The organism is Microbacterium sp. ER1 (assembly GCF_023383675.1).
Classification (GTDB): Bacteria; Actinomycetota; Actinomycetes; order Actinomycetales; family Microbacteriaceae; genus Microbacterium.
Map to the genome: position 1 here is coordinate 1 of NZ_QCXO01000126.1, position 56029 is coordinate 56029.

Annotated in this window: 54 protein-coding genes (1 of these 54 cut by a window edge); 20 read left to right on the forward strand and 34 right to left on the reverse strand. The window is 70.7% G+C overall.

The annotated features are described in order from the left end of the window. Nucleotides 1-13: 13 nt before the first annotated feature. Both purN and BV453_RS04325 read right to left on the reverse strand, forming a co-directional pair. A complete protein-coding gene (gene purN / locus BV453_RS04320) occupies nucleotides 14-601 on the reverse strand; it encodes a phosphoribosylglycinamide formyltransferase (RefSeq protein WP_249520970.1) in 588 nt (195 codons plus the stop codon). 60 nt (nucleotides 602-661) lie between these two features. Further along, entirely contained in the window at nucleotides 662-2041 is a 1380-nt protein-coding gene (locus tag BV453_RS04325) for a DUF6350 family protein (protein WP_249520971.1), read from the reverse strand. Between the two features lie 91 nt (nucleotides 2042-2132). Between BV453_RS04325 and BV453_RS04330 the strand changes: the two genes are divergently transcribed. Next, complete coding sequence (locus BV453_RS04330; RefSeq protein WP_025103779.1) at nucleotides 2133-3608, forward strand: NCS2 family permease; 1476 nt, start codon at nucleotides 2133-2135, stop codon at nucleotides 3606-3608. A 253-nt stretch (nucleotides 3609-3861) separates the two neighbouring features. On the opposite strand, the gene sucD is transcribed toward BV453_RS04330, so the two are convergent. Both sucD and sucC read right to left on the reverse strand, forming a co-directional pair. After that, nucleotides 3862-4764 (reverse strand): succinate--CoA ligase subunit alpha, encoded by a 903-nt coding sequence (gene sucD / locus BV453_RS04335; RefSeq protein WP_025103778.1) that lies wholly within the window; start codon nucleotides 4762-4764, stop codon nucleotides 3862-3864. 28 nt (nucleotides 4765-4792) lie between these two features. Continuing rightward, the gene (gene sucC / locus BV453_RS04340; protein ID WP_025103777.1) at nucleotides 4793-5959 is read right to left on the reverse strand and encodes an ADP-forming succinate--CoA ligase subunit beta; all 1167 of its coding nucleotides are present in this window, start codon (nucleotides 5957-5959) and stop codon (nucleotides 4793-4795) included. 170 nt (nucleotides 5960-6129) lie between these two features. Here sucC and BV453_RS04345 point away from each other — a divergent pair, with 170 nt between their 5' ends. From BV453_RS04345 to BV453_RS04380, 8 genes are all read left to right on the forward strand, one after another. Then, a complete protein-coding gene (locus tag BV453_RS04345) occupies nucleotides 6130-6543 on the forward strand; it encodes a YbaB/EbfC family nucleoid-associated protein (protein ID WP_025103776.1) in 414 nt (137 codons plus the stop codon). Continuing rightward, a complete protein-coding gene (locus tag BV453_RS04350) occupies nucleotides 6543-6872 on the forward strand; it encodes a type VII secretion target (protein ID WP_025103775.1) in 330 nt (109 codons plus the stop codon). Before BV453_RS04345 ends, BV453_RS04350 begins: the two co-directional genes overlap by 1 nt. Then, the gene (locus BV453_RS04355) at nucleotides 6869-8347 is read left to right on the forward strand and encodes a TNT domain-containing protein (protein ID WP_249520972.1); all 1479 of its coding nucleotides are present in this window, start codon (nucleotides 6869-6871) and stop codon (nucleotides 8345-8347) included. Before BV453_RS04350 ends, BV453_RS04355 begins: the two co-directional genes overlap by 4 nt. Continuing rightward, nucleotides 8344-8628 carry a hypothetical protein gene (locus BV453_RS04360; protein WP_126894112.1) on the forward strand — a complete coding sequence of 95 codons (285 nt, stop codon included), beginning with the start codon at nucleotides 8344-8346 and terminating at the stop codon, nucleotides 8626-8628. Before BV453_RS04355 ends, BV453_RS04360 begins: the two co-directional genes overlap by 4 nt. Beyond that, nucleotides 8625-9068: a TNT domain-containing protein gene (locus BV453_RS04365; RefSeq protein ID WP_249520973.1), complete on the forward strand. Its 444-nt coding sequence runs from the start codon at nucleotides 8625-8627 to the stop codon at nucleotides 9066-9068. Before BV453_RS04360 ends, BV453_RS04365 begins: the two co-directional genes overlap by 4 nt. Further along, entirely contained in the window at nucleotides 9065-9352 is a 288-nt protein-coding gene (locus BV453_RS04370; RefSeq protein ID WP_249520974.1) for a hypothetical protein, read from the forward strand. Before BV453_RS04365 ends, BV453_RS04370 begins: the two co-directional genes overlap by 4 nt. Nucleotides 9353-9361: 9 nt before the next feature. Then, on the forward strand, nucleotides 9362-10027 hold the full coding sequence (locus BV453_RS04375) for a TetR/AcrR family transcriptional regulator (protein WP_025103770.1): 666 nt from the start codon (nucleotides 9362-9364) through the stop codon (nucleotides 10025-10027). Between the two features lie 67 nt (nucleotides 10028-10094). Next, entirely contained in the window at nucleotides 10095-11330 is a 1236-nt protein-coding gene (locus tag BV453_RS04380; RefSeq protein ID WP_249520975.1) for an acyl-CoA dehydrogenase family protein, read from the forward strand. Here BV453_RS04380 and BV453_RS04385 read toward each other — a convergent pair. Further along, nucleotides 11327-11878, reverse strand: coding sequence for a GNAT family N-acetyltransferase (locus tag BV453_RS04385; RefSeq protein ID WP_249520976.1), 552 nt, complete (start codon nucleotides 11876-11878; stop codon nucleotides 11327-11329). The genes BV453_RS04380 and BV453_RS04385 overlap by 4 nt on opposite strands. Next, nucleotides 11878-12360: a hypothetical protein gene (locus tag BV453_RS04390; protein ID WP_062635910.1), complete on the reverse strand. Its 483-nt coding sequence runs from the start codon at nucleotides 12358-12360 to the stop codon at nucleotides 11878-11880. Before BV453_RS04390 ends, BV453_RS04385 begins: the two co-directional genes overlap by 1 nt. Before the next feature lie 65 nt (nucleotides 12361-12425). On the opposite strand from BV453_RS04390, the gene BV453_RS04395 reads away from it, so the two are divergent. Both BV453_RS04395 and BV453_RS04400 read left to right on the forward strand, forming a co-directional pair. After that, nucleotides 12426-13877, forward strand: coding sequence for an NAD(P)/FAD-dependent oxidoreductase (locus BV453_RS04395; RefSeq protein ID WP_249520977.1), 1452 nt, complete (start codon nucleotides 12426-12428; stop codon nucleotides 13875-13877). Between the two features lie 43 nt (nucleotides 13878-13920). Beyond that, on the forward strand, nucleotides 13921-14964 hold the full coding sequence (locus BV453_RS04400; protein ID WP_249520978.1) for an ATP-dependent DNA ligase: 1044 nt from the start codon (nucleotides 13921-13923) through the stop codon (nucleotides 14962-14964). A gap of 6 nt (nucleotides 14965-14970) precedes the next feature. Here BV453_RS04400 and ligD read toward each other — a convergent pair whose 3' ends face one another. The 6 genes from ligD to BV453_RS04430 form a co-directional block, all read right to left on the reverse strand. Then, the gene (ligD, locus tag BV453_RS04405; protein WP_025103764.1) at nucleotides 14971-16041 is read right to left on the reverse strand and encodes a non-homologous end-joining DNA ligase; all 1071 of its coding nucleotides are present in this window, start codon (nucleotides 16039-16041) and stop codon (nucleotides 14971-14973) included. A 63-nt stretch (nucleotides 16042-16104) separates the two neighbouring features. After that, on the reverse strand, nucleotides 16105-17244 hold the full coding sequence (locus tag BV453_RS04410; protein ID WP_249520979.1) for an SseB family protein: 1140 nt from the start codon (nucleotides 17242-17244) through the stop codon (nucleotides 16105-16107). A 44-nt stretch (nucleotides 17245-17288) separates the two neighbouring features. Next, complete coding sequence (locus tag BV453_RS04415; protein ID WP_025103762.1) at nucleotides 17289-19742, reverse strand: ATP-dependent helicase; 2454 nt, start codon at nucleotides 19740-19742, stop codon at nucleotides 17289-17291. A 44-nt stretch (nucleotides 19743-19786) separates the two neighbouring features. Continuing rightward, nucleotides 19787-20398, reverse strand: a complete 612-nt coding sequence (locus tag BV453_RS04420) for a LysE family translocator (RefSeq protein WP_249520980.1) — start codon at nucleotides 20396-20398, stop codon at nucleotides 19787-19789. A gap of 78 nt (nucleotides 20399-20476) precedes the next feature. Then, on the reverse strand, nucleotides 20477-21493 hold the full coding sequence (locus tag BV453_RS04425) for an ABC transporter permease (RefSeq protein WP_249520981.1): 1017 nt from the start codon (nucleotides 21491-21493) through the stop codon (nucleotides 20477-20479). Continuing rightward, nucleotides 21490-22479, reverse strand: coding sequence for an ABC transporter ATP-binding protein (locus BV453_RS04430; protein WP_249520982.1), 990 nt, complete (start codon nucleotides 22477-22479; stop codon nucleotides 21490-21492). The genes BV453_RS04425 and BV453_RS04430 overlap by 4 nt, the downstream gene beginning before the upstream one ends. A gap of 89 nt (nucleotides 22480-22568) precedes the next feature. Here BV453_RS04430 and BV453_RS04435 point away from each other — a divergent pair, with 89 nt between their 5' ends. Further along, nucleotides 22569-22967, forward strand: coding sequence for a YccF domain-containing protein (locus BV453_RS04435; protein ID WP_060922036.1), 399 nt, complete (start codon nucleotides 22569-22571; stop codon nucleotides 22965-22967). Nucleotides 22968-22977: 10 nt separating this feature from the next. Here BV453_RS04435 and BV453_RS04440 read toward each other — a convergent pair whose 3' ends face one another. Continuing rightward, nucleotides 22978-23964 (reverse strand): glycerophosphodiester phosphodiesterase family protein, encoded by a 987-nt coding sequence (locus BV453_RS04440; protein WP_249520983.1) that lies wholly within the window; start codon nucleotides 23962-23964, stop codon nucleotides 22978-22980. Between the two features lie 92 nt (nucleotides 23965-24056). On the opposite strand from BV453_RS04440, the gene BV453_RS04445 reads away from it, so the two are divergent. Beyond that, the gene (locus BV453_RS04445) at nucleotides 24057-24977 is read left to right on the forward strand and encodes a Bax inhibitor-1/YccA family protein (protein WP_025103756.1); all 921 of its coding nucleotides are present in this window, start codon (nucleotides 24057-24059) and stop codon (nucleotides 24975-24977) included. 160 nt (nucleotides 24978-25137) lie between these two features. Continuing rightward, nucleotides 25138-25410 (forward strand): GlsB/YeaQ/YmgE family stress response membrane protein, encoded by a 273-nt coding sequence (locus tag BV453_RS04450; protein ID WP_025103755.1) that lies wholly within the window; start codon nucleotides 25138-25140, stop codon nucleotides 25408-25410. A 101-nt stretch (nucleotides 25411-25511) separates the two neighbouring features. Here the strand turns inward: BV453_RS04450 and BV453_RS04455 are convergent, their stop codons facing one another. Beyond that, nucleotides 25512-26807 carry an RNA polymerase sigma factor gene (locus tag BV453_RS04455; protein ID WP_249520984.1) on the reverse strand — a complete coding sequence of 432 codons (1296 nt, stop codon included), beginning with the start codon at nucleotides 26805-26807 and terminating at the stop codon, nucleotides 25512-25514. Between the two features lie 13 nt (nucleotides 26808-26820). Next, nucleotides 26821-27249 (reverse strand): YciI family protein, encoded by a 429-nt coding sequence (locus BV453_RS04460; protein WP_025103753.1) that lies wholly within the window; start codon nucleotides 27247-27249, stop codon nucleotides 26821-26823. 183 nt (nucleotides 27250-27432) lie between these two features. Here BV453_RS04460 and BV453_RS04465 point away from each other — a divergent pair, with 183 nt between their 5' ends. Beyond that, on the forward strand, nucleotides 27433-29523 hold the full coding sequence (locus tag BV453_RS04465; protein WP_249520985.1) for a glycoside hydrolase family 10 protein: 2091 nt from the start codon (nucleotides 27433-27435) through the stop codon (nucleotides 29521-29523). A 60-nt stretch (nucleotides 29524-29583) separates the two neighbouring features. On the opposite strand, the gene BV453_RS04470 is transcribed toward BV453_RS04465, so the two are convergent. The 17 genes from BV453_RS04470 to BV453_RS04550 all read right to left on the reverse strand — a co-directional run bounded on the left by BV453_RS04470 (nucleotide 29584) and on the right by BV453_RS04550 (nucleotide 49429). Further along, nucleotides 29584-30969, reverse strand: coding sequence for a glycosyltransferase (locus tag BV453_RS04470; protein WP_249520986.1), 1386 nt, complete (start codon nucleotides 30967-30969; stop codon nucleotides 29584-29586). Nucleotides 30970-30977: 8 nt separating this feature from the next. After that, complete coding sequence (gene guaA, locus BV453_RS04475) at nucleotides 30978-32564, reverse strand: glutamine-hydrolyzing GMP synthase (RefSeq protein WP_062635878.1); 1587 nt, start codon at nucleotides 32562-32564, stop codon at nucleotides 30978-30980. After that, the gene (locus BV453_RS04480; protein WP_025103749.1) at nucleotides 32561-33073 is read right to left on the reverse strand and encodes a DUF3817 domain-containing protein; all 513 of its coding nucleotides are present in this window, start codon (nucleotides 33071-33073) and stop codon (nucleotides 32561-32563) included. Before BV453_RS04480 ends, guaA begins: the two co-directional genes overlap by 4 nt. 103 nt (nucleotides 33074-33176) lie before the next feature. After that, on the reverse strand, nucleotides 33177-37817 hold the full coding sequence (locus BV453_RS04485; protein WP_249520987.1) for an ExeM/NucH family extracellular endonuclease: 4641 nt from the start codon (nucleotides 37815-37817) through the stop codon (nucleotides 33177-33179). Nucleotides 37818-38058: 241 nt separating this feature from the next. After that, nucleotides 38059-38817 (reverse strand): SURF1 family protein, encoded by a 759-nt coding sequence (locus BV453_RS04490; protein ID WP_249521000.1) that lies wholly within the window; start codon nucleotides 38815-38817, stop codon nucleotides 38059-38061. A 57-nt stretch (nucleotides 38818-38874) separates the two neighbouring features. After that, complete coding sequence (locus tag BV453_RS04495; protein ID WP_025103746.1) at nucleotides 38875-39990, reverse strand: GuaB3 family IMP dehydrogenase-related protein; 1116 nt, start codon at nucleotides 39988-39990, stop codon at nucleotides 38875-38877. A 45-nt stretch (nucleotides 39991-40035) separates the two neighbouring features. After that, the gene (locus BV453_RS04500; protein WP_249520988.1) at nucleotides 40036-41724 is read right to left on the reverse strand and encodes an ABC-F family ATP-binding cassette domain-containing protein; all 1689 of its coding nucleotides are present in this window, start codon (nucleotides 41722-41724) and stop codon (nucleotides 40036-40038) included. Between the two features lie 80 nt (nucleotides 41725-41804). Further along, nucleotides 41805-42170, reverse strand: coding sequence for a type II toxin-antitoxin system VapC family toxin (locus BV453_RS04505; RefSeq protein WP_025103744.1), 366 nt, complete (start codon nucleotides 42168-42170; stop codon nucleotides 41805-41807). After that, nucleotides 42167-42412, reverse strand: coding sequence for an AbrB/MazE/SpoVT family DNA-binding domain-containing protein (locus BV453_RS04510; protein WP_025103743.1), 246 nt, complete (start codon nucleotides 42410-42412; stop codon nucleotides 42167-42169). Before BV453_RS04510 ends, BV453_RS04505 begins: the two co-directional genes overlap by 4 nt. A gap of 33 nt (nucleotides 42413-42445) precedes the next feature. Next, entirely contained in the window at nucleotides 42446-44266 is a 1821-nt protein-coding gene (locus BV453_RS04515; protein WP_085606878.1) for an ATP-binding protein, read from the reverse strand. Then, on the reverse strand, nucleotides 44263-44610 hold the full coding sequence (locus BV453_RS04520) for a response regulator (RefSeq protein ID WP_025103741.1): 348 nt from the start codon (nucleotides 44608-44610) through the stop codon (nucleotides 44263-44265). Before BV453_RS04520 ends, BV453_RS04515 begins: the two co-directional genes overlap by 4 nt. Next, nucleotides 44607-44750: a hypothetical protein gene (locus BV453_RS04525; protein ID WP_157524008.1), complete on the reverse strand. Its 144-nt coding sequence runs from the start codon at nucleotides 44748-44750 to the stop codon at nucleotides 44607-44609. The genes BV453_RS04520 and BV453_RS04525 overlap by 4 nt, the downstream gene beginning before the upstream one ends. After that, the gene (locus BV453_RS04530; protein WP_249520989.1) at nucleotides 44747-46234 is read right to left on the reverse strand and encodes a glycosyltransferase family 2 protein; all 1488 of its coding nucleotides are present in this window, start codon (nucleotides 46232-46234) and stop codon (nucleotides 44747-44749) included. Before BV453_RS04530 ends, BV453_RS04525 begins: the two co-directional genes overlap by 4 nt. After that, complete coding sequence (locus BV453_RS04535; protein ID WP_249520990.1) at nucleotides 46234-46947, reverse strand: PHP domain-containing protein; 714 nt, start codon at nucleotides 46945-46947, stop codon at nucleotides 46234-46236. The genes BV453_RS04530 and BV453_RS04535 overlap by 1 nt, the downstream gene beginning before the upstream one ends. After that, a complete protein-coding gene (locus tag BV453_RS04540) occupies nucleotides 46944-47933 on the reverse strand; it encodes an ATP-grasp domain-containing protein (RefSeq protein WP_085606880.1) in 990 nt (329 codons plus the stop codon). The genes BV453_RS04535 and BV453_RS04540 overlap by 4 nt, the downstream gene beginning before the upstream one ends. Next, the gene (locus tag BV453_RS04545; RefSeq protein WP_025103737.1) at nucleotides 47933-48979 is read right to left on the reverse strand and encodes a response regulator; all 1047 of its coding nucleotides are present in this window, start codon (nucleotides 48977-48979) and stop codon (nucleotides 47933-47935) included. The genes BV453_RS04540 and BV453_RS04545 overlap by 1 nt, the downstream gene beginning before the upstream one ends. A 138-nt stretch (nucleotides 48980-49117) precedes the next feature. After that, on the reverse strand, nucleotides 49118-49429 hold the full coding sequence (locus tag BV453_RS04550) for a DUF2277 domain-containing protein (protein WP_025103736.1): 312 nt from the start codon (nucleotides 49427-49429) through the stop codon (nucleotides 49118-49120). A 100-nt stretch (nucleotides 49430-49529) separates the two neighbouring features. Here BV453_RS04550 and BV453_RS04555 point away from each other — a divergent pair, with 100 nt between their 5' ends. Next, a complete protein-coding gene (locus BV453_RS04555; RefSeq protein ID WP_249520991.1) occupies nucleotides 49530-49940 on the forward strand; it encodes a hypothetical protein in 411 nt (136 codons plus the stop codon). Between the two features lie 72 nt (nucleotides 49941-50012). Here BV453_RS04555 and guaB read toward each other — a convergent pair whose 3' ends face one another. Beyond that, nucleotides 50013-51515 (reverse strand): IMP dehydrogenase, encoded by a 1503-nt coding sequence (gene guaB / locus BV453_RS04560; protein ID WP_025103734.1) that lies wholly within the window; start codon nucleotides 51513-51515, stop codon nucleotides 50013-50015. 316 nt (nucleotides 51516-51831) lie between these two features. Between guaB and BV453_RS04565 the strand changes: the two genes are divergently transcribed. Genes BV453_RS04565 through BV453_RS04580 form a run of 4 tightly spaced genes read left to right on the forward strand, consistent with a single transcriptional unit; the run spans nucleotide 51832 to nucleotide 55851 of the window. Further along, on the forward strand, nucleotides 51832-53118 hold the full coding sequence (locus tag BV453_RS04565; RefSeq protein WP_085605837.1) for a branched-chain amino acid ABC transporter permease: 1287 nt from the start codon (nucleotides 51832-51834) through the stop codon (nucleotides 53116-53118). A gap of 3 nt (nucleotides 53119-53121) precedes the next feature. After that, complete coding sequence (locus BV453_RS04570) at nucleotides 53122-54099, forward strand: branched-chain amino acid ABC transporter permease (RefSeq protein WP_025103732.1); 978 nt, start codon at nucleotides 53122-53124, stop codon at nucleotides 54097-54099. Then, nucleotides 54089-55087, forward strand: coding sequence for an ABC transporter ATP-binding protein (locus BV453_RS04575; RefSeq protein ID WP_126894304.1), 999 nt, complete (start codon nucleotides 54089-54091; stop codon nucleotides 55085-55087). Before BV453_RS04570 ends, BV453_RS04575 begins: the two co-directional genes overlap by 11 nt. Next, nucleotides 55084-55851 (forward strand): ABC transporter ATP-binding protein, encoded by a 768-nt coding sequence (locus tag BV453_RS04580; RefSeq protein ID WP_025103730.1) that lies wholly within the window; start codon nucleotides 55084-55086, stop codon nucleotides 55849-55851. Before BV453_RS04575 ends, BV453_RS04580 begins: the two co-directional genes overlap by 4 nt. Before the next feature lie 65 nt (nucleotides 55852-55916). On the opposite strand, the gene BV453_RS04585 is transcribed toward BV453_RS04580, so the two are convergent. Continuing rightward, a protein-coding gene (locus tag BV453_RS04585; protein ID WP_025103729.1) for an ABC transporter substrate-binding protein crosses the window boundary here: on the reverse strand, nucleotides 55917-56029 show its final stretch. Its footprint extends 1144 nt past the window's final position; 113 of the gene's 1257 nt are visible here — the last part of the coding sequence; the start codon falls outside the window, past its right edge; the stop codon is at nucleotides 55917-55919.

Consider the following 56029-nt stretch of genomic DNA (forward strand, 5'->3'; position numbering starts at 1 on the left):
GGGGCGTCGGGGGTCAGGGGGCGGAGGTCAGGGCGAGGTCGCCGGTCGCGATGCGCCGGACGACGTCGATGAGGAGCCGGCGCTCGACCGGCTTGATGCGCTCGTGCAGCGTGTGCTCGGTGTCGTCGACCCGGATCGGCACGCGCTCCTGGGCGAGGATGGGGCCGGTGTCGACCCCGTCGTCCACGACGATCACGCTGGCGCCCGTCTCCCGGACGCCCGCGGCGAGGGCGTCGCGGACGCCGTGCGCTCCGGGGAACTCCGGGAGGTACGCGGGATGGGTATTGATGATCCGCGGCGCATAGGCGGCGACGAGGGAGGACGGCAGCAGGCGCATGAGGCCGCTGAGCACCACGAGGTCCGGCGACCAGACGGCGAGCTGACGGCCCAGCTCCTCGCCCCACGCCTCGCGGCTCTCGTGCTCGTGCCACGGCACGGTGAAGCTGGGGATGCCGAACTCCTCGGCATGGGCCAGCCCGTCGGCTTCGCGATCCGCCCCGACGACGACGACACGCGCCGGGAAATCGGGGTGACGAGCGGCCTCGAGGAGGGCGCGAAGGTTCGAGCCGGCGCCCGAGATGAGTACGGCGACCGTGAGCACGCGCCCAGTCTACCGGCGTGCCGCACAGGCACCGTCCCGACCGCGGGGCGGGCAGGGCCGCTAGGGGCGATCGTCCTCGACGGGTCCGCGCGGTGTCCCGAGGTCGCGCAGCGCGTCCAGCGGCGCGGTGTCTTCGGAGGACGGGAAGCCCGGGTGCGGGCTCCGGTCGTCGCCGGCGTCCTCGGAGGCCAGCGTGGACATCTCGGCGATCCAGCGGTCCGTGCGCTCCTCGGCGAGTTCGTCCCGGTGACGGGGCGACAGCAGCAGGATCGCCGCACCCACGAGGACCTCCGCGCCGAGGGACAGCGCGAACGGCAGCACCGCCGGACCGACCGTCCCGAGGCGTCCCGGCCCCATCGACCCGTTCGCGAACATCGCGGCGAGCGCGGCGACACCGGCCGCGACCGCAGCGATCCCCACGGCGATCACGGTCCGCTGCGGGATGCCGAGCGGTGTCCCCTCCCACACCAGACGCGAGCGGACGGCCCACCCCGCGAACGCACCGGCGGCCACGGGGATCAGGACCACGATGAGCATCCAGATCGAGGAGTTCTCCGGCAGCAGGCCGAACGCCGGGATGCCGGGCACGACGCCGAGCTGGGTGCCGGCGGGCGACACCGCGGTCCCCGCACCGACCGCGAACCCGGGCCCGGCCAGCCACGCGGCCGCCCACACCACGAAGGTCGGCAGATACGCGAGCTGCCCGAGGGTCAGCACGGTCGCGCCGAGGGCGTCGACCCGCGCCGCCTGGAACAGCGCGACGACCTCTCCACCGCGCGTGAGGACCGACAGGGCGACGGCCAACGCGGCGGCTCCCGTCACGCCCACGAGCGCGAACGCGGCGCCGCGCACGATCGAGGAGGGCACCGGCGCCCAGTCCTCCCTGGCGTCCAGGACGTCATGGACACGGTCGAGCAGTCCGCCGTCGCCGTCCTCCCATGCCACCCGCACGGCGCCGCACACCGCGCCCACGAGGTACACAGCGGGCGGCAGCAAGATCGCGAGAGCCAGCGGGACCGGCGCGGCCCCGAGCGCCGATGTGAGGGCGACGACCGTGGAGATGACGGCGAACACGACGGTCCCCGACAGCGACCCCAGCAGCCATGCCCCGGAGCGCGCCGCGCGGCCCCCGGAGCGCGCGGCGAAGAGCAGGGTGAGGAGCAGGAAGGCCAGCGGCGTGACCGAGACGACGAACCGCGCGGCGTCTGCGGGGATCGCCAGGGCGACGAGCAGCGTGTCCGGGATCGTGATCTCCAGGGGGACGCCGTGGCCGAACTCCCAGAGCGTGCCGGTGAGCGGCCAGAGTGCGCCCCAGTCGGCGGTGATCCCGAAGGCCAGCGTCCAGAGGAGCGTCAACGGCGCCAGCAGCACGACGAGCCCGATGGCCGCCGCGATGGCGGCATCGAGGGCGGCGAGGAGCGCGACGAGGAGGCGTTGCATAGCGCTTCCGAGACTACGACGAGTTCCTTCCCGTCCCCCGTGGGCGCGCGCGGGGGCGGCGACACGGTAGCGTTTCTCCGGAGGTTTCCCGATGACAACTGCCCCGCCCGCCCCGGCGTCCACCGGCCCCACCGGTACCCTGGACCGCTTCTTCGAGATCAGCAAGCGCGGATCGACGATCGGCACCGAGATCCGTGGAGGCCTCGTGACGTTCGTCACGATGGCCTACATCGTGATCCTGAACCCGATCATCCTGTCCGGAAAGCCGGACGTCGCCGGCGACATGCTCGACTTCAACGCCGTCGGCGCCGCGACGGCCCTGACCGCCGGCGTCATGACGATCCTCTTCGGCGTCGTCACCCGTCTGCCGTTCGGCTTCGCCGCCGGTCTCGGCATCAACGCCTTCGTCGCGTTCTCCGTCGTCGGCCAGGTCACCTGGCCCGAGGCGATGGCGCTCGTGATGATCAACGGCGTCGTGATCGTGCTCCTCGCCGCCACCGGGCTGCGGAAGGCGATCTTCGACGCCGTACCGTTCCAGCTGAAGATCGCGATCACGGTCGGCATCGGCCTCTTCATCGCGTTCATCGGGTTCGTCAACTCCGGCTTCGTCACCGCGACCGGCGCCTCGTCCCCGCCCGTCGGCCTCGGCGTCAACGGCTCCGTGGCCACCGTGCCGAGCCTGCTGTTCGTGATCACGCTGCTGCTCACCGGCATCCTCGTCGCACTCCGCATCAAGGGCGGCATGCTCATCGGCCTCATCGGCGGCACCGTGCTCGCGGTCGTCGTCGAGGCGATCTGGCACATCGGCGCCCGCGGCGTCGACGATGAGGGCAATGTCGTCAACCCCGGCGGCTGGGGTCTCACCGTCCCGGCACTGAACGGCTCCCCCGTCAGCGTCCCCGACCTGAGCCTCATCGGCGCCGTCGACTTCTCGTTCGACCTCGGCAAGGTCAGCCTCGTCGCGCTCGTGATGATCGTCTTCACGCTCCTCTTCACGAACTTCTTCGACGCCATGGGCACCATGACGGGTCTGGCGAAGGAGGCGAACCTCGCCGACGACAACGGCGACTTCCCGCGCATCAAGTCGGCGCTGGTGGTCGAGGGCGTCGGCGCGATCGCCGGTGGTGCGACCTCGTCGTCCTCCAGCACGGTCTTCATCGAGTCCGGCGCCGGCATCGGCGAGGGCGCCCGCACGGGACTGGCGAACGTCGTGACGGGCATCGTGTTCCTCATCGCGATGTTCCTCACCCCGCTGACCTCGATCGTCCCGACCGAGATCGCCGCCGCGGCCCTGATCATCGTCGGTGCGATGATGATGGCCCAGATCCGGCACATCGACTTCGGCGACTTCCGGGTCCTGCTGCCGGTGTTCCTCACGGTCTCCGTCATGCCGCTGACGTACTCGATCGCCAACGGCATCGGGGCGGGCTTCGTGAGCTGGGTGCTCATCCACGCCTTCTCCGGCAAGGCCAAGACCATCAGCCCGCTGCTGTGGGTGGTCGGCGCCGGCTTCCTCATCTTCTTCGCCCGCGGTCCCATCGAGGCCCTCTTCGGCGTCGGGATCTAACCCCGCTTCGAATCGCGCAAATGGCCCCATTCCGACACGGAATGGGGCCATTTGCGCGACTTGAGGGAGGTGGGAGCTCCACCGTCAGGAGGAGTGGGCCGGGGCAGACGGCTCGCCGGAATCGCGTGATTGGTCCCATTCGGCCGCGGAATGGGACCAATCGCGCGACTTGAGGGAGGGGGCGGCAGGAACCGGGGGTATGACGAAGGCCCCGGGGTGGAGCCCGGGGCCTTCAGGTCAAGCGTAGCTCAGATCAGAGCGACTCGATGATCTCGCGCATGAGAGCGGCGGTCTCGGACGGCGTCTTGCCGACCTTGACGCCGGCGGCCTCGAGGGCCTCCTTCTTCGCCTGCGCGGTACCGGCCGAGCCGGAGACGATCGCACCGGCGTGACCCATGGTCTTGCCCTCGGGGGCCGTGAAGCCCGCGACGTAGCCGACGACGGGCTTGGTGACGTTCGCCTTGATGTACTCGGCCGCACGCTCCTCGGCGTCGCCGCCGATCTCGCCGATCATGACGATGGCCTTGGTCTCGGGGTCGGCCTCGAACGCGGCGAGCGCGTCGATGTGCGTGGTGCCGATGACCGGGTCGCCGCCGATGCCGATGGCGGTCGAGAACCCGAGGTCGCGCAGCTCGAACATCATCTGGTAGGTCAGCGTGCCCGACTTCGACACGAGACCGATCGGGCCCTTGCCGGTGATGTTGGCGGGCGTGATGCCGACGAGCGCCTCGCCGGGGGTGATGATGCCGGGGCAGTTCGGGCCGATGATGCGGGTCTTGTTGCCCTTGCTCTGCGCGTACGCCCAGGCCTCGGCCGAGTCGCCCACGGGGACGCCCTCGGTGATGACGACGAGCAGCGGGATCTCGGCGTCGATGGCCTCGATCATCGCGTCCTTCGTGAAGGCGCCGGGGACGAAGGCGATCGACACGTCGGCGCCGGTCTCCTTCATCGCCTCGGCGACCGAGCCGAAGACGGGGAGCTCGACGGCGTTGCCGTCCTTGTCCGTGTGGGAGACCGTGGTGCCGGCCTTGCGGGCGTTGACGCCGCCGACGACCTGGGTGCCGGCCTTGAGCATCAGCGCGGTGTGCTTGGTGCCCTCGCCGCCGGTGATGCCCTGGACGATGACCTTGGAGTCCTTGTTGAGGTAGATCGACATGTTCTGTTCCTTAAATCCTGTCGAAGCGTCAGGCGTTGGCGAGCTCGGCGGCCTTGTCGGCGCCCTCGTCCATCGTGGCGGCCAGGGTCACGAGCGGGTGCGCGTAGTCGGCGAGGATCGCGCGACCCTCGTCCACGCGGTTGCCGTCGAGGCGGACGACGAGCGGCTTGGAAGCCGTGTCACCCAGCGTCTCGAGGGCGCCCTTGATGCCGTTGGCGACGGCGTCGCACGCCGTGATGCCACCGAACACGTTGACGAACACGCTCTTGACCTGCGGGTCGCCGAGGATGACGTCGAGGCCGGCGGCCATGACCTCGGCCGAGGCGCCGCCGCCGATGTCGAGGAAGTTGGCGGGCTTGACGCCGTTGTGGTTCTCACCGGCGTAGGCGACGACGTCGAGCGTCGACATGACCAGGCCCGCGCCGTTGCCGATGATGCCGACCTCGCCGTCGAGCTTGACGTAGTTGAGGCCGGACGCCTTGGCCTTGGCCTCGAGCGGGTCGGCGGCGTCCTTGTCCTCGAGCGCCTCGTGCTCGGGGTGGCGGATCTCGGAGGCGTTGTCGTCGAGCGTGACCTTGCCGTCGAGCGCGATGATGTCGCCGTCTTCGGTGCGGACGAGCGGGTTGACCTCGACGAGCGTCGCGTCCTCACCCTTGTAGACGTCGTAGAGCTTCACGAACACGTCGGAGACCTTCTCCACGAGGTCCTCCGGGAAGTTCGCGGCGCGGGCGATCTCGACCGCCTTCTCCTTGTCGATGCCGGTCAGCGGGTTGACCTCGACGCGCGCGAGCGCCTCGGGCTTCTCGACGGCGAGCTGCTCGATCTCCATGCCGCCCTCGACGGAGCAGAGGGAGAGGTAGGAGCGGTTGGCACGGTCGAGCAGCACGGAGAAGTAGAACTCCTCGGCGATGCGGGCGCCCTGCGCGACCATGACGCGCTTGACGACGTGGCCCTTGATGTCGAGCCCGAGGATGGCCTTCGCGGCCTCGTACGCCTCGTCGGGGGTCTTGGCGACCTTGACACCGCCGGCCTTGCCGCGGCCTCCGGTCTTGACCTGGGCCTTGACGACCACGACACCGCCGATCTTCTCGGCAGCCGCCTTCACCTCCTCGGGGGTGTCCGCGACGATGCCGGCGAGGACCGGCACTCCGTACTTCTCGAAAACGTCTCGTGCCTGGTACTCGTACAGATCCACTGTGCTTCCTTCACTGGGCTGCGGTCTGGTCTGGTGATTCTCTCGATGTCGAGACATCGACCAGTCCCCCAGCCTACTACCGCAGGCTGAGCGCTCCGACGCCCCGACGCCCTCCCCGACGCGCCGACGCCTCCGGTACGATTCTTGAGCGTCGAGGCAGGGGAGACGAGATGACGGACACCTTCGACTGGTCGGATCCGGTGGCGACACGCGCACGCATCGAGCAGCAGGTGAAGGACGCGGAGCGCCGCGCCGCGCAGGCCGCGCAGGTGCGCGACGACATCGCAGGCGTGCGGGAGCAGGCGACCTCTCCGGGCCGCGACGTCACCGTGACGGTGGACGCCTCCGGGCGCCTCGCCGACGTCGCGCTCACGGATGCCGCTCTGCAGCGCTCCCCCGCCGCCCTCGGCGCCCTCATCGTCACCCTCGCCGCCACCGCGCAGAAGGCGGCGGGCGCGCGGGCGGTCGAGATCGCGGCGGAGGCGTTCGGCGCGGAGGACGCGGCGGTCGCGCATCTGCGTGAGGAGATCGCCGAGCTCCCCGACCCGAGTCAGGACGGCCGACCGCAGATCGAGTACCGCTGATGGCCGAGCTGATCGCCGTCGACACCGAGACCGTCCGCCAGCACGCCCAGCGCGTCGCGCAGATCGCCGCGGACGTCCGGCTCGCCGAGAACGCCGCCGGCTCGATGAACGTGGGCGGCGGCGCCTTCGGCGTGATGTGCGCCTTCCTCGTCCCCCCGGCACAGATCGTCTCGTCGATCGCCGCCGGGGCGATCACCGCCGCCGCGACGATGCTGGAGAAGTCCGAGGAGCAGCTCCGCGGCCTGGCGGACGACTTCGATGAGGGAGAGCAGCGTCAGCTCGATTCGATCCGCGGGCTGCTGTCGTCCGTGGAGGGCGCTCGCCGATGACCCCGCCGAACCCGCTGGTGGCGGGACCGATCGACCCGACGACACCGTTCAGCGGAGCCGGTCTGCTCGAGGACGGCTACGACCTCGTGAACGCGATCGAGAGCGGGGACTGGGTCTCCGGAGGACTCGCGTCCTTCTCCGCCCTCGCGAACACCGTGGCCACGGCCATGGATCCGCTCGGCTCGCTGATCGCCGCGGGATTGGGGTGGCTGATGGACCACCTCGAGCCGCTCAAGGGCTGGCTCAACGACCTGACCGGCGATGCGGGCGAAGTCGCCGGTTTCGCGGCGACCTGGGGCAACATCGCGCAGCAGCTGGAGCAGGCGGGCGAGACCCTCGACGCCCGCCTCTCCGACGTCAGCTCGATGTCGGGCGAGGCGATCGCGGCCTACCTCCGGCTGCAGTCCGACGTCGCCGCCCACATCTCCGCGGCCGCTGCCTGGGCCGGCGGGATGAAGACGGGCATGGAGACCGCGTCCATGCTCGTGCAGATCGTGCACGAGCTGGTCCGCGACACCCTGTCGCAGCTGGTCGGCTCCCTCATCTCCTATGCGAGCACGCTCGTCGTGTCGCTGGGCACCGCCACCCCGTACGTCATCGCGCAGGCCACGAGTCGCGTCTCGGCCATGACCGCCCGGATCTCCGGCACCGTGCTCAAGCTCGTGGATGCCGTAACAGCCCTCACGAAGCACCTCGACGAGCTCAAGTCGCTGTTCCAGCGCCTCGGCGACCTCTTCTCGCGCGGCCCGGGCGGTGGGCATGGCCCGTCCGGCCCCGGAGCCCCGCACGGCCCTGACGGCAGTTCCCCCGGGGGCTCGTCCCCCGACGGCTCGTCTCCCGACGGCACCTCGCCTGGCGGCTCCGGCCCCGCGGGCCCCAGCGTGCGCGACCAGAGCACGCTCACAGACGAGCAGATCCAGACGTACCTCGACCGCAACTACCCGGAATACGCTGACGACTTCGCGGACAACGGCACGCTCCCGCCCGACGTCCAGATCCCCAAGGGACCGGACGTGCTCCAGCCCGACGGGAGCATCGACTGGAGCCAGGTTCCCGGCGAGGGGTACGTGCTGGATTCGGGCGGGGAACCGATCCGGCAGCCGCACACTCCACAGGTCGGGGACGTCCTCGACCGCTACGGTCCTCCGGAGGGCCGTTACACGTCCCCGGTCCCCGAGAGCGGCCCGTATACCTACGATCAGCGGTCCCTCCCGTATGTGGAGAACCCGGCCCACTACCACCGCTATGAAGTGGTCGGCGACATGTCCGATCTTCGGAGCGTCTACGACCGCGCTCCGCAAGACGTCAAGGACGAACTTCTGGCGGGCGGGTTCAAGCCCGAGTATCTGGGTTCGCAGGGCTACCGAGGAGACATCGCGCCCGGGTTCGGCTCGACGGGTGGCGGGGTGCAGGTCCAGCTTCCCCTCACGGCCGCACAGTTGATCACACTCGGCGTATTGAAGGAGATTCCATGACCGAGCTCACCTCCGACGACGTGCAGCGCATCATCGCCGATGAGAAGCTCACCGCCACCGCGAACTGGTTCGGCCCCACCGGTCGACCACAGTCATCGGCGTGGATCGACCGCGACGGCGACGCGTGGATCGTGTGGGAGACGGACGAGCGCGGCGGCAGATTCCACGATCCCGTCCGCTTCGACTCGGAGTCGGAGGCGTTGGACTTCTTCCTGCGGATCGCGCGCCGCTACCGGGCGTCGGACTCGCACGCCGTCCGACGGATCGAGGGCCGGGAATGACGGAGCTGTGGATCGGACCCGACGGCGTCGCGATCGATCGCGAGCCGCTCCCCCGCGGCGCGGAGGTGTGGGACATGTACGGGTCGCTCAACACGCGCTACGTCTACCTCGTGGAGAACGGACGGCCGGCCGCCTATCCGGAGCGCTCCCTGCCCTGGGTCGAGAACCCCGCGGCGTACCACCAGTTCCTCGTCGTCGGCGACTGCGTCCACATCCGCGCGGCATACGAGCGCTCGGAGGACGCCGTCCTCCGACGGGACCTGGACGACCTCGTGGACATCGGCTACTACCGCTGGGACTCCCCGATCTTCCGCGGCACGGTGGCCCCGGCCTTCGGCGACCCCGGCGGCGCGACCCAACTCGTGCTGCCCCTCCCCCTCACGTTCTACCTGCGTCTCGGCCTGGTCCGGGAGCTGGCCGTCCCCGGAGCATCCGCATGAACCGCGACACCGTCCTCGCCGACCTCCGCGCGCGTGGCTCCGTCGGCTTCTGCTTCTTCGACGACCCCCGGGGCAAGACGAACACCGTCGTGGTGTCGTACGGCAGAGAGGGTTTCCAGACCTGGATCCAGGACGAGCGCGCCCAGCCGATCGAGGGGTCGCTGCGGGTGTTCGCCGCAGAGCAGGAGGCGCTGGCCGACTTCGCCCATCGCGTGCAGCTCTGGAACCGCGTCAGCGGAGTGCTCTCCCCGGGGCCGTCGGGCGCCGGTGCCGCGGCGGTCTAGGCTTTCGCCATGCACGAATCCGCAGAGCTGCGCACCGGGGGCGTCGTCGCCGCCGCGCTCGAACTCTTCAGCGCCCAGGGGTTCGACCAGACGTCCGTGGAGCAGATCGCCAAGGCCGCCGGCGTCTCCCGGTCGACCTTCTTCCGGCAGTTCGGCGGCAAGGAGGACGTGGTCTTCGCCGATCACGAGGTCCTGCTGGAGCAGCTCCGCGAGTTCCTCGACGAGGGGCACGACGATCCGTGGGGCGCGGTCTGCGCCGCATCGGAGTCCGTGTTCACGCACTTCGCGAACGACCCGGAGCTCGCGCGACGGCGCTACCAGATCGTGCGGGAGGTGCCGGTGCTCCGCGAACGCGAGATCATCACCGTGTTCCGCTACGAGCGGCTGTTCGACGAGTACCTGCGCAGTGCCCTGCCGGGGGTGGATCCGCTGGACGCGGTGGGCTTCGCCGCGCTCGTGACGGCGGTGCACAACCACGTGCTGCGGCAGCTCCTGCGCGGACGGAAGAAGGTGCCGCTGTCCACCCTCCAGTCCGCGCTCGCGGATGCACGTCGGCGGTACGGCGTGGGCGAGGCCGCCGACGCGGGCGCTCCGGACGATGTGGTCGTGGCGGTCTTCCCCCGGTCGATGCCGATCGCCGAGGTGACCAGGAGGCTCCGCTCCGAGCTCGACTGAGCCGACCGAGGCGGTCGTGGTACCGAGTATCGAGGAGTACGATACCTGGTGTCACGAAGGAGCACCCATGAGCACTGAAGCCTCCCCCTTCCCCGGCGAGCGCGTCTCGTCCTACGACGTCACCGGGCGGCAGGACAGCGACTACTACGCGGTCTTCGCCGACATCCCCGCCGCCGACCGGGAGGCCTGGGACCGCGCGAAGGCGTACGTCGATGAGGTCGCCCCGCAGATGGCCGAGGCGTGGGACCGCGCCGAGTACCCGCTCGACGCCGCACGCCGCATGGGCGAGATGGACCTCGTCGTCGACGGCGTCGACCACCCCGCGCTGACCCGGCTCTCCCCGCTCGCCGCGGGCCTGGTCAACATGGAGATCTCGCGCGGGGACGGCTCCCTCGGCACGATCCTCGCGGTGCAGGGCGGGCTCGCGCTGCGGACGCTCGCGCTGTTCGGCTCGCCCGCCCAGCAGGACCGCTGGCTCACGGCACTCGCCGACGGCACGGTGCTCGGTTCCTTCGCCCTGACCGAGCCCGACCACGGCTCCGACTCCGTCTCGCTGGAGACCGTGGCCCGCCGCGACGGGGACTCCTGGGTGCTCCGCGGTGCCAAGAAGTGGATCGGCAACGGCGCCTCGGGCGGGATCACGTTCGTCTGGGCGCGGGTCGACGACGAGTCCGCCGCCGAGCACGGCGCGGTGCGGTGCTTCCTCGTCGAGCAGGACACCCCCGGATACACCGGCACCGTGATCCGCGGGAAGGCCTCCCTGCGCGCGATCCATCAGGCCCACATCCGCCTGGACGACGTGCGGGTGCCGCGGGACGCGGTGCTGCCGGGGACGAAGAGCTTCAAGGACGCCTCGACCGTGCTGTACGCCACCCGGTCCGGGGTCGCGTGGTCGGCGCTGGGTCACGCGACGGCCTGTTACGAGGCGGCGCTGGCCTACGCGAAGGAGCGTGTGCAGTTCGGCAAGCCGCTCGCGAAGTTCCAGATGGTGCAGGAGCGGCTCACGCACATGCTGGAGGATCTGACGGCGATGCAGCTCTACTGCCGCCGCATGGCCGATCTGGAGCAGGCGGGGGCGCTGCGGCCGACGCAGGCCTCGCTCGCGAAGTTCCACAACACCCGGGCGGCCCGGCGGATCGCCGCGACGGCGCGGGATCTCCTCGGCGGCAACGGCATCCTCCTGGAGAACGGCGTCATGCAGCACCTGGCCGACATCGAGGCCATCCACACCTACGAGGGCACCGAATCCGTGCAGGCCCTGCTGCTCGGCCGCGACATCACCGGGATGAGCGCCTTCGCCTAGCCCTTCGAATCGCGCACTGTGCTGGATTCGGCGGCCGGATGCAGCGAAGTGCGCGACTCGAAGCGGAGGAGGCGGTCGCGGTCGTCCCAGGGGTCGACGGGACGGAAGCCGCGGGACGCGTAGAGCCGGATCGCGGCGTCGCGCCAGTCCCAGACCGACAGCCGCACCGCGCCCTCGGCCTCCACCAGGACGGCGTCGAGCAGCGCGGAACCGACGCCGCGACCGCGGACCGCCGGATCCGCCCAGAGCCGCTTGATCTCGGTGTACCCGGCATGCGGAAGCGCGATCACCACGCCGACCGGAGCCCCGGCGAGCTCCGCCACGAGCACCCGTCCGCCGGCGTACGCGGTCGCCGGATCGCGGACCTCCGGCCGGTACCGCTCGGGGAGTTCGGCCTCGGATTCCGCGGGGTCACCCAGGACGTCGTGCTTCTCCTGCTCGGTCTGCCGGAGATACGTCGACACCGCGGCACCGACGAAGGCCGCGTCACCCGGCCACTCCGCCTCGCGGACGGTGACGCCGCGGCGCGACGCGGAGGCGGCGGGCATCAGTCGCAGCCGCAGCCGCCGGCGGGGGTCTTCACCATAAAGCACACGTCGCACACGCCGTAGTCGCGCTCGACGGGCTTCGGAGCCGCGGGCGTGCGGGGAGCGGCGGGGGTGCGCGGCGTCGAGGAGCGCTTGGCCTTGACCGGGGTCTGCGGGGCGAACTCGCTCGGGTGCGTGACGTAGAAGTAGGGCGCGCGCCCCTCGCTGGGCTGCAGCCGGAGGCGGGTCGAACCGACGGTCACGACCTCGTCCTCCGTGAAGCCGTTGGTGTACGTGCGGCCGATGTGCAGCGCCGCCCCCTCGCGGCGGATCGCCTCGATGTAGCGACCGCGGTCGATCAGCGAGGTCACCCCCGCGGCCTCGACGATCTCGGTGATGAACGCGTGGTTCACCGGATCGATGCGGTGGGCGCGGAGCGCCTCGGGAAGCGAGCGGTACGGACGGGAGGTGCCGGCGGGGGTCGGGCCCTGGACTTCATTCATCCCTTCCAGGATCGCACGGCGCAACCCCCTCCGCTGACCGCGGACTCGCGTGCGAGACTGGCCGCATGGCACTCGCGACGATCATCGGATCCGGACCGAACGGCCTCGCCGCCGCCGTCTCCCTGGCCCGCGCCGGCTACCAGGTGCGCGTGCTCGAGGCCGCGGACACGGTCGGAGGCGGCCTGCGCACCCAGGAGGCCACCCTCCCGGGCTTCCGTCATGACGTCTGCTCAGCCGTCCACCCTGCGGCCGTGGCCTCGCCGTTCTTCCAGGCGTTCGGGCTCGACGAGCGGATCGAGTGGATCCGCCCCGAGATCTCGTTCGCCCATCCGCTGGACGGGGGCCGTGCCGCCATCGCCTGGCGCGACATCGAGCGCACCGCGGCCGAGCTCGGCATCGACGGCGACGCGTGGCGGCGCCGGCTCCGCCCCCTCAGCACCCACATCGACGGCGTCACGGACTTCACCGGGAACCAGCTCCTCCGCCTCCCGCACGACCCGGTCACCGCGGTCCGCTACGCGATCCGCATGCTCGACCAGGGCACTCCCCTGGCGCGCGCCGCCTTCCGCACCGAGGAGGCGGCCGCGCTCATGGCGGGAGTCGTCGCGCACGCGAACTCCCCCCAGCCCACGCTCGCGGGGGCTGCGGCCGGGCTCCTGCTGGCCGGACTCGCCCACGCCGGCGGCTGGCCGTACCCCCGCGGCGGCTCGCAGGTGATCGCCGACGCCCTCATCGCCGACCTGGAGGCTCACGGGGGCTCGATCGAGACCGGCACCCGGGTCACCGACCTCGCCGCGCTGGACTGGGGAGACCCGGACCGCGGCGACGTGCTCCTGCTCAACACCTCCCCCCGGATCGCCCTCACCCACCCGGACATCCCGCCGTCGTATGCCCGTGCGCTCCGTGGGTACCGCTACGGCGCCGCGGCGGCCAAGGTCGACTTCGCGCTCGACGGCCCCATCCCGTGGACGAACGAGCACGTGCGGAACGCGCCCACCGTGCACGTGGCCGGGACGAGGGACGAGGTGTGGAACAGCGAGAACGCGGTCGCCGTCGGTCGCGTGTCCGAGCGCCCCTACGTCCTAGCCGTCCAGCCGTCGCTCTTCGACCCGACCAGGGCACCCGACGGCAAGGCCGTGCTCTGGGCGTACATCCATGTGCCGAACGGCTCCGACCTCGACCCGACCGAGCTCATCACCGCGCAGGTCGAGCGGTTCGCGCCGGGCTTCCGCGACCGGATCCTCGCCCACCACGCGGTGCCGGCGTCCTCCCGCGAGGCGATCAACCCGGCCGAGATCGGCGGCGACATCTCCGGCGGCGTCTTCGATATGCGTCAGGCCCTGCGCCGCCCCGTCCTCTCCCCCGCGCCGTGGCGCACACCGCTGCCGGGCGTATACCTCGCGTCGGCCTCCACGCCGCCCGGGCCCGCGGTCAACGGCATGGCCGGGTGGCACGCGGCTCACACCGTGCTCCACGACGCCGGCACGCCCGCGGAGCTCGACGACCTGTTCGGCTGACCCTGCCCTTTCCCCCGCTCGCCGCCCGGTCCAGGATGGGTGCATGCGCTACGAGATCCCGGCCCCTATGCTCGCCAAGGCCGTCGCGGCCGTCCCCGACCCCGACAAGACCCCGGGTGGGCTGCTCTACGAGCCGAAGTGGGACGGGTTCCGGGGGCTCATCGCCTGGGACGGCGAGACGGTCGAGATCGGGTCCCGCGGCGCGAAGCCCCTCACGCGCTACTTCCCGGAGCTCGTCGATGCGATCCCTGAGCTGCTGCCCGTGCCCTGCCTCCTCGACGGCGAGATCGTCGTGGCCACGGGTCCGCACGGCGCGCAGCGTCTGGACTGGGAGGCCCTCAGCCAGCGCATCCACCCGGCCGCCTCCCGGGTCGCGAAGCTCGCCGTCGAGACCCCGGCCCTGTTCATCGCGTTCGACCTGCTCGCCTCCGGTGAGGACGACCTGCGCGACCAGTCGTTCGAGAAGCGGCGGGCCCGGCTGGAGACGCTCATGGAGTCCGTGGAGCACCCGCTGCACCTGACCAGGACCACCCGCGACCGTGACGCCGCCGTCCGCTGGCTCCAGGAGTTCGAGGGCGCGGGCCTCGACGGCGTCGTGGCCAAGCCGCTGGCGCAGCCGTACGCACCGGGGAAGCGCACCCTCTTCAAGATCAAGCACGCGCGGACCGCCGACGTCGTCGCCCTCGGCTACCGCATCCACAAGTCCGGCACCGGGGTCGGGTCGCTGCTCGTCGGGCTCTACGACGCCGAGGGGACCCTGCGTCAGGTCGGCGGGGTCGCGGCATGGAGCGACGCGAAGCGGAAGCAGCTCGTGGAGGAGCTCGCACCGTTGGTCGAGCGTGACGAGGACGGCGCGGCGGTGACCGGCGAGGGCGAGCGCTCGCGGTTCAGCGGGTCGAAGGATGTCTCGTTCGTGCGGCTGCGTCCCGAGCGGGTGCTGGAGGTGCGGTACGACCAGCTCGAGGGCGCCCGCTTCCGTCACACCGTGCAGTTCGAGCGGTGGCGGCCGGACCGCGACGCCCGCTCCTGCACGTACGACCAGCTCGACACCGTCGAGGGCTATGACCTCGCCGACGTCCTGAGCTGAGCCCGCTCAGTCGTCGACGGGGTTGCCGTCGGCGTCCCAGTTCGCGGCGTTCTTCTTGCTCGGCTGCACGCGCGGCGGCTCGCCCGGCATCTTCGGGAACTCCGGCGGGAAGGGCAGCTCCCCGAGGCCGTTCGCCGTGTCGCGCTCCCACCACTCCAGGAGCGTGTCGATGCGCCCGGGCTTCGCCTGCATGTCGGCCCACGGGTCGCCGACCTCTTCGAGCCGCTGCGGGATGCTCCGCACGGTGAAGGCGCGCGGGTCGAGATCGTCGAGCTCCTCCCAGTGCACGGGCGTCGCGACGGTCGCACCGGGGAGGGCACGCGGACTGTACGCGCCGGCCATCGTGCGGTCGCGGTTGGCCTGATTGAAGTCGACGAAGAGGCGCTCGCCGCGCTCCTCCTTCCACCAGTTCGTCGTGACCCGGTCCGGCATCCGGCGCTCGAGCTCCCGGCCGGCGGCGATCACGGCATGCCGCACGTCGAGGAACTCGTGGGTGGGCTCGATCGGGGCGAAGACGTGCAGGCCCCGGTTGCCGCTCGTCTTCGCGAACGCCTCGAGGCCGGCCTCCCGCAGCACCTCCCGCAGGGCGTGGGCCGCGGGGACGGCCTCGGCGAAGCCGGTGCCCGGCTGCGGGTCGAGGTCGATCCGCAGCTCGACAGGGTTGTCGGAATCGGTCGCCAACGACGCCCAGGGATGGAAGACGATGGTGTTCATCTGCACCGCCCACACGATCGCGCTGGTGCGGTTCAGGACGATCTGAGGATGGCGGCGGCCGCTGTTGTACGTGACCGTGACGGCGTCGACGAAGTCCGGAGTGCCCTTGGGCGGGTTCTTCGAGAAGAAGCCCTCCGGCCGCGGTCCTCCGGCGGTCCCCACGCCGTCCCGGAAGCGCTCCAGGGACACCGGCCGGTTGCCGTTCGCCGCGAGGAACGGCACCGACACGAGCTGCACGTACTCGGCGAGCTCGGCCTTGGTGATGCCGAGGTCGGGCCAGACGACCCGGTTCGGGCTGGAGAGCGCGACCTCACGCTCTCCATCGGTGTCGGCGACGGTCAGGGTCACGCGTTCAGAGGCCATGCTCCGACCCTAGGGCGCGGTCACGACCCGCGGAACCCCCGGCGACTCCGGGTGTGCGCGCCGTCAGTCCTCGATCCGCACCGCGCGCACGAGCACCGGCGCGAGGGCGTCGCGCTCCACCACCATGGAGGGCCCTGCGGAGTCGATGATGACGCCGGCCATCTCGGAGTGGCTCGACAGCACCTTCGCGAGCTGGTCCGGCTCGAACGGCAGCGGGCGATCGCCCCGGCCGAGCGCGATGACCTCCAGCGGGTGCGAGAAGAGCTGGAGGAAGCGGCGGCCGTCGGCGGTCTGCGCCTCGGCGATGCCGACCTGCCCGGTTCCGGATCCGTCGTTCACGGCCACCCACATGCGCGTTGTGGCGAGAGCCTCGCCCACCTTGGCGGGCGAGTCCTGCTCCCGCGGTGCCGCGAGCAGGGACTTCACGGTCATGTCGACGTCGGCCTGCTCGAGCGTCTTCTGCAGGAGCTCGGTGGGGAACACCACACGATGCGGCGCGGACGCGTTGTCGATGATGAGACCTGCGAAGTCGCCGGAGACGACCTGCTGCATCACCGAGGTCGTCGGCTGGGCGACAGCGGAGGTCGCGGACGGGTCGGCTTCGAGCTGCACGGAATCCCGGACGGCGGCCGCCGAGCTGAACGCCAGCATGAACTGGCGCTCCCCGTCGCGGACCACGGCGACGGCGAGCGGCTTGCCCTCGCTGATCTGCGCGCGGGCATCGCCGTTCACGCGGATGTAGAGGTGCCCCTGGAGAGCCTGGCGGAGCACCCCGAGGAGCTGCTCGTTCGAGGCCCCCGCCTCGATCTGCGCCAGGGACTCGCGCAGGAGGACGTTGTCCTTCATCCCCGCCACGGTCTCGGTCTGCTCCGGCGGGAGCGCGGGAGCGAGCGGGAGCTTCCGCTCGGCCGCCGGTGCCGCGGGCTCCGCGGTGGAGCTCGGCGGCGTCGGCGCGGCAGCGGGCGCCGCGGCTGCCGCCGCGGCCTCCGGATCCGGAAGCGCGACCTCGGGCCCGGCTTCGGCGCCGACACCGCGGAACGCCTGCACCGAGATGCCGACGGTGGGCGAGGCCTCGGCCGTCGGAGCCTCCGACTCCTCGGTCGCCGTGCTCGCGTCCTCCTCGCTCTCGGTGGCCGGAGCGGCGGAGGGGGCGGGAGCGACGGCGTCGTCGCCGGACTTCTTGCGGCGGGAGAAGAGGGCCATGGGAGCCAGCCTAACCGTGTCTCCCCGCCCTCTCCGCCGCGACGTCAGAGCTTCTGGATCGGGGCGACCTTGATGAGCAGCTTCTTCTGCCCTGCCGTGTCGAACCGGACATGGGCGATGCGCTTGGCGCCTTCGCCCGTGACGGCGTCGACCCTCCCCTCGCCGAAGTCGTCGTGCCGGATGCGGTCGCCGGCGGCGAGCTCGAGGTCGCCGTTGTCGCGCATCTTGGCGGTGACGCGGTTGGGGATCTTGTCCATCGCCGTGGAGAGCGGCTTGAGGGACTCGCGGGGCAGGGCCTTCACGCCGAAGCGGTCGCCGGACCCACCGGAGCGACGGGCGTTCAGCGCACGCGACTGCATGCCCCCGCGGGAGTTCACGTCGCCCGGGGACTGCCTCCAGTCGATGAGGGAGGCCGGGATCTCCTGCAGGAACCGGCTGGGCATGGCGACCGTCACCTCGCCGAACTGCGCGCGGGTCATCGCCAGGGACAGGTGCAGGCGCTTGCGGGCGCGGGTGATGCCCACGTAGAACAGGCGTCGCTCCTCCTGCGGTCCCCCGGGCTCCCCCGCCGAGATGCGGTGCGGGATGAGGTCTTCCTCCACGCCGGTGACGAAGACCGCGTCGTACTCCAGGCCCTTGGCGGTGTGCATGGTCATGAGCGAGACCGATCCGGACTCGTCGTCGAGGTCGTCCGCGTCGGAGACCAGCGCGACCTCGGTGAGGAAGTCGGTGATGGTGCCTTCGGGGTTGTTGCGCGCGAAGTCGCGGGTCACGGCCACGAACTCGTCGAGGTTCTCCACGCGGGCCTCGTCCTGCGGATCGCGGCTGGCGCGCAGCGCGTCGAGGTAGCCGCTCTTGGAGAGCAGCAGGCTGAGCCCGTCCGCCACGGAGGTGGGCGGCGGCACCTCGCCCGTCGGCGGCAGCGTGATCGCGGTCGCCTCGGCGAGCACGGCGTCGAGCTGGGCGATGGCGGCCTGGATCTTCGGGCCGACGCCGAGCTGGCCCGGAAGCGACAGGGCGTCGCGGAAGGAGATGCCGTGCTCCTCGGCGAAGCGGGCGATGGCGGTCTCGGTGACGTCGCCGATGCCGCGCCGCGGCTTGTTGAGGATGCGGCGCACCGCCATCTCGTCGGCGGGGTTGGCGACCGCCACGAGATAGGCCAGCGCGTCCTTGATCTCGGCGCGCTCGTAGAACTTCGTGCCGCCCATGATCTTGTAGGGCACGGCCGAGCGGATGAAGATCTCCTCCAGCGCGCGGGACTGCGAGTTCGTGCGGTAGAAGACGGCCATCTCCGAGTACGGCATGCCCTTGCGGTGCAGGGCCTCGATCTCGTCGGCGACGAACTGGGCCTCGTCGTGCTGCGAGTAGCCGGTGAAGCCGATGATCTTGTCGCCCTCGCCGCGGTCGCTCCAGAGCTTCTTGTCCTTGCGGTCGAAGTTGTTGCCGATGACGGCGTTCGCCGCGGAGAGGATGTTCTGCGTCGAGCGGTAGTTCTGCTCGAGGAGCACGACCTTCGCCCCCGGGAAGTCGCGCTCGAACTCGCTGATGTTGCGGATGTCCGCGCCGCGGAAGGCGTAGATCGACTGATCCGAGTCGCCGACCACCGTCAGCGACGCCCCGGCCTCACCGGCGCCCGGCGCCGGCTCGGGGTCGGGCTCGAAGATCATCATGCCGTTGGAGGCGTAGGGCTCGGGGGTCGCGCCGACGCCGGACACCGGACGGGTGAGCTCGTGGATGAGCGCGTACTGCGCGTGGTTGGTGTCCTGGTACTCGTCGACGAGGATGTGCCGGAAGCGGCGGCGGTAGGTGTCGGCGACCTGGGGGAACGCCCGGAACAGGTAGACCGTCTGCCCGATGAGGTCGTCGAAGTCGAAGGCGTTGGCCTTCTGGAGCTGGCGCTGGTAGTCGGCGAAGACCTCGACGAAGACGCGCTCGGCCGGGTCGCTCATGTTGGCCTGTCGCGCGTAGGACTCGGCATCGGAGAGCTCGTTCTTGAGCTTGGAGATGCGCCCCTGGACCGCCGCCGGGGTGAGGCCGTAGGCGTCGGCCTCGTGCTCCTTGACCAGCCGCTTGAGGAGGGCGCGGGAGTCTCCGGAGTCGTAGATGGTGAAGTTCTTGGTGAACCCGAACTGCTGCGCCTCGCGGCGGAGGATCCGCACGCACGCGGAGTGGAACGTGGAGATCCACATGCCGCGCGCGGCGTCGCCGATGAGCCCCTCGACGCGCTCGCGCATCTCGCCGGCGGCCTTGTTGGTGAAGGTGATGGCTAGGATCTGGCTCGGCCACGCCTCGCGGCTGCGCAGGAGCGAGGCGATGCGGCGCGTGAGCACGCTCGTCTTGCCCGAGCCGGCACCGGCGACGATGAGCAGCGCGGGGCCGCGATACGTGACGGCCTCGAGCTGCTGGGGGTTGAGGCCGGCGAGGAGGTCGTCCTGCGCGGGGGCGCCGGAGGACTGCGGGCCGACGGAACCGGGGACGATGAGAGGGGCTTCGGTCATGACCTCTCGAGTCTAGGCGGCGGCACCGACATCGAGGTCCCGGCCTAACGGGTCTCGAGCGCCAGACGCCCCGCCAGCAGCACATAGGTCGCCGCGAAGGAGCGCCGCAGCCACGCCATCACCTTCGGCCGGGTGAGGACGCGCGTGCGCATGGTCGCCGCGAAGATCCCGTACGCGGCGAACACGACGAAGGTGACCGCCATGAAGACCAGGCTCAACACGATCATCTGCGCCGTGGCTCCGGTGCCTCCGGCGGCGACGAACTGCGGCAGGAAGGCGAAGAAGAAGATGGTCAGCTTCGGGTTCAGGAGGTTGATGAGGACGGCGGTGCGGACGATCCGCCACGACGACGCGGGCACGGTGTCCTCCTCCGCCGGCTTCAGCGAGGCGTCCCGCAGCGTCCGCCACGCGAGGTACAGCAGGTAGGCGACACCGAACCACTTGATGACCTCGAACGCGACGGCGGAGGCGTGCAGGATCGTGGCCAGACCGGTGATCGCGGCGACCATATGCGGGACGACCCCCAGCGTGCAGCCGAGGGCGGCGACGACGCCGGCCCTCGCCCCCTGGGAGATCCCGATCGCCACCGAGTACACCGCCCCGGTTCCCGGGGTGGCGACGACCACCAGGGTCGTGAGGAGGAATGCGATGCTCATGCGGCCCCTCCGTCGCGGCGGTCGGTCCGCGTGTCCTGTCTACCGGCTCGACGCATCACGCGCATCCCCCTCTTCCGCTCAGGCGATCCGCGTGCCGGGCGGCAGCCGCCGCGCGGGCGTCCGGGTGCGGCCCCATGCTCCCGCGAACAGCGCCCCGGCGAGCACGACCTGCACGCCGAGCCCGACGAACCAGCTCGGCACGGTCTCGTCGATCACCTCCTCGGCGGTCTGGGAGCCGCTCTCCGGATCGCAGTCGTCCCAGCGCTGCTCCAGCGGCGAGAGCTGCGCGCTGCGGACGCCCCACTTGATCTGCCCGTAGAGGTCGACCGGGTAGCCGTCCTTGCTGAACTCGGTGGGGGTCGCGTCGGCGAGCACGACGAACGGGTTGGCGGCGAGCGCCCACCACACGAGGTCGAACCGCGGCGCCTCGTACGTGTAGCTCTCCCAGCTCTCGCAGTCCACGTTGCCGTTGCTGTCGTAGGGGCGGCTGTAGCTCGTCGCCTCGCTGCGCACGGCCAGGCCGCCGAGCGCGAAGACGATGATCGTGCCGATGACGAGCGCCGAGACCACGAGGTAGGTGGACGCGACGGAGAACAGCGGGCGGGCGATGAGGCCGCTCAGCCCCACGCCGATCGCGGCGACGATGACGATCTCGACGGCGAGGATGAGCAGCGCCACGAACAGCACGATCGGATCGGTCCCGCCCGCCAGCAGCGACGCCGCGAGGAAGGGAACCGCCACCAGGAGGAACGCGCCGCCCGTCGCGATCGCCGCGAGCAGCTTGCCCAGCATGATGTCGCCGGTCGATGCCGCGGTGACCTGGATCGGCGCGAGCGTGGCCGCCTCCCGGTCGCCGTTGATGGCGTTGCCGCTGAGCGTCGGCGAGACGAGCACGACGAGCAGCAGGACCACGTTGACGACGATGGACGACACGCCCGCCCCGACGTCCTCCCCCCAGGAGTACACGGCGAACGACAGGCCGGTGACGCCGAGGAGCACCAGCGCGAAGACGCCGAGGAGCACGTACCAGCCGATGCTCCGCAGCCGCTGGGTCAGTTCCAGGCGCGCGATGACGCCGATGTTCGCGAGGCTCATGCTCCCGCCTCCTTTCCGTGGGGCGCTGCAGGCGGCGGGGGCGGCGGGGTCGTCCCCGCGGGCGGCTGCGGGTGCCGGAGTGCGAGGAACGTGTGCTCCAGATCGCTCTGCGCGGGTGCGAACTCCGCGACCGGCAGCCCCGCCTCCACGAGGAGACGCAGCGACCGGGCGGCGGCGTCCTCCCCGGGGAAGCCGACGAGGACGGCGCCGCGGTCCACGGCGAGGGACTCGGGCGCCAGCCCGAGTGTCGACGCGACCTGCCACGTGTCCGCGTTCAGGCGCTCCGCGGTGGCACCGGCGAGCCGCACCCGCCAGGCGCGGACCGTGCTCTGCGCCGGAGCGGCATCCACAACGGCCCCGCCGACGAGGAAGACGGCGTCGTCGACGACCTCTTCCAGCTCGGACAGCACGTGGCTGGAGATGAGGACCGTGCGCCCTTCGGCCGCGAAGCGGCGCAGCAGCACCCGCAGCTGCACGCGGGCCTCGGGATCGAGGCCCGACGCCGGCTCGTCGAGAAGCAGCACCTGCGGGTCGTGAACGAGAGCGCGGGCCAGGCCGAGCTTCTGCTTCTGCCCCCGGGAGAGCACCTTCGCGGCGGAGTCCGCGAGTTCTCCCAGGCCGACGAGACCGAGGAGGTGCTGCGCCCGCCGCTCCGCGTCCGCGCGGTCGATCCCGTAGAGGCGGGCCGTGGTCACGATGGTCTCGCGGGCCGTGAGCGAGGGCCAGGCGCCGAGGGCGTCCGGCATCCACCCCAGCACGCGACGCGCCGCGAGCGGATCGGCTTCGGGGTCGATGCCGCCGATGCGGATCGAGCCGCTGTCGGGGGCGAGCAACGAGGCGAGCATCAGGAGCAGCGTCGTCTTGCCCGCGCCGTTCGGGCCCACCAGGCCCGTCACCCTTCCCGCCTCTGCGCGCAGCGTGGCCCCTCGCACGGCCTGCACGTCCCCGAACGCCCTGCTGACGTCGTCCACCACTATTCCGGTCATGCGGTCAGTCTGGCATCGCCGGGCGCGAGCGCCGGGGACCTCCGGGCTGATGCCCAGCCGCGCCGCCCCGCGGGTGACACAATCGCTGTATGCGCACGATCCTCAACATCATCTGGGTCATCCTCGCGGGCTGGGCGCTCTTCCTCGGCTACGTGCTGGCCGGCCTGCTGCTGTGCATCCCGATCATCACGATCCCGTGGGCCATCGCGTCCTTCCGCATCGCCGCCTACGCCATCTGGCCGTTCGGCCGCGAGGTCGTCAGCAAGCCGACGGCCGGCGTCGGCTCGTTCCTCGGGAACGTGCTCTGGGTCATCCTCGCGGGGTGGTGGCTCGCGCTCGGCCACATCGTGTCGGGACTGGCACTGTGCATCACCATCATCGGCATCCCGATGGGCATCGCCGACTTCAAGATGGTCCCGGTGTCGCTCATGCCGCTCGGCAAGGAGATCGTCTCCACCCGTCAGGGCGCGTTCGACCGCACGCTCTGACCCCGACGGGTCAACTGCGGAAGAACGCCACGCCGAGATCGGGGTGGTCGACGAAGACGCCGTCCACGCCCTGCCGGGCGATCACGCCCCACTCGGCCTCGTAGTGCCCGAAAGCGCTCTTGCCTCCCGGACCGCGGTAGGGCGCCGCGAGGAAGGCGTTCTCCGGACGGCAGGTCCAGGTGAAGACGGTCAGGCCGCGAGCATGGGCATCGGCGACCAGCGTCGTGCCCGGCACCAGGAGCATCTTCTTGTCGACGCTGATCCCGTCGACCTGACCGACGAGGCGGTCCAGATTCCCGGGGGTCACGGTCTCCGGGTAGCTCAGGGCCTTCGACCCCTCGGCGACGAGCAGGTCGTACGGCTGTCCCGCCGCCTCGATCAGGTACACGAAGCTCGCGTCGACGCCCGCGGCGCGGAGCTGCCCGAGCACGGTCGACTCGAAGCTCTCCACGATCAGCGGCAGCTCCTCCGCCGCCCATCCGGCGTCGCGCAACTCCCGCGCGATGAGGGGCGCGAGGTCGAGTCCGATGCTCGCGAAATGCGTGGCGTGCTTCACCTCGAGCACGACGCCGATCGGCCGACTCTGCTCCTGCGCGGCCGCCCGCACGAGGTCGAGGACGTCGCGCAGGCGCAGGATGGGTTCCGTGCCGTCGAAGGAGGCGCTGGACGCCCGGAGCTTCGGCAGCCGTTCCCGGCAGCGCAGCGTGGACAGCTCCGCCCAGGTGAAGTCCTCCGTGAACCAGCCGGTCAGTGCGGCGCCGTCCACGCGCCTCGTCGTGCGGCGATCCGCGAACTCCGGGTGATCGGCGACGTCCGTGGTGCCGGAGATCTCGTTCTCGTGCCGCACGACCAGGACACCGTCTTGGGTGGCGACCACGTCCGGCTCGACCGCGTCGACCCCCATCGCGAGAGCGAGCTCGTAAGACGAACGGGTGTGCTCCGGTCGGTGACCCGGGGCACCGCGATGCCCGATGACGAGCGGAGATTTGCTGGGCACGCTCACAGCGTAAGGCACCCCGGGAGTGTCGCCTCACGGGTATCGTGGAGGAAAGCGACCTACGACCCCCCTTTTGGAGTGAGGCCCACCTGATGAGCAACTTCGCTTTCAACAATCCTGCTTTCCAGCAGCAGGACCCGCGCAACGTCGCGACCTACCCGGGTGCGCCCCAGGGCGCTCAGGGCGCGCAGGCCGCGTCGCTCCAGCACGGCGCGATGGATGCCGCCGCCAACGCGCAGCTCGAGGGCATGTACGCCGCTCCCGCCGCAGGCGCCCTCGAGACCGACCGGATGTCCGTCGAGGACACCGTGTGGAAGACCGCCGGCCTCTTCGGCATCCTCCTCGTCACCGCCGTCGTCGGCTGGGTGCTGACGCTCGGCGGCCTCGACGTGCCGCGCTACGACCCGTACAACCCCGCCGCCGTCAACGTGCTGCCCTGGGCCCTCGGGGCGCTCGGCGGTTTCGTGCTGGCGATGGTCATCACCTTCACCTCGCGCAAGAAGGTCCGCCCCGCACTGATCTTCGCCTACGCGGCCTTCGAGGGTCTCTTCATCGGCGGCATCTCGGCGTTCTTCGAGGTCCGCTGGCCCGGCATCGTCTTCCAGGCGACGCTCGCCACCGTCTCGGTCGTCGGCGTGACCCTCGCCCTCTTCGCGAGCGGCAAGATCCGCGCCTCGAAGAAGGCGACCAAGATCTTCATGATCGCGATGATCGGCTACCTGGTCTTCTCGCTCCTGAACCTCGTCCTCATGTGGACGGGTGTCAACACCAACGCCTTCGGGCTGTTCAGCCAGGAGATCATGGGCATCCCGCTCGGCCTCATCATCGGCGTCCTCGTCGTGATCATGGCGGCGTACTCGCTGGTGCTCGACTTCGACCAGATCCAGCAGGGCGTGCGCAACGGCGCTCCGCGCAAGTACGGCTGGCTCGGCGGCTTCGGCATCATGGTCACGGTCGTCTGGCTCTACGTCGAGATCCTGCGGATCATCGCGATCGCCCGCGGCAACAACTGACGCGATCCGTCGCGATGAGAGGCCCGTCTCCCTGGGGAGGCGGGCCTCTTGCCATATCCGGGAGGGAGCGCGCAAGGGGTTGGCACGCGATTCCGCGGCCGGGCACAGTAGGTGTCACGAAGCCCCGGCACCCCGGGGCTCCTGACCCAAGGAGCTGACTATGAGTTTTCTCGGCTTTCTTCTTCTCGGCCTCATCGCCGGAGCCATCGCGAAGCTGATCCTGCCCGGCAAGCAGGGCGGCGGATGGTTCATCACCCTGCTGCTCGGCGTCGTCGGCGCCCTGCTCGGCGGCTGGCTCGGCAGCCTGATCCTCAACCGTCCGCTCACCGAGTTCTGGGACCTCGGCACCTGGCTCCTCGCCATCGGCGGTTCGATCATCGTGCTGCTGATCTACGGTCTCATCGCCGGCCGCGGCCAGCGGGTCAACGACTGACGCAGACCCCACTCGACGCGCTCCGCGTCACCCACGCCCGTCCCTCACGGCTGCGAGAGCATCCGTGAGGGGCGGGTCTTTTCGTGCCGCGGACGGTCAGGTCAGCGCTCGGCCCCTCGCGCTTTGCGTTCTAGGAGCTCGCGCTCGCGGTCGTTGCCCGCCAGCGCCGCGGCGGTCGCGAACTCGCCGCGCGCCTCGCTCTCCCGCCCGAGTCGGCGCAGCAGCTCGCCCCGGGTCGCGGGGAGCAGGTGGTACCCGCGCAGCGCGCCGGACTCGGCCAGGTCGTCGAGCAGCCGCAGGGCGGAGGCGGGCCCGGTGGCCATGGCCACGGCGGCCGCGCGATTGAGCTCCACCACCGGGGACGGGGTGAGCCGGCCGAGCGCCTCGTAGAGCACGACGATGCGGTCCCAGTCGGTCTCGTCCACGGACGGCGCGACGGCATGGCATTCGGCGATGGCGGCCTGCAGGCTGTAAGGCCCGCGTCCGCGGCCGAGTCCGTCCGCCCGCGCCAGGGCCGCTCTCCCCCGCGCGATGCGGCTGCGGTCCCACCGCCGACGGTCCTGATCCGCGAGCAGCACCGGGTCGCCGTTCCGGTCGGTCCGCGCCGGGAAGCGTGCGGCCGTGAGCTCCAGGAGCGCGAGCAGGCCGTGCACCTCCGGTTCCCGGGGCTGCAGCGCGGCGAGCACCCTGGCGAGCCGGATGGCCTCGTCGCTCAGCTCCGGCCGCATCCACTCGGGACCGCTGCTGGCCGCGTGCGCTTCGTTGAAGATGAGATAGAGCACCCCGAGGACCGCGCCGAGCCGCGCCGCATGCTCCTCCCGCGGTGGCACCTCGAACGGCGCGTGCGCGGCCGCCAGCGTCTTCTTCGCGCGCACGATCCGCTGCTGCACGGTCGCCGTGGGGACGAGGAAGGCGCGGGCGATCTCCTCGCTCGTCAGACCGCCCACGACCCGCAGCGTCAGCGCGACCTGCGCCTCCCGGGAGAGCACCGGGTGGCACGCGATGAAGAGAAGGCGCAGCACGTCGTCGTCCACGGCATCCGGGTCCCACGGCAGCTCGTGCCCCTGCGCCTGCTCCTGTTCCAGGTCGTTCGCGATCAGCGCCAGACGGTCGTCCAGCCGCTCGCGGCGGCGCCATCCGTCCACCGCCTTCCGCTTCGCCACGGCCGTCAGCCACGCGGCGGGGTTCTGCGGCACGCCCTCGGCGGGCCATTGCCGCAGCGCGGCGACCAGGGCCTCCTGCGCGAGATCCTCCGCCAGGCCGAAGTCGCCGACCATCCGCGTCAGTGCGCCGACGATGCGCGCGGACTCGATGCGCCACACGGCCGCGACCGCGCGCTCGGCCGCCTCCTGCGCAGAGGCGGCCGAGGTCGTCGCGGGGCCCGGGAAGCCGTCCATCAGCGGACGGGGGTCACGCCTGCTCGGCGCGGCGGGCCTGCTCCTCCCGCCAGCCCGCCTCCTTCTCGATCCACTCGTTGTCGGCGGGGAAGTCCTCCGGGCCGGTCACCCGGCGCACCTCGAGGAACGATCCCGGTCCGAGCGGCGCCCGGCTCGCCCATTCCGCGGCCTCCTCGCGCGAGGAGACCTCGATGATCCAGAAGCCGTTGAAGAGCTCCTTCGTCTCCCCGTAGGGGCCGTCCGTGATGAGCGGCTTCTCGGCGCTGAAGTCGACGACGAAGCCCTCCGCCGCGTCGGTCAGGCCCTCCCCGGCGACGAGGACGCCCGCCTTCATCATCGACTCGTTGTAGCGGCCCATGGCCTCGATGACCTGTTCGAAGGGCATCTCCTGATAGGCCGCCACCGCGTCGTCGGTCGCGCGCATGATGAGCATGAACTTCATGATGTTCTCCTTGTTCCGAAGGGCCGTTCCTCGACCCTCTCATCACAGTCGTCGAACGGGAACGGCGGAGATCGACATCGGGGCGAAAATTCCTCCCGGTCTTCTGCCGAGAGCCACATCGGCATAGAGTTTCAGTTCAACCCCTTTCAGTGGAAATTCTTTTCCAGATCGAACGAGGACTCGATGAAGAGACGCATCGCCGCCACCGCCGCGGCCGCCCTGCTCCTGCTGGCGCTCCCCACGACCGCCGGAGCGGCCCCCGACGAGGAGCCGCTGACCCGGTACGTCAAGGACGCCTCCGGCACCTACGGCTACGGCACGGAGCCCGTGTACACCTATCCGGGATCCGGCGAGCAGGTCGCCATCCCCACGACGCTGACGCCGGAGAACCGCCGCTTCTCCAGCGCCTGGGTCGGGACGATCGGCAACCTGAACTTCGGCAAACCCGCCGACGCGGCGGACTTCGACGCCCGCTACGCGACGGTGCTCGACGACTTCGCCTCCTGGAACATGAACGCCGTGATCTTCCAGGTGCGTCCGCTGCTGGACGCCTACTACCCGTCGGCACTCAACCCGTGGTCCGAGTTCCTCACCGGCACCCAGGGCGCCGATCCCGGCTATGACCCGCTGCAGCGCATGGTCGAGGCCACCCACGCCCGCGGCATGGAGTTCCACGCGTGGCTGAACCCCTATCGCGTGACCAACGCGAAGATGACCTCGCCGGGGATCCTCACCGCCCTCGGCCTCACCGCGGACCAGGTGAAGGCACTCTCCATCCCGCAGTACATCGCGGCACTGAACGACGCCGGCATCCTCGCCGACGACAACTTCGCCGTGCAGCACCCCGACTGGGTCCTGTCGTTCGAGGAGAAGCTGTTCCTCGACCCCGGCCAGCCCGAGGTCCCCGCGTACGTCGCGGCCACCGTCGCCGAGATCACGGAGAACTACGACGTCGACGCCATCCACTTCGACGACTACTTCTACCCGTACCGGATCACCGTCGACGGCCAGAACGTGTTCTTCGGCGCGCAGGGTGAAGACCGGGCGACGTTCGAGGAGTTCGGCCTCACGGCGGGCTATCCCGACACCGTCGCCGGCATCGAGGCGTGGCGGCGCGACAACATCACGGGTCTGATCACCCTCGTCGGCGACGCGGTCGACGCCGGCAACGCGGCCCGCGGCACCGCCGTGCAGCTCGGCATCAGCCCGTTCGGGATCTGGGAGCACGAGGCGCTCGACCCGGCCGGATCCCACACGCCGACGAGCTCGTCGCAGACGTACAGCCAGGCGGTCTTCGCCGACACCCGCGGGTGGGTGCAGGACGAGCTGATCGACTACATCGTGCCGCAGATCTACTGGAGCTTCGATCAGGCCGCCGCCCCCTACGGGGAGCTGGCGCAGTGGTGGAGCGACGTGGCCGCCGGCAGCCGCACCCAGGTCTACGTGGGGCATGCGCTCTACAAGCACGTCAACAACGGCGGCTGGGAGCAGGCCTGGATGAACCCGGAGGAGGTGCCGAACCAGATCCGGTACAACCAGAAGCTCGACGGCATCGAGGGCAGCGTCCTGTTCAGCTACAACGACATGAAGCCGAGCGACCTGGCCGCTCTGCCCGCAGATCAGCAGCCCAAGCACGAGGCGAAGAACACCGCGATCGAGCTCCTCGAGGGCGAGGCCTTCGCCCACCCCACGCTCGTTCCGGCCAAGCCCTGGCTCTCGGACGGACAGGTGGCCGCCCCGGTGGCCCCCGAGGTCATCGACGCCGAGCTCCGCTGGCAGGCCGGCGACGCGCGGGAGGCCCGCCAGTATGCGATCTATCGCGGTACCGGCGATCCGGCGCAGATCGTCACCACCCCGGGCGCGCTGGTCGACACGGTCTGGGCAGGCGGTGCGGCGTCGTTCCGCTTCCCCCTCGCCGCCGACGAGGCCCCGGCCGCCGCGCGCGCCGCGACGGAGACCTGGGTGGTGACCGCGCTGGACGCGGCCGCCGTCGAGAGCGCGCCGGTGGCTGTCGCGGTGGACGAGCCGGTGGATCCCACCGATCCGGGAACTCCGACGGATCCCACCGATCCCGGCACGCCGGAGGACCCGGACTCCGGGGGTGACGATGACGCCGCTGCCTCTCCCGTCGGCGGCGCGTCGCGCGGCGACCGCGGCGACCTCGCCGCGACCGGCGGCGATGTCCCGACGATGGCGCTGCTCCTGGGCGGACTGCTGCTGACAGCCGGCGCCGTCACGGTCGGAGTGACCGCCTTCCGGCGGCGCACGCGATAGGACCGTCGACCGCCGGGACGTCGTCCGCGACTCCCCGGCGGTCGGCCGGGTCGCGGACGGTCAGCGCCGCGAGGGAGCGCGGACGGCCGCGGCGATCGTCGCGGTCAGCGCCTCCACGGAGCGCGCCGGGCTCCAGGCCGCCGCGACGAGCGGCGCCTCCGCGCGGAGCGCCGCGAGCCGGTCCGGATCGGTCAGGAGGTCCCGCAGGGCCTCCCCCAGCGCCGTGATGTCACCGGCGGGCACGAGCACACCTCCGCCAGCGCCGAGCACATCGCGGATGCCGTACCGCACGTCGTACGACACCACAGGGGTGCCGTGCAGCAGCGCCTCGACCACGCCGAGCGGCTGTCCCTCGAACGCGGTCGAGGTCACCAGGACGGACGCACGATCGAGCACGGTCGCCGGATCGGCGGTGTACCCGCAGAGCCGCACGCGGTCGGCGCCGTCGAGCTCGGCGATCAGCGCCGCCAGCCGCTGCTCCTCCGCACCCGTGCCCCAGACCTCCATCCGGGTGCCCGGCACGTCCGCCGCCAGGAAGGCGCGGATCGCGTGGTCGACGCGCTTGCCCGCCGCGAGTCGGCCCAGCACGACGACGAGGCCGTCCTCGCGCAGACTCTCCCGACGTTCCACGGGCTCGATGGGGTTCGGCACCACGACGTGGTTCGCGGAGGAGCCGAATCGCGCCACCACGTCGTCGCGCTGCGTGGCCGTCGGCCAGATCACCGCGTCGAAGCGGTCGGCCAGGCGGAACCACCGCGTCCAGAGCGTGTTCATGGGTGCGTCCGGCGTGTAGGGAGCCTCGACGTGCACGGTGTGGATGGGGTGCAGGATGCGCACGCGCGGGTCGTCCCAGTCGGCGACCAGTTCGCCGAGCTGACGCGATTCGCAGATCACGACGATCGGCCGGTCGCCCAGCGCCGCCGTGACGTGGTCGAGCCAGGCACCGTAGAGCCCGCGGAAGCCGTGCAGCGCCCCGACGACCGCACCGCTCTCGTCGTGGACGAGGACGGGCTCGTCCGTGAGGTGCCAGTCCGGGTCGCCGGGGATCACCGGGAGGGCCACGAAGGGACGACCCTCCGGGTCCGCGAGCACCCGGTACTCCACGTCGGGGTCGGCCGTCACCGCGTCATCAGCCGCGTCTCGCAGCCAGGCGGCGGCTCCGCCCTCCGGGGCGACGGCCTCGTCGAAGAGGTTCCGCAGACGATCCGGGTCCGCAAGCGCGCCGCGGTCGGCGAACACGCGGCGATGCTCGGCGTGATCGGCGATCGTCCCCGGATCGAAGGTCAGCAGCTGCGGACCCCGGCCCTCGCCGGCGCCCGCTCCGGCGAGCAGCCGGGCTCGCGCGAGTGTCGCGATCGTGTACCCGCCGTCCAGCCCGGGGATCAGACGGCTGGACAGCACCAGGTACTCGGCGTCCGGGAGGACCGGTGCCGAGACCGGGGGCATCGCGCCCCCTACTCCCACTCGATCGTCCCCGGCGGCTTCGACGTGACGTCCAGCACCACCCGGTTGACGTCGCGGACACCGTTGGTGATCCGGTTCGAGATCTTCGAGAGCACGTCGTACGGCAGACGGGTCCAGTCGGCGGTCATCGCGTCCTCGCTGGAGACCGGACGCAGCACGATCGGGTGGCCGTAGGTGCGGCCGTCGCCCTGCACGCCCACCGAGCGCACGTCGGCGAGGAGCACGACCGGGCACTGCCAGATCTCCTGGTCGAGCCCGGCCTTGGTCAGCTCCTCGCGGGCGATGGCGTCGGCCTCACGCAGGATCTCGAGGCGGTCAGCGGTGACCTCACCGATGATCCGGATGCCGAGACCGGGCCCCGGAAACGGCTGGCGCCCGACGATCGCCTCGGGGATGCCGAGCTCGCGGCCGATCGCGCGGACCTCGTCCTTGAACAGGGCCCGCAGCGGCTCGATGAGCTCGAAGTCGAGGTCGTCCGGAAGACCGCCCACGTTGTGGTGCGACTTGATGTTGGCGGTGCCCGCACCGCCGCCCGACTCCACCACGTCCGGGTAGAGCGTGCCCTGCACGAGGAACTTCACCGGGGCGCCGCCGTCGGCCTTCGCCTCCTCCACGAGGTCGAGCTGCACCTTCTCGAACGCGCGGATGAACTCGCGGCCGATGATCTTGCGCTTCTCCTCGGGGTCGGTCACGCCCTGGAGGTGACCGAGGAAGGTCTCCGCGGCGTCGACCGTGATGAGCCGCACACCGGTGGACTCGACGTAGTCCTTCTCGACCTGCTCGCGCTCGCCCTTGCGGAGGAGACCGTGGTCGACGAAGACGGCAGTGAGCTGGTCGCCGATGGCCTTGTGCACGAGAGCGGTCGAGACGGCGGAGTCCACGCCGCCGGACAGCGCGGAGATGACCCGGGCGTCGCCGACCTGCTCGCGGATGCGCTCGATCTGCTCGGCGATCACGTTGTCGGGGTTCCAGTCGGACGCGAGGCCCGCACCCTTGTGGAGGAAGTTCTCGAGCACGCGCTGACCGTGATCCGAGTGCTTGACCTCCGGGTGCCACTGCACGCCGTAGAAGCCGCGCTCCTCGTTCGCGAAGGCGGCGACCTTCGTGGCCTCCGTCGTCGCGAGCACCTCGAAGCCCTCCGGTGCCTTCGCGACCTGGTCGCCATGGCTCATCCACACGTTCTGCTCGGTCGGCTGCCCGCTGAGCAGCGTGCCGCCGTCACCGGAGATGACGGCATCCGTGGCGCCGTACTCGCGGAGGCCGGTGTGCGCGACCTCGCCGCCGAGGGTCTGGGCCATGTACTGGAAGCCGTAGCAGATGCCGAGCGTGGGGACGCCGAGGTCGAAGACCGACGGGTCGAGCTTCGGCGCGCCCTCCTCGTACACCGACGAAGGTCCGCCGGAGAGGATGATCGCTACAGGGTTCTTGGCGGCGATCTCCTCCGCCGTGGCGGTGTGCGGCACGATCTCGCTGTAGACCCCGGCCTCGCGGACGCGGCGGGCGATGAGCTGCGCGTACTGGGCGCCGAAGTCGACGACGAGCGCGGGGCGCTGCTGGGTCTCGGACTGTTCGGTCAACGGACACCTTCCGGGGCGATCGCGGAGGCCTCAGCGGCCTCCCGGGTGGCGAGATAGGTCTTGACTTCACGGGCGACGATCGCCTCCATGAAGAACGACAGCAGCGGGATGACGCCGCCGAGCGCGAGGAGGATGAACCGGCGGAACGGCCAGCGCATCAGGCTCCACATGCGGAAGCACGCGAAGAGGTAGACCACGTAGAACCAGCCGTGGGCGACGAGGATGAACAGCGAGATGTTGAAGCCGTCCCCGAGGGAGGTCATTTCGCACGAGTTCGTCCACGGCGCGAACAGCGACCACCATTGGCAGTCCGGCCCCGCGATGACGCCGGCGAACCAGAGAGGGCCGCCCGATCCTCCGGCGAAGAGCTCGAGGTGGATGGGCGTGTACTTCAGCACCATCTCGGCGAGCAGCAGGAGCAGCATGACTCCCGTGATGATCGACGCGATCTGGTAGAACTTCAGCGCACCGCGGATCGCCGGAAATCTGGCGACTTTCGGTTCGGGCATGCCCCCAGTCTAGTCGGCGGCGGGCGACGCCCCGACCCCGCGGAAACGACGGAGGCCGCCGGGTCTCCCCGACGGCCTCCGCCTCGTCATCCGCCGATCGGCATCAGAACCATCCGGTCAGGAGGTCCCACAGCCAGTCGACGATGTCCTTGATGATCCCGCCGATGCCGCCGGCGCGGTTGACGGTGACCGTGGCCGTGGCCTCGTCCCCGTCGGCCTGAGCCACCGCGACGGTGTACTTGCCGGGCTGGGCGTTCTTCGGCACCGTCACCGAGGTGCTGAACGTGCCGTCCTGACGGACCTGCACCGTGCCCACCTGGACGCCCTGGCCCTTCTTCGGCCGGAGCTCGACCGTGACCGTCTCGCCGGGCTGGTAGTCCTTGCCCGTGACGTCGAGCTTCTTGCCCGCGGCCACCTTCGACGAGCCGAGCGCGATGGTCCCCGCGAACTCCTCCTCGCCGGCGATCGTGAACGGCACCTGCACCGTCGTGCCCGTCGCCGGGACCTCGACCGTGAGCTGCTGCTCACCGAACACCCCGGACGGCACCGTGAAGGTGAGGGTGGCGCGGCCGCCCTCGTCGGTGGTGTCCACGATGGTCGGGTCGACCGTGCCGGCCGCGAGCTGGGTGTCGCCGAGCGACAGCGTGACCGCTCCCGGCGCCGCCTCACCACCGCTGAACGCCAGCGAGGAGAGCGAGACCGTCACCTGGTCGCCGGCGCGGTAGCCGTCGGCGTCCGCCGGACTGACGGTCACACCGACCGCACGCTGGGCGAGGTCCGGCGAGGCCGTCTTGTTCGCGTCGAACCAGTCGACCATCGACTGGAGGTCGATCTTGCCGGTGTCCCGCTTGCCCGCCCCCTCCTTGAAGGTGGCGAAGTTGTCGCCGCCCGCCGCGAGGAAGGAGTTCGCCGCCACCGTGTACTCCCCGTTCGGGTCGATCGCGGTGCCGTTCAGCGTGATCGAGGTGATCCGCGAACCCGCGGCCGCCGTCGGGTCGTACGTGTAGACCAGACCCTCGGAGACGCCGAGCTTGAGGAACGGTCGGGCCGATCCGGCGGGCTGCCACTGCTCCTCCAGCACACCCTTCAGCTGCGTGCCGGTGAGGGTCAGCGTGACGAGCGTGTTGGCGAAGGGCTGGACGGTCGCCGCCTCCCGATAGGTGACGTTGCCGTCGGGGTCCTCGGGGTTGCTCGACGCGTAGGTCAGGTTGGCACGGATGCCACCGGGGTTCATGAGAGCGATGTCCGCACCCGTGGACCACTTCTGCACGTCGGCGACGAAGTTGCCGATGGTGGACTCGCCACCGCGGTTCTCGGAGCCGTTGGTCTGCCGCGCGCGGTTGAAGTCGGCGGTGATGTCGCCCACCTTCACCGCTCCCAGCACGTCGGCCTCCGCCTTCGCCTTATCGACGATGGCCTGCACCTCCGGCACCGCCGGGTACAGCGGCTTGCCCGCGGATGTGAGGGGCTTGATCTCGTTGGTGATCGAGAGCAGCTCCTTCGTCTTCGGGTCGACCTGGATGTTCATGAGGCCGAGGTTCTCGCCGTACTGCCCCGCCGAGACGACCGGTCGGCCGTCGATGACGTGGTTGTAGGCCAGGTGCGTATGCGCCGAGACGATCGCGTCCACGTCGTCGTCGACTCCGTAGACGATCTCGCCCAGCGGCGAGTCCTCGGTGATCGCGGACAGCGCGGTGCTCTCCGCACCCTCGTGCACGAGCAGGATCACGACGTCCGCTTCGCCGTTGGCCGGATCCCCGTCACGCAGGTCGTCGGCCACGGCGTTCACCGAGTCGGCGATGCTGCGCACCTCGAGATCCGCGATGCCCTCGGGCGAGACGAGCGAGTCGAGATCCTCCGTGACGGCGCCCACGAAGCCGACGCGCACGCCGTCGAGCTCCTTGACCCACGCCGGGGCGAGCGCGGGCTCACCGGTCTCCGTGAGGAACACGTTCGAGGAGATGTACTCCCAGTCCGCGCGCTCCTGCACCCGGTCGCGCAGGTCTTCCCAGCCCTGATCGAACTCGTGGTTGCCCGCGGCGCTCACGTCCAGGCCGGCGGCGTTGAGCGCGTCGATGGTCGGGTTGTCGTCGTTGATGAAGGAGGTGAACGTCGACGCACCGATGAGGTCGCCGGCTCCGGCGAAGATCGTGTTCGGGTTCGCCGCACGGAACTGCTGCACCGCCCCCGCGAGCACGGCGGCGCCGGCCGCGGCCCCGTCGGCCTCGATACGGCCGTGGAAGTCGTTCACCGTCACGACGTCGATGTTCACCGGCGGGACCTCCGAGGAGACGCCGACGAGGATCGGGTCGTGGTCGCTGGACCGGTACGGGGTGCCCTCCTTGGTGGCGCCGAACGCGTAGCCGCGGTCGCTCCACTCCGGCGAGTTGATGCCCCACACACCGGCGCCCGTGATCGAGGAGACGAGCGACGGCGAGGCGATCACGTGGTCGAGCGAGCCGAGCTCCCCGTCGAACGTGTACGTGTACTGCCCTGCGGCCTTGTCGGCGGCCACGTCGCTCCACCCCTGCGAGGTGAACACGTCGATCGGGTCTTCCTGCCCATAGGCGTTGAAGTCGCCGATCAGCAGCATGTCGCTACTGCCGCTGCTCTCGGTCAGCTCATCCGTGAAGGCGAGGATGGCCTGCGCCTGCTTCACCCGGTCGGCGTTGAAGAACCCCTGGCCATCGGCCGGCTCTGCGCCGGCACCCTGCGGCGGGGACTTCGACTTCAGGTGGTTGGCGACGACGGTGACGACGCGGCCGTCGATGTCGAACGCCTGCGCGATCGGCTCGCGGGCGTTGCCCCACACCGACTCGTCGGTGACGGTGCCGCTGTCGCCCACCGTGCTGACGGCGTCCTTCTTGAAGATGATCGCGTTGGTGATGTAGTCCGTCGTCGCCGGGTCCTGCAGCGCCTTGGGCGTGCGCACGTAGTCCCACACGTCCGCGCGCGCGTCGGCGTTGAGGCCGGCGACGAGGTCCTTCAGGGCGGTGTCGACGGGCTTGCCGAGCTTGACCGAGTTCTCGATCTCCATCAGCGCCACGATCTCCGCGTCGAGGCCGTTGATGGCCGAGACGATCTTGGACTTCTGGATCGCGAACTGGGCGGCGTTCGCCGCACCGCGGGCGTCCGCGTTCTCGCTCTTCAGCGTCGTGAAGTAGTTGTAGACGTTGAACGACGCCACCTGCGCGTCGCCGCCCACCTCGGGGGCCTTCTCGGGACGCGGGTTCGTCGGCTCGAAGGTGACCTTGCGCTCCGCCGGGGAGGCGTCGTCGATCGGGACGACAGGCTGCAGGCGCCAGTCGTCGAAGCCCCACTGGAGCACGTAGCCGTTGGACCCGAAGTCGACGGTGTCGCCGTTGCGGACCACCGTGTCCTCCGTGAAGTACGGCTGCTGGCCCGGGTGGCCGTTGTTGGTCACCTGGATGGACCAGGCGTCGTCGAGCAGGATGCGGTTGGCGCGGTTCTCGGCCGCGATGGCGGCCGCGTCGGCCCCGGGACGCGTGGTCTCGGTGCTCTTGACGTTGAGGTCGTCGCCGGCGTTCAGCCACAGCGCCCCGTAGTTGTACAGCTGGTGGCTCGACGCGAGCCGGTAGGTGCCGGTCGGGGCGACGTACATGTTCTCGTACTGCTCGCGGTCGGCACCGCGCACGGTGTCCGGGAGCGGCGTGAGGGCCGGCACGCCCACACCGGCGGTGACGACGGAGACGTCGGCCATCGCGGCGGGAGCGATCTGGGTCTGGCCGTAGTACTCGCTCACGGTGCCGGTCACCGAGACGAGGTCGCCGATCTCGAGCGTGGGCGCGAGCGCGTTCAGGAAGACGAACACGCCATCCGAGGCGCCGGGAGTCGCGTCGGTCTCGCCGCCCGAACCCTGCGTCTGGATCACGATGCCCTTGTAGCCGCCCGTCCGGTGATCGGCGGTGACGACGCCCTCGACGCGGACGCGCTGTCCGGCCAGCGGCGAGACGTCGCCGGTGCCCTGGACCTCGGCGATCGTGGCGGTCGTGGGCTCCGTCCCCGGCTCCTCGCCCGGGTCGGTGCCGGGATCGGTGCCGCCGGAGTTCTGCGGGGTGATGGTCGCCGACAGCGCGAAGTCCGCCTTGTTGTCGTCCGCGTCCGCGCCGTCCGTGCGGTTCAGCGACCGGACGTCGGTGTTGCTCGTGGGGGCGGCGGCGGCCGCCGTCTCGAAGGTGTTCGAGGTGCCGTAGCCGAGGAGGTCGATCACGCCGTCGACGCCGACCGTCGAGCCGGGAGTCAGGGTGACCGCCGCGGTGCCCTCGACGAGGGCCAGCGTGCCGTTGGTGCCGCTCGGGCTCAGCGTCGTCGTGGCGTCGGGGGTCGGGAGGGCGGCGCCGTTGGTGCCGTTGCTGTTCCCCTGCACGAGGAAGTAGCCGCCCGCGGGGATCGTCCCCTTCAGCGGTGCGACGCCGTTGAAGGCGCCGGTCCCGGTCGCGGAGCGGTACTGCAGGGACAGGCCGTCCAGGGTGACGGGCGCCGTCGTCGGGTTGTACAGCTCCACGAACTTGTTCGTGAACGCCGCCCCGGCGCTGCCGCCGGACAGATACGCCTCGTTGATCACCACCCCGGTGCCGTCGGTGTTCGCCGACGCGGGCGCGGCCACCAGCGAGCCGAGGCTCAGGGCGGCGACGCACGTCGCGGCGAGAGCGCCCACGCGCCCTCGGATTCTGCGGTGCGAGACGGGGGTCAGGGTCTCCCCGTGCTCAGGAGCGGACATCATCGGTGCTGTCTCCTCGATCGTGTTCCGGCGCTGCTCAGGACGCTGTCATCGCACACATCGGGAACTCCCAGCGTGCGCACATGGAGCGAGCATACGGAGCGGTTCGGACATCCTCAACGGAGTTTTCCCATTGGTCACCGAGCGCTCACCGAATGGCCGCGACACCCCCTGACGAAGGTTCACACCGGGCCGACCCGACGCGCAGAAGCGCAGCATCCGACGCGCGGATGCGCAGCGGGTGTCAGGGAGCCGCGGAGCCCTGCGCCTCGTCGAACTCCTCCACCTCGCGCTCCCAGGCGTCCTTCGCCAGGCGGTACCAGAGGTAGAACGCGAAGCCGGCGAAGATGACCCACTCGGCGGCGTAGAACACGTTGAGCCAGTTGACCGGCGACTGCTCGTCGGGCGCCGGTGAGGCGATGTCCACGAGTCCCGCGGTCGCGGTCGTGGAGGCCAGGTAGGGACGGTAGACGTCGAGCTGCTCGGTGTCGTGCCAGCGGCTCAGGAGAGCGGCCGGCGACATCCGGTCCATCTGCTCCGGATCCGAGCGCGGAGGCACCGCCGGCCCCTCATCCGAGATGATGCGCCCCGCGACGGGGACCACGCCGCCGTCCGCCTCGGCTTCGAGGCGCTCCACCGCGGCATCGGCGGCCTCGCGATCCGGCGCCCAGCCGATCGCCACCGCCAGCGAGACGCGCTCGTCGACGCGGAGCTGACCGGTGACCCAGTACCCCTCGGCGCCGTCGTTGAAGCGGCTGCCCACGACGAGGAAGTCTCCGGGGATCCAGACGCCCTCGGTCTCCACGCGCTGTCCGACGAGGGGCTCGGGCAGGTACTCCCCCGGCTCCACGACCTCGTCGAGCGGTCGGACCTGCTCGGTCGCCCCCGGCGCCGGAGGATCGGTCTCGATCGCCCGCTCCAGCTGCCACTGGCCGAGCCAGGCGAACACGCCGGCGACGACCAGGCACAGCAGCAGCATCGCGACCCAGCGTCCCCGCAGCATGACCTCACGGAGGGTCGGCGGGAAGGGAGCAGGTGCGGTCACGGTGATGCGGAGACCTCAGGCCTCGTACGGAGCCAGCACGACCTCCACCCGCTGGAACTCCTTGAGGTCGGAGTATCCGGTGGTGGCCATCGACTTGCGCAGCGCGCCGATGAGGTTCGCGGTGCCGTCGGCGACCGGAGCGGGGCCGTAGAGGATCTCCTCCAGCGTGCCGATGCCGCCCACCTCGACGCGTCGTCCGCGCGGGAGCTTGGGGTGGTGTGCCTCGGGACCCCAGTGGAACCCCTGGCCGGGGGCGTCCGTGGCACGGGCCAGGGCGACACCGAGCATGACCGCGTCGGCGCCCATGGCGAGCGCCTTCACGATGTCGCCCGAGGTGCCGACGCCGCCGTCGGCGATCACGTGCACGTAGCGCCCGCCGGACTCGTCGAGGTAGTCCCGACGCGCGGCCGCCACGTCCGACACCGCGGTCGCCATGGGGGCGTGGATGCCGAGGGTGGCACGGGTGGTGGACGCCGCACCGCCGCCGAAGCCCACGAGCACGCCGGCCGCGCCGGTGCGCATGAGGTGGAGCGCCGCGGTGTATGTCGCCGCTCCGCCCACGATCACCGGAACGTCGAGGTCGTAGATGAACTTCTTGAGGTTCAGCGGCTCCGCCACGCTCGACACGTGCTCCGCGGAGACGGTCGTGCCGCGGATGACGAACAGGTCGACCCCGGCCGCGGCGACGGTGTCGTAGAACTCCTGCGTGCGCTGCGGAGTGAGGGAGCCGGCGACGGTGACGCCCGCCTCCCGGATCTCGGCGAGGCGGCGGGTGATGAGCTCGGGCTTGATGGGCTCGGAGTAGAGCTCCTGCATGCGCACGGTCGCCCGGTCCTCCGCGAGGCCCGCGATCTCGGCGAGCAGCGGCTCTGGGTCCTCGTAGCGGGTCCAGAGCCCCTCCAGGTCGAGCACTCCCAGACCGCCGAGCTGCCCGAGCATGATCGCGGTGCGCGGGCTGACGACCGAGTCCATCGGCGCACCGAGCACCGGGATCTCGAAGCCGAAGGCGTCGATCGTCCACGCGGTGGACACGTCCTCCGGGTTGCGCGTGCGCCGCGAGGGCACCACCGCGATGTCGTCGAACGTGTACGCGCGACGCGCGCGCTTTCCTCGGCCGAGCTCGATCTCCATGGTCACCCGTCCAGCCTACCCGGCACCCGGCGGCCTCCGCGGCGGTCAGCGCGCACGCGCCACCCGCCGTTCGTCCCACACCGGCTCGTCGGACTCGTAGACCTCGCCGTCCGTGCCGAACACGAGGAACCGGTCGAAGGAGCGCGCGAACCACCGGTCGTGCGTGACCGCCACCACGGTGCCCTCGAAGCGTCCGAGCGCCTCCTCCAGCGCCTCGGCCGACTCGAGGTCGAGGTTGTCGGTGGGCTCGTCGAGGAGGAGCAGGGTCGCGCCGGAGAGCTCGAGCAGGAGCACCTGGAACCGCGCCTGCTGTCCGCCGGAGAGCGATTCGAACGGCTGCTGGGCCTGGCGGACGAGGCCGTATCTGTCCAGCGCCGAACTCGCCGCGTCGCGGGGCATCCCGTCTCGGAGGTCGTCCCCGCGGTGCAGGATCTCGAGCAGGGTGCGGCCGACGAACTCCGGATGCGCGTGGGTCTGCGCGAAGAGCCCCGGCACCACGCGGGCGCCCAGCACCGCACGCCCCGTGTGCGCGACGGGACGGAGCTCCTCCGCGACCGCGGTCACGTGCCCGAGGGACGGGTCCGGGTCGGTGCCACCGCGGGCCAGCAGCCGCAGGAAGTGCGACTTGCCCGAGCCGTTGGAGCCGAGCACGCCGACGCGGTCGCCGTACCAGATCTCGGTGTCGAACGGACGCATGAGGCCGGTCAGCTCCAGCCGCTCCGCGACGACGGCCCGCTTGCCGGTCCTGGCGCCGCGGAGGCGCATGTCGAACTCCTGCGCCGGGGGCCGCTCCTCGGGCGGGCCCGCCTCCTCGAACTTCCGCAGCCGCGTCTGCGCCGCCTGGTAGCGGGACGCGAAGCCGTCGTTCGCGGCCGCCTTGACCTTGAGGTTCGCGACGAGGACGCGGAGCTTCTCGTGCTGCTCGTCCCACCGCCGGCGCAGCTCATCGAGCCGATCCATCCGGTCGGTGCGCGCCTGGTGATAGGTGGCGAAGCTCCCGCCGTGCACCCAGGCGGTCGACCCCGCCGCGCCGGGCTCCAGCGTGATCAGCCGATCGGCGGCCCTGGCGAGGAGCTCGCGGTCGTGCGAGACCAGCAGCACGGTCTTGTCGGTGGCGCGCAGCCGCTCCTCGAGCCACCGCTTGGTCGGCACGTCGAGGTAGTTGTCCGGCTCGTCGAGCAGGAGCACCTCGTCCGGGCCGCGCAGCAGCGCTTCCAGGGCGAGCCGCTTCTGCTCGCCGCCGGAGAGGGAGGTGAGCTCGCGGTAGCGCGCCCGCTCGAACGGCACGCCGAGCGCCGCCACGGTGCACTGGTCCCACACGGTCTCGTGCTCGTAGCCGCCGGCGTCCGCGTACTCGGCGATCGCGGAGGCGTAGGCCATCTGGGTGTCGTGCTCGTCGCGGTCGATGAGGGCGTTCTCCGCGGCCTCCAGCGCCTCCGCGGCGGCACGGAGGCGGGTGGGAGCCACCCGCACGAGCAGCTCGTGCACGGTCTGGCCCGGCTCGCCGTGTCCGACGAACTGGTCCATGACGCCGAGTCCGCCGTCGATGGTCACGACCCCGTCGTCGGCCGGCTGCTCGCCCCGGATGATCCGCAGCAGCGTCGTCTTCCCCGCCCCGTTCGGCCCGATGAGAGCGCTCGTCGAGCCCGCCCCGACACGGAACGACACCTCGTCGAGAAGCGGTCTGCCATCGGGAAGCGTCAGCGAGACTCCGGATGCGTCGATGTACCCCACAGGCGTGGCCGTCCTTCCGCCCGCGGACAGCGAGCCGACCAGGCTATCAGTCCGCGGGGCTTCGCGACGACCGGGACGAGCTACGGTCGTAGCTGCTCGATGCGCCCGCCGTCGCCCCATGCCCGGTCCGCGGTCAGCACCGCCGCGTCCATCCGTTCGGCGAGCGCCAGGCACAACCGGTCTCCGAGAGAGAGCCCGGTGCCCCGGGCCCAGAGCGCTGCCGCCCTTTCCGCGTCGCGATGCGAGACGGGCTCGATCGTCAGACGATAGCTGAGGAGGAGTCCGGAGGCGATGCCCCAGTCGGCCCCGGCGGCGCGCACCTTCTGGGCCACCTCCGACCAGTTCGCCGCACCGATGACGCCGCCATCGAGAGCCTGCTCCACGCGGGCGGCACCGGGCTCGTCCTGAAGGAATGCCAGCACAGCCGACGCGTCGAGGACCGTCACGCCGCGTCGTCCTGCGCAGCGGCCGCGCGGCGCTCGGCGAGCAGAGCCTCCAGGACGCTCTGCCCCTCGAGCTGACTGCGGATGAGCGCCTTCGCCTGTTCGCGAGTGAGGAGGACGACGCCACCCTCCGCTTCGATCATCAGGAGGGGAACGCCCTGATCCCAGTGCTGCCGCGCGCGCAGCTCAGCCGGAATCACCAGACGGCCGCGGTCTCCCATCGGAGCGACGAAGGTGGTATCCATCAACCCACGATACCACTGCCCGTCCTCGCGTGGTCAGTCCGCGCGGCTGAGGGTCTGCAGCACCTCGGTCTTGGGCGCCGCCGGGAGGAAGAACCGGAACTCGGTGCCCACCCCCTCCTCGCTGGTCACGTCCATGGACCCGCCGTGGGCCAGCACGATCGCCCGCGTGATCGTGAGCCCGAGCCCCACCCCCGGCACGGCGTTGCGGGTGGCCGTCGAGGCCCGGAAGAACCGGGTGAAGAGCATGCGCTGCTCGTCCTGCGGGATCCCGACCCCGGTGTCGGCGATGGCCACCTGCACCCCGCCGTCGAGGCGACGCACGGCGGCCGTCACCCGACCCCCGCGCGGGGTGAACTTGATGGCGTTCGAGAGGAGGTTGTCCACGGCCTGCCCGAGGCGTCCGGGATCGACGAGCAGCGGGATCGGCTCGTCCCCGACCTGCAGGTCCAGCTCGATCCCCTCGCGCTGCGCGTGCGGTCCCGCCGAGGCCACGGCCGTACGCACGAGCGCCGCGACGTCCGCCTCGTCCCGTTCCAGGGGGAAGCGCCCCGACTCCACCTGCGCCGTGAAGAGCAGGTCGCCGACGAGGTTCAGCAGGCGTTTCGCGTTGCGCTCGATGATGCCGACGAACTCCTGCTGGTCCTCCGTCAGCGGCTGACCCGGATCGTTCTGCAGCAGGTCGAGGAAGCCGATGATCGCGCTCAGCGGCGTCCGCAGCTCATGGGAGATCATCCCCACGAACTCGTCCTTCATGCGCGCGACCTCGACGGCTCTCGTCTCATCGGTGAGCACGAACAGGTAGCCCTGCTGCGCGCCGGACGGATCCTTGTGCGGCGTCACGGTCACCCGGGCGGGTACCGTCGTGCCGCCCGCGGTCTTGACCTCGATGTCGCCGTCGACCGTGTTCCCCGCGTCCGCCTGGGCGAAGAGCTCGCAGAGGCCCTCCGGCACGTCCGCGCGCTCGTCGGGCGCACCGGGCACGCGCGGTGCGCGCGCGACCCCCTCGCGTGCGGCGGTGTCCTCGGCCAGCATGGTCAACGCCGACGACGAGAAGAAGCGATCGACACGTACGTCGTCGAGAGCCTCGTCGTGAGAGAGCCCGAGCAGGCGGACAGCCCCGGGGTTCCAGGCCGTGACGCGCCCCTCGCGATCGGTGCCGATCACGGCCTGCGCGGTGATCGACGCCCACAGGCCCTCGAACGAGTCGAGCAGCACGCGGTACTCGTGCTCCTTCTGCCGCAGCTGCACGATCATCGAGACGTTCTCGGACAGCGCCTTGGTCCGCTCCGTGACCAGCTCCTCCGCCTGCTGCACCCGCAGGCGCTGTTGCCGGGAGAGCTCGTTCACCACGGCCGCGACGGCCGCGAAGACGAGAGGACCGACGACGCCGCGGAGCCACACGACCGCGTTCGTCGGCGGTTCGATGACGTAGGGGATCAGGAGCGCGAGCGACGTGAACGCGCCGACGACGAAGACCCAGCGGATGCCGGGCGCCGCCGCGATCCAGATCACGGGGAGCAGCACGAGCGCGCTGAAGAGCGAGGCCGCCCCTCCCGTCCCCGCGCGGAAGAGCCCCAGTCCCAGGATGTCGACCATCGGGACCAGGAGCACGATCCAGCCCTCCCGGATGTGCAACGCGCTGAGCACTCCGGCGTGGAGCGTCGCGACGAGGACGATCGCGAGGCCGGCGAGGGCGAGGGTGAGATCGGTGAACGGCAGGCTGGGGATGGCCCAGGTCATCACGCCCGCGATCGCCGCGGCGACGAGCGTCGGGACCTGCTTGATGATCGGGTTCGGGTTGTCGACGACCCGGTACCAGCGGTTCTCGGCGCGCTCCAGCGGTGTCGCCCTCATCGCGGAACCCGTTCCACGGCGCGATGGAGGTCGGCCCCGGTGATCGGCTTCGGCAGGGCCGCGTCCGCCGGCGGGTACTCCGCGACATCCAGCACCGAGCTGACGATGAGGAAGCACTCCGGATAGCGTTCGTGGATCAGGCGGCAGCAGGCCTGCCCGGAGATGCCGGGCAGCAGCAGGTCCAGGACGGCGACCTGGGGGTCGATGTCCGGGAAGGCGGCGATGGCAGACTCCGCATCGGGCGCGACGAACACGTCGAAGCCCTCCCGGTCGAGGTACCGCCCCAGGAGGGTCGCCTGATCCGGAGCGTCCTCGACGACCAGGGCGAGCGGCCGTCCGGTCATCGCAGGAGCAGCTCTCGGACGACGACGATCACGACCACGACGGCGAGGGAGATGAGCGCCTGTGGGATGAGGCGGCGCTCCTTCCGGGCGTCGGCCGCGATCTCCTCCACCTCGGCGTCGTGCGATGGTGCGTCGGTCATGAGTCGACCCGTCCGATCTTCTCGGTCTTGATCCAGGAGGCGTCCGCGCGACGCCACTCCTTGAGGTACGAGTCGGCGGTGATCGCGCACAGCAGCGATCCGTACCCGCAGACGTAGAGCAGCAGGCCCGCGAAGAAGCGTCCGGCCGGAAGCGGCTCGACCGCCCGCGCGAGCCAGATGCCGAGCATCGACACCGGCCCCCAGAGGGCGAACGCCATCAGCCACAGCACCCGCGTCTGCTCCGTCGACTCCTGCCCCGCCGCGCCGATCAGACCGTCCAGGGCCCAGGGGAACAGCGCCAGGGCCATGAGGATCAGCGCCCCGAGCCCCGGGAACATGATCGCCTCGCGCCAGGACTGCCGCCCGATGCGCGGATCGAGCTGGACGGAGTAGAGCATCGAGAAGATGTAGATGGCCGCCGCGGCGATCCACATGAACCGGAACACGAACTCCGCGACGTCGCTGTGCAGGAGCAGGAGGACGATCATCGCGGTGGCGGCGAGGAGCAGGAGCGCCGGCATCAGCAGGATCGTGAACCAGGCCAGCCCGAAGGGGATGCTGCCCAGGTTGTGGTCGCGACTCGGACGGAACCAGAGCTTCTTGTAGATCGAGGTGAGCTGCACGTTGCCGCGCGCCCAGCGCAGCCGCTGCTTCCAGAGACTGTCGATCGTCCGCGGCTCCTCGGCGAGCACCACGGCGTGCGGTTCGAACACCATCCGGCGGCCGTGGAGCTGACTCTCGAAGGTCGTCATGGTGTCCTCGGCGAGCGTGCCCGTCGGGATGCGTCCGCCGATCGCCTCGAGGTTCGCGCGGGAATGCAGCTGGGCGCCCCCGGCGAGGCAGGCGATCGCTCCCCCGACGTTCTGCGTGCGCCGTGCCGAGAGCTGGCCGATGACGTACTCGATCGCGATGAACCGGGTGAGGTAGTTGCGGTCCCTGCTGCCCTCCGCGATGTAGGCCGTGACGGCCCCGACCTCCTCGTCCGCGAGGTGCCGGGTGAGCTTGCGCAGGGAGTTGCGCGCGAAGATCACGTCGGCGTCCATGATGAGCACCGCCTCGGTCCACGGGTCGGCGAGCACGACGTCGAGGCCGTGGTTCAGCGTGTGCGCCTTGCCTTCGCCACCCTTCTCGCGTCGCAGGTGGACGACCCGCCCCGGATAGGTCGCCGCCTTCTGCTGCACGATGGCCGGGGTGTCGTCCGTGGAGGCGTCGTCGACGACGAAGACACGGAGGCGCTCGGCGGGGTACTCGAGCTGGAGCAGCCGCTCGATCGCGGGGCCGATGACGAGGCCCTCGTTCCATGCCGGGATGACCACGGCCACGTTCGGGTGGTACGGCACAGCCTTGCCGTAGTGGTTGCGGAAGGCGTGCAGCGGCAGCATGAGGAACTGCAGCCCGGTGTTGACGACGGGCAGGGTGCCGACGAACACGCAGAGGAGGAGGATGACGACGACGACCGTCTCGATCCAGGTCAGTTCGGGCATCAGCGTCCTTCCGTCCCGGTGAGCAGCGGGACGATGCGGGAGTACCGGCCGACGTCTGCGGCCACGTGGCTGTCGGTGGAGGCCACGATGCCGGCGCCCGCGCGCTCCAGGGCGTTCAGCGCCTCCGCGCCGGGGCACACCCACTTCTCGTTGACCTCGACGAGGGTGTCCGTCTCCGCGGCGGCGCGCGCCCACGCGTCCAGCCGCTCGGCTCCGAGCTCCTCCTCCGCGAGACCGATCTTCGGCAGGATCGAGAAGCAGTGCGCGAGCTGGTTGCCCGGATGGCGGCGCATGGTGGCGATGACGGCGTCCACGAACTGGTCGAGGACGTCGGCCGGCGCCCAGCCCGCGGCGATGCGCTCGCGGACCGCGGTGGGTCCGAGCGGCCCGTCCACGCCGGGGAACTGATGATCGGCGATGAGGATCCGGTCGATGCCCGCCGGAAGCGCCGGGATGTCGAGCGCGCCCGAGGCGTCGAGGATCTTCGCCTCCACTCCGGTGAGCACGGTCAGCCCGTCCGGGACGGACAGGCCGCGGACGGCGGCGAGGTACTCCGGCACCCAGGTCGTGCCCTGCCGCACGTGGTCGACGAGACGGACGGTGTCGAGACCGACGGCCGCAGCCGCGGCGACGTTCTCCTCCAGGGTGGAGACCGCGTCGTCGGAGAACGTGGAGTGGACGTGGTGGTCTCCGCGCAGGGCGGGATGACTCACAGCTCCTCCTGGTGACCGGCGTGCGCCGACACGAGCACGTCGTCGACCTCGACGATCACGTCCTCCAGGAAGCGCACGGAGGCGACCTCACGGAAGGGCACCTGCACCGGGATCTCCCGGCCGAGGAAGAGATCGGCGACGAGCGACGGGATGTCGACCCCGGCGGCGATCGTCAGCGGGAGCGCCCCGGGGAAGCGCGGGTTGACCTCGAGCAGCACGGCCCGCCCGTCCCGGTCGCGGCGGAGCTGCACGTTGGCGACGCCGACGAGGCCGATCGCCCGCGCGATGGCGGCGGCGGTCTCCTCGAGCTCGGGGTCGCGGAGCGTGCGGCCGGCGATCGCGACCCCGGAGTCCACCCGGGCACGGGTGCGCGGCACCGCCGCGACCACGCCACCGGAGGCGTCGGCGATCACATCGACCGAGTACTCCTCGCCGGGGAGGAAGTCCTGCACGATCAGCCCCTCATCCGTGGGGAGGGCGGCGAGCGCCTCCGCGTCGGGGACGAGGCGCACGCCGCGGCTGCCCGCCCCCTGCCGGGGCTTGGCGAACACGGGGAACTCCCACGCGACCTCCGCGGCATCCGGGCCGGCGAGCACGGTGCGCGGCACACGACCGGTCGGCGCGCAGCGCGCCGCGAGGGCGAGCTTGTCGAGGGCGGTGTGCAGCGTGTCGGCGGGCGGCGCGGCGAGGACCGCGGGGGCCAGCTCGTCCCGGCGGTCCGCGAGCGCGATCAGCTCCACGTCGACGGTGGAGACCACGAGGTCGAGACCGTCCTCGGCGACCATCCGCGCGATCGCCGGCACGAAGTCCGCGTCCCGCCCCGGGGGAACCAGACGACGCTGCGCCGGCGGGACGAGGTAGATGCCGCTCGCCCAGCCGTCCATGTCGGCCGCGAAGACCGTCAGATCGGACCGGCGCAGCAGGGAGCGGATCACCGCGACTCCGGCGGGGCCCCCGGCTCCGGTGACCAGTACGCGCTTCGTCATCAGCTCTCCCGTCGGGTCAGTTCATGGGCGCCGATGAACTCGGCGGTCTCGCGCACGACCTCCAGCGGCTCGACGGCCACGCCGCCGCCGAACCGCGACCAGTAGCGGGCGGTGGCCGTGACGAACTCCGGCGCGAGGTACTCCCGGTTCGCGGCGGCCTGGGACTGGAAGCACTCCAGCAGCCGCAGCTTGTCGTCGAGGAAGCGGTCGATGCGGACGAAGCGCGTGGGCCGGTAGTCGATGGTCGCGGAAGGGCTCTGGTAGCACGCGACCGTGCCGACGCGGCGCGTCGCGACGATCGTCGCCTCGTTCACCGCGCGGTGATCCTGGTGGCGGTCATGGTGCGAGTGCGTGTAGACGATGGTCGGCTGGATCTCCTGCACGACCTCCTCGATGAGGCGGACGGTCGACCCGCCACCGGAGATCTCGGTGTCGACGAGGTCTTTCACGAACAGCCGGGCGCCCACCTGCTCGGCGGCGGCGAGGGACTCGTGCTGGCGGCTGTCCGCATCACCGCCGCGCGCTCCGCGGGAGAGCGTGAGGATGGTGATGCGATCGCCGGCGGCCGCATGGGCTGCGAGGATGCCGCCGACACCGATCTCGACGTCGTCCGGGTGCGCTCCGATCGCGAGGACGACCTCACCGGTCTTCGCCTCCGCTGTCCGGCGCCGGGACTCCTCGACGAGCCGGGTGACCGACTCCACGAGCCGGGCGTTGTCGAGCGGCTTGGTGAGGAACTCGTCGGCCTGCGCCCGGAGCGCGGAGACGGCGTACTCGACCGAGACGTGCGCCGTCATGACGATGACCGGCACGGTGGGCATGAGGCGGCGCAGCTCCGCGAGGAGCTCCAGGCCGCTGAGTCCCGGCATCTCGATGTCGGTGACGACGACGTCGGGTTTCACCGCCGCGGCCTTCTCGAGCGCCGACCGGCCGTCGTCCGCGAGATCGACGACGCAGCCCGCACGCCGTTCCAGGACGGTCTTCACGAGCAGGGCGACGTCGTGGTCGTCGTCGACGACGAGGATGCGAGGGGGGACCTCAGCCATGTACAGCTCTCCTTGGGGAGATTCCCTGCCGAGGGGATTCGGCGGTGCGACCGCGGTGCCTTCATCACCGGGCCGCAGGGAAAGTCGAGCGGGGTACGTCGATTCTGGCACAGGGCTCCACCCCCGGCCCGCAGCGCTTCAGCCCGCGCGCGCCGCCCGCTTCTCCTCCTGGTAGAGCCGAATCGCCTCGTACCGCTCCGCCGACCGCGCCCGCCTCTTCGCCGCCTGCTCCTCGCGGTTCTTGGGCGGCGCCGAGGTCACGAGATCGTCGAGCAGCCGCCGCGTGGCCACGGCGATCTCGGCCACCGCGCGGTCGAAGACCTCACGGTTCGCCCGCGACGGCGCCGTCGTCCCGGAGATCTTGCGGACGAACTGGAGCGCAGCCTCGCGGCACTCCTCGTCGGTGGCCGCGGGCTCGAGGTTGTTCAGAGGCACGATGTTCCGGCACATACCGGCACCGTACGCGCGGCTCGCGGGCCGCGAAAGGGGGATGGCATGCCCGTCCCGCCGTCGCTACGCTCTGGGCTACGACCGGAACCGAGGAGAGATCATGACCGACGCACCGCCGCCCGACGCCCCGCCGCCCTACAACCCGCCGCCGCCCAGCAGCACGCCCTCGCCGTATCCCGCCGCCTCCGCTCCCCCGCCCGGCACCGCCGCCGCGCAGGACGTGCCGACGTCGCCCCCGGGGCGGGTGCTGTCGATCATCGGCCTCGTGCTGGCGTTCCTGCTGCCGCCGGTCGGCCTCATCCTCAGCATCATCGCCACCGTGCAGCTCGGCAAGGCGAAGGCTCCCAAGGGCATCGCGATCGCCGGCATCATCGTCGGCGCCGTCCTGACGATCTTCGCGATCATCGGCATCATCCTGCTGGCGACCGTGCTGGCCGGCGTGATCGGGACGTGCGCCGAGCTCGGCCCCGGGGTCTGGGACGTCGGCGGCGTCACCTACCGCTGCGGCTGACCGCACCGCTAATGACGAGGGGCCGGATGCAGCGCATCCGGCCCCTCGTGCGTCCCCTTGCGGGGGTCGCGGTCACTTCTTGTAGTTCGGCGCCTCGACGACGATCTGCACGTCGTGCGGGTGCGACTCCTTGAGCCCGGCCGAGGTGATGCGCACGAACTTGCCGCGCTGCTTGAGCTCCTCGATGGTGCGGGCGCCGACGTAGAACATCGACTGCCGCAGGCCGCCGACGAGCTGGTAGGCGACGGCCGAGAGCGGGCCGCGGTAGGGGACCTGGCCCTCGATGCCCTCCGGGATCAGCTTGTCGTCGCTGGGCACGTCGGCCTGGAAGTAGCGGTCCTTCGAGTAGGACGTCTGCTTGCCGCGCGTCTGCATGGCACCGAGCGAGCCCATGCCGCGGTACTGCTTGAACTGCTTGCCCGACTGGAAGACGATCTCGCCCGGCGACTCGTCCGTGCCGGCCAGGAGCGAGCCGAGCATCACAGCGTCGGCACCCGCGACGAGCGCCTTCGCGATGTCGCCCGAGTACTGCAGGCCGCCGTCGGCGATCACCGGGACGCCGGCGGGGCGCGCCGCGAGCGAGGCCTCGTAGACGGCGGTGACCTGCGGCACGCCGACACCGGCGACCACGCGGGTGGTGCAGATCGAACCGGGGCCCACGCCGACCTTGACCGCGTCGACACCGGCGTCCACCAGCGCCTGCGCGCCCTCACGGGTGGCGACGTTCCCGCCGATCACGTCGATGTGGGCGAACGACTCGTCGGCCTTGAGGCGCTTGACGAGGTCGATCACGCCCTGCGACTGCCCGTTGGCGGTGTCCACGACGAGCACGTCCACCCCGGCGTCGCGGAGGGCCTCGGCGCGCTCCCACGCGTCGCCGAAGAAGCCGATCGCCGCGCCCACCCGCAGGCGGCCCTGGTCGTCCTTGGTGGCGAGCGGGTACTTCTCGCTCTTGTCGAAGTCCTTGATGGTGATGAGGCCGGCGAGCTTGCCGTCCTCGTCGATGAGGGGCAGCTTCTCGACGCGGTGCTTCGCGAACAGCGCGATGACCTCGCCTGCGGCGACGCCGACGGGGGCGGTGACGAGGTTCTCCCTCGTCATGACGTCCTTGACGAACGTGCTCTGACGCTCGAAGCCGGAGACGAAGCGCATGTCCCGGTTCGTGATGATGCCCACCAGGCGACCCTCGTCGTCCACGACCGGGAGGCCGGAGATCCGGTACTTGGCGCACAGCGCGTCGACCTCCTCCACCGTCGCGTCCTGCGTCGTGGTGATCGGGTCGGTGATCATGCCGGACTCGCTGCGCTTCACGCGGTCGACGTGCGCGGCCTGGTCGGCGATCGAGAGGTTGCGGTGCAGGATGCCGATGCCGCCCTCCCGGGCCATGGCGATCGCCATGCGGGATTCGGTCACCGTGTCCATCGCGCTGGAGAGCAGCGGCGTCGCGACGGAGATCCGTCGGGTGATCCGGGACGACGTGTCGGCCTCACTGGGGATGACGTCGGTGTGCCCGGGGAGCAGCAGCACGTCATCGTAGGTCAGTCCGACGAAGCCGAAGGGATCGTGCTGGTCCATGGAATCTCCTCCTGCGCGAGTGGCGCGGATCCGGGTGCGAATGGGGGGTCGACGTCGGCCGGTGCGCGGGCGTGACCCGTATGGAGATTCTAAGCGAGACACGCCCGAGAACATTCCCAGGGCCCTGTCGTTACCGGACCGTTGGCCGGGACGATAGGTGATTCGCCGATCGCCCATTACGCTCAAGTGCGTCGTCCATCCCCGCGGTTCGACCCGAGCCCGCGGAGACAGCACTCACAGTGGAGGTTGCGTGGGACCCACAGCACTCGCCGGACCGCGAAAGCGCCCTTGGGCCTTCGCCTTCTTCGGAATCCTGATGGCGCTCGCGGCATCGCTCCTGCTCCCTCCCTCAGCGGCCTCCGCCGAGACCACGGACGACGGACAGGAGGTCACCGACTTCTACTTCGCCGGTGTCGTCACCAACGGCGACGAGCCCGTCGAAGGCGTCGTCATGACGATCGAGGGCAACGGCTTCGACGCCGAGACCGAGACGGACGCCGAGGGCAAGTGGCGCCTCTACGTGCCGGAGAAGGAGACGTACACCCTCACGGTGGACGAGTCCACGCTTCCGGACGGCGTGATCGTCGACGCGACGCAGCTTCCCGAGGGCATCCAGCCCGTCGCCGGCACCACCGCCTCGTTCGAGCTGGAGTTCGGTCTCACCGGGACGAAGATCGTCAACCTCTTCCTCGGCGAAGGCGAGCGGGTGACCGTCTCCTTCCTCGATCAGCTCCTGTCGCGACTGGTGGGCGGTCTGAACTTCGGACTCCTGCTGGGGCTCGCCTCGATGGGCGCCGCGCTCATCTACGGCACGACCCGGCTGTCGAACTTCGCGCACGGCGAGATGGTGACGTGGGGTGCGGTGATCACCCTCGTCGTCACCTCCTTCTGGCAGCTCCCGCTGTGGGCCGGCATCATCGCCGCGGTCATCGGCGGCGCGGCGCTCGGCTGGGCGCTGGACGCCGGCATCTGGAAGCCGCTGCGGCGCCGTGGTCTGGGCGTCGTCCAGCTCATGATCGTCAGCATCGGCCTCTCGCTGGCCCTGCGCTACGGCCTGCAGTACATCATCGGCGGCAACACCTACCAGCTGCCCGGCGCGAGTCCGGAGCCGATCCGCCTCGGTCCGATCTCCCTGTCGTACATCGACATGATCGGCATGGCCACGAGCATCATCGTGATCCTCGGCGTCGCGTTCTTCCTCACCCGCACCCGCACCGGGAAGGCGACGAGGGCGATCTCGGACAACCCGCAGCTCGCCGCCGCCTCCGGCATCGACGTGGACAAGGTCATCCGCGTCGTCTGGATCCTCGCCGGTACCCTGGCCGCGATCTCCGGCATCCTCTGGGCGTACTTCCGCCCCGGCGTGAAGTGGGACATGGGCATGCAGATGCTGCTGCTGATGTTCTGCGCCATCACGCTCGGCGGCCTCGGCTCCGCGATCGGCGCGCTGATCGGCTCGATCATCGTCGGCCTCGCCGTCGAGGTCTCCACGCTCCTCGGAGTGCCGACCGACCTCAAGTACGCCAGCGCCCTCGTCGCGCTGATCATCATCCTGCTCGTGCGACCGCAGGGCATCCTCGGACGCAAGGAAAGGTTGGGCTGACGCATGGACTTCGGAAGCATCTTCGGCAACACCGCCTCCTACCTCTTCAGCCCGACGACGATCGCCTACGCGCTCGCGGCCACCGGCCTCGCGGTGCACTTCGGGTACACGGGTCTGCTCAACTTCGGCATGGCGGCGTTCATGGCGATCGGCGGCTACGGCTACGCGATCTCGATCCTCACCTTCGGATTCCCGTGGTGGCTGGGCGTGCTCGTCGGCATCACCGGCGGCGCGCTCTTCGCCCTGCTGCTGGGCATCCCGACCCTGCGGCTGCGCGCCGACTACCTCGCCATCGCGACCATCGCGGCCGCCGAGGTCGTCCGCCTGATGTTCGTCACCGAGCTCTTCAAGGACTGGACGAACTCCGCGGGCGGTCTGTCCGGGTACCACCAGAGCTTCCGCGACGCCAACCCGTTCCCCCCGGGGACCTATGGCTTCGGCCCGTGGACGTACAACGCCAACGACCTCTGGGTGCGGGTGTTTGGTCTGCTCACGCTCGCTCTGACGATCCTCGTGGTCTGGGCGCTCATGCGCAGCCCGTGGGGCCGGGTGCTCAAGGGCATCCGCGAGGACGAAGACGCCGTGCGCTCGCTCGGCAAGAACGTCTTCGCCTACAAGATGCAGGCGCTCGTGGTGGGCGGTGTGATCGGTGCGCTCGGCGGCATCGTCTTCGTCCTGCCGTCGGCGGTCATCCCCGGCAGTTACTCGACGTCGCTGACGTTCTTCCTGTGGACGATCCTGCTCCTCGGCGGCGCGGCCACGGTGTTCGGCCCCACGCTCGGCGCCGTCCTGTTCTGGGTGGTGTTCGCCTTCCTCGGCGCGCTCCTGCCCGCGATGGCCACGGCCGGCTACCTGCCCATGACGAGCGCTCAGGCCGACGTGGTGCGCTACATCCTCATCGGCATCGTGCTGATGCTCATCGTCGTGTTCCGCCCGCAGGGCATCCTGGGGAACAAGAGGGAGATGACCTTTGTCAAGTGAGAACGACGCGGCCGTCACGCCCGCGAAGAGCGCTCCCCGCGCCAAGACCACCGGCCTCGCCGCGGGTCCCGCCGCCCCCGGAGTCAAGAAGGTCGACCCGATCCTCGTCGTGGACGCCGTTCAGCGGCGCTTCGGCGGCCTCACGGCGGTCGACGTCGACCACCTTGAGATCCCGCGCGGCGCCATCACGGCGCTCATCGGCCCCAACGGCGCCGGCAAGACCACGCTGTTCAATCTCCTGTGCGGCTTCGACAAGCCCAACAGCGGCACGTGGTCCTACGACGGCAAGAACCTGTCCGGCATCCCGTCGTTCAAGGTCGCCCGGATGGGACAGGTGCGCACCTTCCAGCTCACCAAATCGCTGTCGCTGCTGACCGTGCTGGAGAACATGAAGCTCGGCGCGAAGGACCAGCGCGGCGAGGGCTTCTGGGCAGGGCTGTTCCCCTTCCTCTGGCGCAAGCAGGAGCAGGAGATCGAGCAGCGCGCCCACGAGCTCCTCGCGCGCTTCAAGCTCGACGCCAAGGAGCAGGACTTCGCGGCGTCGCTCTCCGGCGGGCAGCGCAAGCTGCTGGAGATGGCCAGGGCCCTCATGAGCGACCCGAGCCTGGTGATGCTCGACGAGCCGATGGCCGGGGTGAACCCCGCCCTCACGCAGTCGCTCCTCGATCACATCCTCGACCTCAAGGACCTCGGGATGACCGTGCTGTTCGTGGAGCACGACATGCACATGGTCCGTCACATCGCCGACTGGGTGGTCGTGATGGCCGAGGGGCGCGTGGTGGCCGAGGGGCCGCCGGAGACCGTCATGGAGGACCCCGCGGTGGTGGACGCCTACCTCGGCGCCCACCAGGACGTGGACCTCGGCGCCGTCACCGGCCGTCTCCCGGTGATCTCCGACGCCGACGCGGAGCGCATCCGCGAGCAGATCGAGACCGAGGTCGAGGCCGAGGTCGAGGCCGAGGACGCCGCCGAGGAGGGCAAGGCATGAGCACCGCAACCCCCGCCGAGGGCGCCGCCCGGGCCGACGACGTGGTCGTCGAGCTGAAGGACGTGCACGCCGGCTACCTGCCGGGAGTCAACATCCTCAACGGCGCCAACCTCGTCGCCCGCCAGGGTGAGCTCATCGGCATCATCGGCCCGAACGGCGCCGGGAAGTCGACGCTCCTCAAGGCGATCTTCGGCATGGTGAACGTCCGCGAGGGCGACATCACGGTCAAGGGTGAGAGCATCGTCGGTCTCAAGGCCGACAAGCTCGTGCGCCGCGGTGTGGCCTTCGTGCCGCAGACGAACAACGTGTTCCCGTCGCTCACCATCCAGGAGAACCTGGAGATGGGCCTCTACCAGAACCCGAAGATCTTCGCGGAGCGACTCGAGTTCGTCAGCAGCATCTTCGCCGAGATCGGCAAGCGCCTGAAGCAGCGGGCCGGCTCGCTCTCCGGCGGTGAGCGGCAGATGGTGGCCATGTCGCGCGCGCTCATGATGGACCCCTCGGTGCTGCTGCTGGACGAGCCGTCCGCCGGTCTCTCCCCCGTGCGACAGGACGACGCCTTCATCCGCGTCTCCGACATCAACAAGGCGGGCGTCACGACGATCATGGTCGAGCAGAACGCCCGCCGGTGCCTGCAGATCTGCGACCGCGGCTATGTGCTCGACCAGGGCAAGGACGCCTACGAGGGCACCGGCCGGGAGCTGCTGAACGACCCGAAGGTCATCGGCCTCTACCTCGGCACCCTCGGGACCGACGCGGCCTGAGACGCGGCCCCGGAACGACGAAGGCCCCGGATGCCGAAGCATCCGGGGCCTTCGTCGTCGCTGCGTTACTTGATGCGCGAGGTGACGTTCTCGGAGTCGAACTCGTAGACGCCGATGGCAGCGCCCTTCGGGTCGTTGTTCTCGTCGAACGTGATCTCACCGGAGAGGCCGTCGTAGT

Bases quoted from the DNA above. Each gene is read 5' to 3' on its own strand.
- BV453_RS04325 (WP_249520971.1), bottom strand. From the start codon at position 2,041: ATGCAACGCCTCCTCGTCGCGCTCCTCGCCGCCCTCGATGCCGCCATC.
- BV453_RS04330 (WP_025103779.1), top strand. From the start codon at position 2,133: ATGACAACTGCCCCGCCCGCCCCGGCGTCCACCGGCCCCACCGGTACC.
- sucD (WP_025103778.1), bottom strand. From the start codon at position 4,764: ATGTCGATCTACCTCAACAAGGACTCCAAGGTCATCGTCCAGGGCATC.
- BV453_RS04345 (WP_025103776.1), top strand. From the start codon at position 6,130: ATGACGGACACCTTCGACTGGTCGGATCCGGTGGCGACACGCGCACGC.
- BV453_RS04350 (WP_025103775.1), top strand. From the start codon at position 6,543: ATGGCCGAGCTGATCGCCGTCGACACCGAGACCGTCCGCCAGCACGCC.
- BV453_RS04355 (WP_249520972.1), top strand. From the start codon at position 6,869: ATGACCCCGCCGAACCCGCTGGTGGCGGGACCGATCGACCCGACGACA.
- BV453_RS04360 (WP_126894112.1), top strand. From the start codon at position 8,344: ATGACCGAGCTCACCTCCGACGACGTGCAGCGCATCATCGCCGATGAG.
- BV453_RS04365 (WP_249520973.1), top strand. From the start codon at position 8,625: ATGACGGAGCTGTGGATCGGACCCGACGGCGTCGCGATCGATCGCGAG.
- BV453_RS04370 (WP_249520974.1), top strand. From the start codon at position 9,065: ATGAACCGCGACACCGTCCTCGCCGACCTCCGCGCGCGTGGCTCCGTC.
- BV453_RS04375 (WP_025103770.1), top strand. From the start codon at position 9,362: ATGCACGAATCCGCAGAGCTGCGCACCGGGGGCGTCGTCGCCGCCGCG.
- BV453_RS04380 (WP_249520975.1), top strand. From the start codon at position 10,095: ATGAGCACTGAAGCCTCCCCCTTCCCCGGCGAGCGCGTCTCGTCCTAC.
- BV453_RS04385 (WP_249520976.1), bottom strand. From the start codon at position 11,878: ATGCCCGCCGCCTCCGCGTCGCGCCGCGGCGTCACCGTCCGCGAGGCG.
- BV453_RS04390 (WP_062635910.1), bottom strand. From the start codon at position 12,360: ATGAATGAAGTCCAGGGCCCGACCCCCGCCGGCACCTCCCGTCCGTAC.
- BV453_RS04395 (WP_249520977.1), top strand. From the start codon at position 12,426: ATGGCACTCGCGACGATCATCGGATCCGGACCGAACGGCCTCGCCGCC.
- BV453_RS04400 (WP_249520978.1), top strand. From the start codon at position 13,921: ATGCGCTACGAGATCCCGGCCCCTATGCTCGCCAAGGCCGTCGCGGCC.
- ligD (WP_025103764.1), bottom strand. From the start codon at position 16,041: ATGGCCTCTGAACGCGTGACCCTGACCGTCGCCGACACCGATGGAGAG.
- BV453_RS04410 (WP_249520979.1), bottom strand. From the start codon at position 17,244: ATGGCCCTCTTCTCCCGCCGCAAGAAGTCCGGCGACGACGCCGTCGCT.
- BV453_RS04415 (WP_025103762.1), bottom strand. From the start codon at position 19,742: ATGACCGAAGCCCCTCTCATCGTCCCCGGTTCCGTCGGCCCGCAGTCC.
- BV453_RS04420 (WP_249520980.1), bottom strand. From the start codon at position 20,398: ATGAGCATCGCATTCCTCCTCACGACCCTGGTGGTCGTCGCCACCCCG.
- BV453_RS04425 (WP_249520981.1), bottom strand. From the start codon at position 21,493: ATGAGCCTCGCGAACATCGGCGTCATCGCGCGCCTGGAACTGACCCAG.
- BV453_RS04430 (WP_249520982.1), bottom strand. From the start codon at position 22,479: ATGACCGGAATAGTGGTGGACGACGTCAGCAGGGCGTTCGGGGACGTG.
- BV453_RS04435 (WP_060922036.1), top strand. From the start codon at position 22,569: ATGCGCACGATCCTCAACATCATCTGGGTCATCCTCGCGGGCTGGGCG.
- BV453_RS04445 (WP_025103756.1), top strand. From the start codon at position 24,057: ATGAGCAACTTCGCTTTCAACAATCCTGCTTTCCAGCAGCAGGACCCG.
- BV453_RS04450 (WP_025103755.1), top strand. From the start codon at position 25,138: ATGAGTTTTCTCGGCTTTCTTCTTCTCGGCCTCATCGCCGGAGCCATC.
- BV453_RS04455 (WP_249520984.1), bottom strand. From the start codon at position 26,807: ATGGACGGCTTCCCGGGCCCCGCGACGACCTCGGCCGCCTCTGCGCAG.
- BV453_RS04460 (WP_025103753.1), bottom strand. From the start codon at position 27,249: ATGAAGTTCATGCTCATCATGCGCGCGACCGACGACGCGGTGGCGGCC.
- BV453_RS04465 (WP_249520985.1), top strand. From the start codon at position 27,433: ATGAAGAGACGCATCGCCGCCACCGCCGCGGCCGCCCTGCTCCTGCTG.
- BV453_RS04470 (WP_249520986.1), bottom strand. From the start codon at position 30,969: ATGCCCCCGGTCTCGGCACCGGTCCTCCCGGACGCCGAGTACCTGGTG.
- BV453_RS04480 (WP_025103749.1), bottom strand. From the start codon at position 33,073: ATGCCCGAACCGAAAGTCGCCAGATTTCCGGCGATCCGCGGTGCGCTG.
- BV453_RS04485 (WP_249520987.1), bottom strand. From the start codon at position 37,817: ATGATGTCCGCTCCTGAGCACGGGGAGACCCTGACCCCCGTCTCGCAC.
- BV453_RS04490 (WP_249521000.1), bottom strand. From the start codon at position 38,817: ATGCTGCGGGGACGCTGGGTCGCGATGCTGCTGCTGTGCCTGGTCGTC.
- BV453_RS04495 (WP_025103746.1), bottom strand. From the start codon at position 39,990: ATGGAGATCGAGCTCGGCCGAGGAAAGCGCGCGCGTCGCGCGTACACG.
- BV453_RS04510 (WP_025103743.1), bottom strand. From the start codon at position 42,412: ATGGATACCACCTTCGTCGCTCCGATGGGAGACCGCGGCCGTCTGGTG.
- BV453_RS04515 (WP_085606878.1), bottom strand. From the start codon at position 44,266: ATGAGGGCGACACCGCTGGAGCGCGCCGAGAACCGCTGGTACCGGGTC.
- BV453_RS04520 (WP_025103741.1), bottom strand. From the start codon at position 44,610: ATGACCGGACGGCCGCTCGCCCTGGTCGTCGAGGACGCTCCGGATCAG.
- BV453_RS04525 (WP_157524008.1), bottom strand. From the start codon at position 44,750: ATGACCGACGCACCATCGCACGACGCCGAGGTGGAGGAGATCGCGGCC.
- BV453_RS04530 (WP_249520989.1), bottom strand. From the start codon at position 46,234: ATGCCCGAACTGACCTGGATCGAGACGGTCGTCGTCGTCATCCTCCTC.
- BV453_RS04540 (WP_085606880.1), bottom strand. From the start codon at position 47,933: ATGACGAAGCGCGTACTGGTCACCGGAGCCGGGGGCCCCGCCGGAGTC.
- BV453_RS04545 (WP_025103737.1), bottom strand. From the start codon at position 48,979: ATGGCTGAGGTCCCCCCTCGCATCCTCGTCGTCGACGACGACCACGAC.
- BV453_RS04550 (WP_025103736.1), bottom strand. From the start codon at position 49,429: ATGTGCCGGAACATCGTGCCTCTGAACAACCTCGAGCCCGCGGCCACC.
- BV453_RS04555 (WP_249520991.1), top strand. From the start codon at position 49,530: ATGACCGACGCACCGCCGCCCGACGCCCCGCCGCCCTACAACCCGCCG.
- guaB (WP_025103734.1), bottom strand. From the start codon at position 51,515: ATGGACCAGCACGATCCCTTCGGCTTCGTCGGACTGACCTACGATGAC.
- BV453_RS04565 (WP_085605837.1), top strand. From the start codon at position 51,832: ATGGCGCTCGCGGCATCGCTCCTGCTCCCTCCCTCAGCGGCCTCCGCC.
- BV453_RS04570 (WP_025103732.1), top strand. From the start codon at position 53,122: ATGGACTTCGGAAGCATCTTCGGCAACACCGCCTCCTACCTCTTCAGC.
- BV453_RS04580 (WP_025103730.1), top strand. From the start codon at position 55,084: ATGAGCACCGCAACCCCCGCCGAGGGCGCCGCCCGGGCCGACGACGTG.